The sequence below is a fragment of the Paracoccus sp. J39 genome, assembly GCF_000518925.1.
Lineage (GTDB): Bacteria > Pseudomonadota > Alphaproteobacteria > Rhodobacterales > Rhodobacteraceae > Paracoccus.
In genome coordinates this window covers 165,113-220,537 of sequence record NZ_JAEN01000002.1, presented here as the reverse complement: position 1 = coordinate 220,537, position 55,425 = coordinate 165,113, and the positions used below count along the sequence as shown (strand labels likewise).

Genomic DNA, 55,425 nt, shown 5'->3' with positions numbered 1-55,425 from the left:
TGGCGCGGGCGACCACCTCCTCCTCGGTCGCGAAGCCCAGCACCGACATGACCGGGCCGAAGATCTCCTCGCGCACGATCCACATCTCGTCCGAAGCATCGGCAAAGACGGTGGGCGGGACAAAGGCGCCCTCGCCCGGGCCGCCGCAGACCAGCCGCGCGCCCTCCTCGCGGCCGCGGGCGATGGCGGCGCGGATCTTCGCCGCCTGGGCCGGGCTGACGATGGGGCCGTGCTGGGTTTCCCCGTCCAGCGGATCGCCGATCCGGACCTTCGCCACCCGCTCGGCCAGCCGGTCCAGGAAGGCGGGCAGGATGCCTTCCTGCACGAAGACCCGGGTGCCGTTCGAGCAGATCTGCCCCGAGGAATAGAAATTCGCCAGCATCGCCGCGCCGACCGCATCCTCGAGGCTGGCGTCGTCGAAGACGATCAGCGGCGACTTGCCGCCCAGTTCCATGGTGACATGGCGCATGCCCTCGGCCGCCGCGGCATAGACCTTCTGCCCGGTCGCGACCGAGCCGGTCAGCGAAACCTTGGCGACGCGCGGGTCCGTGACCAGCGCCGCCCCGACCGCGCCGCGTCCCTGCACGACGTTGAAGATGCCGGCCGGCAGCCCGGCCTCGGTCAGGATCTCGGCCAGTTTCAGGGCGCCCAGCGGCGTTTCCTCGCTGGGCTTGAAGACCATGGCATTGCCCATGGCCAGGGCCGGCGCCGCCTTCCAGCAGGCGATCTGGCTGGGATAGTTCCAGGCGCCGATGCCGGCGCAGACCCCCAGCGCCTCGCGGATCGTATAGACGAAATCCCCGCCCAGCGGGATCGCCTGCCCGGTCACCGTCGGCGCCAGCCCGCCGAAATATTCCAGCGCATCGGCGCCCGATGGCCAGTCGGCCACCCGCGTCTCCTGGATCGGTTTGCCGGTGTCCAGGGTTTCGAGCCGCGCCAGTTCCTCGGCCCGCTCGCGGATGATCTGCGCCGCCCGGATCAGCACCCGGCCGCGCTCGACCGGGCGCAGCGCCGCCCAGGCCGGCTGGGCGGCGGCGGCCGCGGCGGTGGCGCGGGTCACCTGGTCGCGGGCCGCCTCGCGCAGATGCGCGATGACCTCGCCGGTATAGGGGTAATGCACCGGCAAGGCCTCGCCCTCGCCCTCGACGAAGGCGCCGTCGATATAAAGGCTTGCGGCCGGTTGCGCGTCATGGCTCATGGCAACACCTTCTCCAGATAATCCAGCGTCATGCGTTCGGCGGCGGCGGCATCGGCCTCGTTGGACAGTGCCGCGCGCAGGTAAAGCCCGTCGATCAGCGCCCCCAGCGTGCGGGCGATGCGTTCGGCCCCCGCGCCGGCCAGCGGCCGCAGCGCCACCAGCAGGTTCGAGCTGAGCCGCCGGTGATAGACGCGCAGAAGCCGCGCCGCCTCGGGCTCGACCAGCGCCAGCGCATAGAAGTTCAGCCAGGCGGCGATGGTGTCGCGCTCGAAATTGGCGCCGTCGAAACTCGCGGCGACGATGGCGTCCAGCCGCTGGCGCGGGGTCACCGCCCCCTTCAGCGCCGCCCGGGTCGAGGCACCGTATTGCGCGAGGATATGCCGCATCGCCGCCAGGAAGATCCGCTCCTTCGAGCCGAAATAGTGATGCGCCAGCGCCGAGGACATGCCCGCCTCGCGCGCGATCTGCGCCACGGTCACGTCCAGAGAGCCCGCGCGCCCCACGGTGGCGATTGCGGCGTTGATCAGCGCCGCCTTTCGGATAGGTTCAGCACCAAGCTTGGGCATGACAGGACACCGTTTTGCCGTTTCGTTCGAAAATTCGCGCAAGAGACCCGCATCTGGCAGATCTTTGATTGACTCGTCAATCAATAAAAGCCTTAATTGACTCACCAGTCAACAAACCAGGGAGATAAAGATGACATTTCGCCGCACCGCCGCAGCTCTTGCCGCCGGGTTGGTCGCATCGCTCGCCACGACCGGCATTGCTGCGGCAGAAGAGCCGATGGCGTGCCGCAAGGTCGTCTTCTCGGATGTCGGCTGGACCGATATCACCGCCACCACGGCGCTGGCCACGACCGTGCTGCAGGGGCTGGGCTACCAGACCGAAATCAAGATCCTGTCGGTGCCGGTGACCTATACCGCGATGGCCAAGGACGATGTGGACGTGTTCCTGGGCAACTGGATGCCGACGATGGAGGCCGATATCGCCCCCTATCGCGAGGCCGGCACGGTCGAGATCGGGCGCACCAACCTGACCGGCGCGAAATACACTCTGGCGACCAACAAGGCCGGGGCCGAGCTCGGCATCGACGACTTCGGCAAGATCGCCGCGCAGAAGGACGCGCTGGAGGGCAAGATCTACGCCATCGAGCCCGGCAATGACGGCAACCGCCTGCTGCTGGAAATGGTGGCCGAGAACAAGTTCGACCTCGGCACCTTCGAGGTCGTCGAAAGCAGCGAACAGGGCATGCTGGCACAGGTTTCCCGCGCCGACGCCTCGGGCAAGCCGGTGGTCTTCCTCGGCTGGGAACCGCATCCGATGAACGCGCAGTTCGAGATGACCTATCTGGCCGGCGGGGACGATGTCTTCGGCCCGGATTTCGGCGGCGCGCGGGTCGATACCAACACCCGCACCGGCTATGTCGAGGAATGCCCGAATGTCGGCAAGTTCCTGCAGAACCTGGAATTCAGCCTGCCCATGGAGAACGAGGTCATGGGTCTTATCCTGAACGACGGCGAGGCCCCGGCCGACGCGGCGCTGAAATGGCTGAAGGCCAACCCGGACGCGGCGAAGCCCTGGCTGGCCGGCGTGACCGCGGCGGATGGCGGCGATGCCGCCGCGGCCCTGGACAAGCTCCTGTCCCGGTAAGGGGCCGGCCCTTGCCCGCGCCGTCCTGTTCATGGGACGGTTCCATCCACCCTGACCGGGACCAGCCGCCCGGGGTCCCGGCACCGCGTCACCCCGGCGCATGCCGCCCCCCGAGCCCCGATCATCCCGCACGGCAGAAAGAAAGGGACGCATGGACCAACTGACTGCACTTCTGACCGATACGAAGATCCCGGTGGGCAGGACCGCCAAGGCGATCTTCGACTGGCTGAACGCCAATGCCGCATTCATCTTCAACGCCATCTCGAAGCTGCTCGACGGGCTGATCAACGGCATCCTGAGAATGCTGGAATTCCCGCATCCGCTGATCTTCACCCTGCTGGCCGTGGCGCTGACCTGGGCCCTGCAGCGCAACTGGAAGACCTGCCTGCTGGTGGGGCTGGGCTTCCTGTTCATCCTCAACCAGGGCTATTGGGACGAGACCATGCAATCGCTGACGCTGGTGCTGTCGGCCTGCGTGGTCTGCATGGCGATCGGCGTGCCCATCGGCATCGCCGCCGCGCACCGGCCCCGGCTCTATGCCTGGATGCGCCCGGTGCTGGACCTGATGCAGACGCTGCCGACCTTCGTCTACCTGATCCCGGCCATCGTCTTTTTCGGCATCGGCATGGTGCCGGGGCTGATCGCGACGGTGATCTTCGTGCTGCCGGCCCCGATCCGGCTGACGCATCTGGGCATCAGCTCGACCCCCAAGGCGCTGGTCGAGGCCGCCATCGCCTTCGGCGCCACCCCGCGCCAGCTGCTGTGGAAGGTCGAGCTGCCCTCGGCCACCTCGCAGATCATGGCGGGGCTGAACCAGACCATCATGCTGTCGCTGTCGATGGTGGTGATCGCGGCGCTGGTCGGCGCCTCGGGCCTGGGGGTGCCGGTGGTGCGGGCACTGAACAGCGTGAACACGTCGCTGGGATTCGAAAGCGGCTTCATCATCGTGGTGGTCGCGATCATGCTGGACCGGATGCTGCGGGTAAGGGGGCACGATGACTGAGCGCATGGACGCCGCGCGCAACGCGGTCGAATTCGACAACGTGAACATCGTCTTCGGCGACGCGCCCCAGGCCGCGCTGCCGCTGATGGACCAAGGGCTGGAACGCGGCCCGATCAAGGCCGAGACCGGCCAGGTGCTGGGCGTGCACAATTGCTCGCTGGCCGTGCGCGAGGGCGAGATCCTGGTGCTGATGGGGCTCTCCGGCTCGGGCAAGTCCACGCTGCTGCGGGCGGTGAACGGGCTTAACGCGGTCTGCCGCGGCGAGGTGCGGATCTGGGACGGCGACCGCATGGCCTCGGTCACCAAGGCCTCGGGCGCCGAGCTGCGCCGGCTGCGGCGCGAGCGCATCGCCATGGTCTTCCAGCAATTCGGCCTGCTGCCCTGGCGTTCAGTGCGCGAAAACGTGGGCCTCGGGCTGGAACTCGCCGGCATCCCCGCCGCCGAACGGCGCAAGCGCGTCGATGCGCAGCTGGCCACCGTCGGCCTGACCGAATGGGCCGAGCGCAAGGTGGGCGATCTCTCGGGCGGCATGCAGCAGCGCGTGGGCCTGGCCCGCGCCTTCGCCACCGAGGCGCCGATCCTGCTGATGGACGAGCCCTTCTCGGCGCTCGACCCGCTGATCCGCAACCGGCTGCAGGACGAGCTACTGGAGCTGCAGGAGCGGTTCCGCCGCACCATCGTCTTCGTCAGCCACGACCTCGACGAGGCGTTCCGCATCGGCAACCGCATCGCGCTGATGGAGGGCGGCCGCATCGTGCAGGTCGGCACCGCGCGCGAGATCATCGCCAATCCGGTCAATGCCTATGTCGAGGATTTCGTCGCCCACATGAACCCGCTGGCGGTGCTGACCGCCGAGGACATGGCCGAACCCGGCGATCTGGCGGGCGAGCCCATCGACCGCGAGACCCCGGTGCGCGAGGTCATCCAGATGATGACCGAAACCGGCGCCGATGCGCTGGCCCTGCAGGGCGGCGGAAAGGTGACGCGGCAGGGCATCATGTCCCGGCTGGTCTCGCGGCGCGGCCAGGGCGGCGGCGCGGTCGAACACTGAACCATCCCCTGTTGCAGCAAGACCATGGCCCGCCCCGCAATCTCCGCGGGGCGGGTTGCCTCGAATCGCGCGATGTGCCTATCAAGGGCCCTGTTCCGCAACCTCGACAGAAAGGGCACCGGCATGACCACCATTCCCGCCGCTTCGGCCGCCGCCTTTCGCGGGGTGAACCGACGCCAGGACCGGCGTTGACGGAACCCGTTCAGGGCATCCCTCTCCGGGACTGAGCTTCCCCATCTTCGCCGCCGGCCGACGCCCCGCGATGTCGCAGGGGCGCTGTCCGTCGCCTTTTCGACCATCGCAACATGAGGGCCGCACCGTGCAGAACGGGCGGCTGGACAGGATGACCCTTGCAACCATCCGTGCCGCGCGGGAGCTCCGCGCGCCCCTGGACGAACTGATCGAGACCCACGGGCTGCTGCGCGTCAGCCTGGCGCTGCTGCGCGCCGCCCTGCGGCGGGGCGGCAGGCGGCCGCCGCCGGTCCACACGCTTCCCGACCACCTGCTGCGCGACATCGGGATCGAGCCCGAGCGGCGCGGCCGGAACTACTGGGACCTGCGCTAGTCGCGGGTCGCGCCGGGCGGCGGGGTGACCAGGCCCCGCCGCAGCCGCGCCTCGCGCCAGGTGATATAGCTGATCGCGCCGATCATGAGAGCGCCACCGACCAGCACCCACAGGTCGACCGGCTCGGCAAAGACCAGCGCGCCCAGCAGGCTGGCCCAGATCAGCTGCAGCAGCGTCACCGGCTGCGTCACCGTCAGCGGCGCCGAGACGAAGGCGCGGGTCATGGCGTAATGCCCGGCCGTGGCGAACAGCGCGGTGCAGGCCAGCACCGCGCATTGCAGCAGGCTGGGCGGCACCCAATGCAGCGCCGCGATGGGCGCCAGACCGATGCAGACCGTCAGCGACATCATCGCCACCACGACCGAGGCCGGCACATGCTCGGACAGCCGCTTGGCGACCAGGTAGGACAGGCCGAAGGTGACCGAGGCGCCGAGCTGCGCCAGGTGGCCGGGCTCCAGCGCCCGGATGCCGGGCCGCAGCACGATCATCGCCCCCGCCAGCGCCACGGCGATGGCCAGCGCCCGCCGCCAGGACACGCGCTCGCCCATCAGCAGCGCCGCGCCGACCGTCACCACGATGGGGTTGAGAAAGCCGATGGCGGTGACCTCGGCCACGGTGATGCGCGCCATGGCATAGAACCACAGGATCACCGCCAGCACATGCAGCCCGCCGCGCAGCGCGAACAGCGCCCAGATGCGCGGGGTGAAGCCGCGCCGCAGCGCCGGCCCCAGGGCCGGGACCAGCAGCAGCAGGCCGAAGGCGAAACGGATGAAGGCCCCCTCGGCCGCGGGCAACGCCTCGCCCAGCCAGCGCACGGTGCCATTGACGCCCACGAAGCACAGTCCGGCCGCCAGCATCCAGAAGATGCCGCTCAGGTCGCTGCGTGTCTTGGCTGGGCCCTGCGTCATCCTGCCGCCATGCCCTGTCGCCCGGCCGGGCGCAAGGGTCAGCCGTTCAGCACCAGTCCCAGCGCGATCGACCACATCACCAGCCCGACCAGCCCGTCCAGCACCCGCCAGGCCAGCGGCCGCGCGAACAGGGGCGACAGCCAGCGCGCGCCATAGCCCAGCGAAAAGAAGAAGATCACCGAGGCGGACACCGCCCCGGCGACGAAGCCCGATTTGTCCTCCCATCCCGCCGAGATCGAGCCGATCAGCACCACCGTATCCAGCCAGACATGCGGGTTGAGCCAGGTCAGCGCCGCCAGCACCCCCAGCGTGGCGGCCAGGCCGGCGGCCCCCTGCCCGGCCCGCAGGCTCTCGCCGCCCCGCCATGCGGCGCGAAAGGCCCGCGCGCCATAGGCCAGCAGGAACGCCGCCCCGCCCCAGCGCATCGCCTCCAGGAACCACGGCGCGCGGGCGGCCAACGCCCCGGCGCCCAGCACCCCCGCGGTGATCAGCACCGCATCCGACAGCGCGCAAAAAGCGCAGGTCGCCAGCACATGACGGCGCATCAGCCCCTGCTTCAGCACGAAGGCGTTCTGCGCCCCGATGGCGACGATCAGCGACAGGGCGGTGCCCAGACCGGCAAGATAGGCATGCATGCAGCTCTCCTTTCGTCCCGTCTTGCCGACACGACCGCCTTCAGGCAAATTCAAAATCATTACCTAGATTAAGGCTGGCTTCATGCTCGACTATGCCGCGCTCAGCGCCCTGTCCGAGATCATCCGTCGCGGCAGCTTCGAAGCGGCGGCCGCGGCGCTCGGCGTCACGCCCTCGGCGGTCTCGCAGCGCATCAAGGGGCTCGAGGAGCGGCTGGGCCAGGTGCTGATCCATCGCGGCCCGCCCGCCACCGGCACCCAGACAGGGCTGCGGCTGATGCAGCATCTCGACCAGGTGCGGCTTCTGGAAAGCACGCTCGCGGCCGGGCTGCAGCCATCCGCCGGCCCGGCGGTGCTGCGGCTGGCGGTGAATGCCGACAGCCTCGCCACCTGGTTTCCGCCGGTGATGGCGGCGCTGCCGGTGCTCTACGACCTGGTGCTGGACGACCAGGACCATGCCCGCGACTGGCTGCGGCAGGGCCAGGTCTCGGCGGCGATCAGTTCGGACCCCGACCCGGTGCCGGGCTGCGACGCGCTGCCCTTGGGCGCGATGCGCTACCAGGCGCTGGCGACACCGGATTTCCTCGCCCGGCATTTCCCGCACGGCGTGACCGAACCCGCCCTGCGCGCAGCCCCGGCGATCATCTTCAACGCCAAGGACGCGCTGCAATCCCGCTGGGCCGAACAGGCCACCGGCCGGCGCCTGCACCTGCCCGGCCACCGGATCCCGGCCTCGGAACCCTTCGCCCGCGCGGTGGAGCTCGGCCTCGGCTGGGGCATGATCCCGGAAAGCATGGCCGCCCCGGCGCTGCGCCAGGGCCGGCTGCGCCCGCTGGTCCCCGGCCTGCCGCTGGACGTGGCGCTGCATTGGCACGTGCAGCGCGCCATGGCCCCCGCCCTCGCCCCCCTGACCGCCGCCATAAGAAAAAGGGCCGCAGCAGAACTGCGACCCTGACTTCTCTGTTTGCCAAATACCCCCGCCGGAGGCGGAAGCTCAAAGCTGCGCCGCCACATCCTCGGGAATGTCGAAATTCCCGGTGACGTTCTGCACGTCGTCGTCCTCCTCCAGCGCGTCCAGCAGCTTCATCAGCTTCTGCGCCGTCTCCAGGTCGATCTCGGTCGGCGCCTGCGGCTTCCAGATCAGCTTGGCATGCTCGGATTCGCCCAGGCTGGCCTCCAGCGCATTCGAGACTTCGGCCAGGTCGGTGTCCGAGGTATAGATCCAGTGCCCGTCCTCGTCGCTCTCGACATCCTCGGCCCCGGCCTCGATGGCGGCCAGCATCACCGTGTCGGCATCGCCGGCATCAGGCTTGTAGAGGATCTCGCCCTTGCGGTCGAACATGAAGCTGACCGAGCCGGTCTGCCCCAGGTCGCCGCCGTATTTGGTGAAATAGCTGCGCACGTTGGACGCGGTGCGGTTGCGGTTGTCGGTCATCGCCTCGACGATGATGGCGATGCCGTTCGGGCCGTAGCCCTCATAGCGGATCTCGTCGTAATTCTCGGCATCGCCGCCCTGCGACTTCTTGATGGCGCGGTCGATCACGTCCTTCGGCATCGAGTTCGACTTGGCTTCCTTCACCGCTAGGCGAAGGCGCGGGTTCTTGTCGGGGTCGGGGTCGCCCATCTTGGCGGCGACGGTGATTTCTTTGGCCAGTTTCGAAAACAGCTTCGAGCGCAGCTTGTCCTGCTTGCCCTTGCGATGCTGGATATTGGCCCATTTGGAATGGCCTGCCATGGTATTTCCCAGAATTTGGATATGTGCAGCGGCTTTTAGTCAGCCGGGGGCCGGGCCGCAAGCATTACGCCCGATTCCGGACGATCTCGGCCAGCACATAGAGCCGCAGCGCCGTGGCCAGCCCCACCTCGGGCGGGCGGGCTGCGTCGATCTCGGCGATCAGCGTCGCGGTGGTGCGGCCAGCGGCGCGGGCCAGTTCGCGCAGCTCGCGCCAGAAGGCATCCTCGAGGCTGACCGAGGTGCGGTGCCCGCCGATGGTGACCGAGCGTTTGACCGGCGCGGACATCGGCGGCAGCGCCAGGGGCATCAGCTCAATCATCGCCATGCCCGGGATCCTCGCGGCGGTGCTGGTCCAGATGCCGGGCGGCCCGCGCGACCGCGTCCTCCTCGGCCAGCCTCTGGGCCTTGCTGCGGCCGAACCTGGCCGCATTCTCCTCGCCCTGCCGGCGGGCGGCGTCGCGGGCGGCGTTCTTGCGCGCCGCCCTCAGGTTGATGACCTTGCCGGGGCCGGTCACATCAGTCCTCGGGACCGATCATCTGCTCGGGGCGGACGATGCGGTCGAAGGTCTCGCCATCGACGAAGCCCAGCGCGATCGCCTCCTCGCGCAGCGTGGTGCCGTTCTTATGCGCGGTCTTGGCCACCTTGGTCGCGTTGTCATAGCCGATGGTCGGCGCCAGCGCCGTCACCAGCATCAGCGATTCCTGCATCAGCTTCTCGATGCGCGGGATGTTCGCCTCGGTGCCGACCACCATGTTGTCGGTGAAGGACCCCGCCGCATCGCCCAGCAGCTGCATGGATTGCAGCACGTTGTAAGACATCATCGGGTTGTAGACGTTCAGCTCGAAATGGCCCTGCGAGCCGGCAAAGCCGATGGCGGCGTCATTGCCCATGACATGGGCGCAGACCATGGTCAGCGCCTCGGCCTGTGTCGGGTTCACCTTGCCCGGCATGATCGACGAACCCGGCTCGTTTTCCGGCAGGATCAGCTCGCCCAGGCCCGAGCGCGGGCCCGAGCCCAGCAGCCGCATGTCGTTGGCGATCTTGAACAGGCTTGCCGCCACCGTCTTCAGCGCGCCCGAAAAGAACACCATCGCGTCATGCGCCGCCAGCGCCTCGAACTTGTTCGGCGCGGTGACGAAGGGCAGATCGGTGATCTCGGCGATCTTGGCGGCGATGGCCGTGTCCCAGCCCTTCTTGGTGTTCAGCCCGGTGCCGACGGCGGTGCCGCCCTGCGCCAGCTCGTAGATGTCGCCAAGCGCCAGCTTCACCCGCTCGATGCCCTTGGCGACCTGATGCGCATAGCCGCCGAATTCCTGGCCCAGCGTCAGCGGCGTGGCGTCCTGGGTATGGGTGCGGCCGATCTTGATGATATCCTTGAATTCCTCGGACTTCGCCACCAGCGCCTTGTGCAGCTTTTCCAGCCCCGGCAGCAGCACGTCGCGCGCCTGCATGGCGATGGCGACATGCATCGCAGTCGGGAAGGTGTCGTTCGAGGACTGGCCCATGTTCACATGGTCGTTCGGATGCACGGGCTTCTTCGAGCCCATCTCGCCGCCCAGGATCTCGATGGCGCGGTTCGAGATCACCTCGTTCGCGTTCATGTTCGACTGCGTGCCCGATCCGGTCTGCCAGACCACAAGCGGGAAGTTGTCGTCGAACTTGCCGGCGACCACTTCCGAGGCCGCCTGCACCATGGCCTTGCCGATCTCGGGGTCCAGCTTGCCGCTGGCCATGTTCACCTCGGCCGCGGCCTGCTTGATCACCCCCAGGGCGCGGATGATCGCCACCGGCTGCTTCTCCCAGCCGATGGGGAAGTTCTGGATCGAGCGTTGGGTCTGCGCGCCCCAATACTTGTCGGCAGGCACCTCCAGCGGGCCGAAGCTGTCGGTCTCGGTGCGGGTGGTCTTGGTCATGGCATGCTCCCTCACGGTGTTGTGGGGGTTCTAGGCCCGATGGCAGGGATTCGCAATCGGCATGCCGTGGTATGCCATGCGCTAACAGCGTCTTACTTGCGCCATTTGTCCAGGCTGACCACCTCGGCGCCGCCCTTCGGCCCGTCCTCGTCCGGACCGTCGGGCTCGGCCTCCTGCTCTTCCTCGACTTCGTCCTCGTCCTCATCCTCTTCGTGGTTCTCGAATCGCAGGCCGAATTCGACCGAAGGGTCCACGAAGGTGCGCAGCGCGTCGAAGGGAATATAAAGCGGCTCGGGCGAGTTGCCGAAGTTCAGCGTAATGTGGAAGCCATCCGGCGTGACCGAAAGATTCTCGAACCAGTGCTGGATGACGATGGTCATCTCCTCGGGATAACGCTCGCGCAGCCAGTCGGCCATCTCGACATCCGAATCGCGGGTGTCGAAGGTGATGAAGAAATGATGCTCGCCGGGCAGCCCCTCCTTCGCGACCGCCTGCAGCACATCCGCGATCAGCCGCTGCATGGCCCGGTGCATCATTCCGCCGTAATCTATTCCGCGTGCCATGGCGTCCTCCGTCGTGATTGGGGGCCAGCATAGGGAAATGAGGCCGCTTGAAAAGCCCCTTGCGCCGCTCCCAGGCAGGACCGCCAGCCGGTTTCTTCGTTCCCCAAATACCCAAAAAGCCGCGCCGGAAGCGCGGCTGCAAAGCCATGGGATCATGGGGAAAGATGGCGCGGTTGACGGGGCTCGAACCCGCGACCCCCGGCGTGACAGGCCGGTACTCTAACCAACTGAGCTACAACCGCGCAGACCACTTCCCCGGATCGCCGTCCGGGGTGCGAGGGGGTTTACGCACGGGGCCGGGCGGCGTCAAGGCCGTTCTTGCGCAAAAATGCAGGGGCGCCCCGAAAGGCGCCCCCATTCCGTCCGGCAAACCGCCGCAAGGCTTATTTCCGCACGGTCTTCTCGTCGAAATCCGGCAGGGCTTCCAGCTCGGCCTTGGTGTAGTTGGTGGCGAAGAAGGTGTCGTTGCCGATGGTCACCAGATGGATGGCATCCACGCCCAGCAGGACCTTCTTGGCGCCGATGCCCAGGAAGCCGCCGATATCGGCGACATAGCCGACGACCTGGCCCGAATCATCCAGCACGACGTCGTTCACCTTGGCGATGTCCTGCCATTCGGCCGGGCGCTCCTCGACCGCGGGATCGACCCATTCGGTGGTCGAGGGCTCGTTGGTGGTCCAGATCCGGCGGCTGGTCAGCCAGCTCGACAGCACGCCCGGCTCGGCTTCCGAGATGGCCGGCGGGTTGACGTCCGGCGGCGTGACCGGCGCCTCGGCGGCCGCGTCCGCGGCGGCATCGGCAGCGTCGCTCGCGGCATCGGCGGCATCCTCGGCGGCGCCGGCGGCATCCTCGGCCGCGCCCTCGGCCGCCTCGGGCACCGCATCGCCGGCGGGTGCATCCGGGGCCATTCCGGTTTCCGCGGCAGCCCCGGTCGCATCATTGGCGGCGTCGCTCGCCGCATCGGCGGCCTCGGCCGCATCATCGGCGGCCTGGGCAGCGGCGTCGCCGGTTTCCTCGGCAGCCTGATCGGCAGCCTGCTCGGCCTGATCGGCGGCCTGCTCGGCCTGATCGGCGGCGCTTTCCGCCGCGGTCGCGGCGTCCTCGACCTGCTCGGCCGGCATCTCGGCAGGGGGGGTGGTCTCGGTCTGGGCAAAGACGGGACTGGCAAGCGCCAAGGTGGCGGCGGCGATGACAAGAGGTTTCATGGACGATGTCCTTTCCGGTTGTCGTTGTTACGGATGGCGCTAGACCGCCATATGTCCGCCCAACGCCCGCATTCGCGGCATCGTTCCCATGAAATGGTGCCGAAACAATCACAAGGCGGAAATCCGCCCGTGATCCCGCCGCGAATCCGGCCCGGCTTCAGCGCCGCGCCGGATGGCTGATCCGGCCGCCGCAGACCGGCCCCGGCGCGCCGGTGGTGCCGGGCCCCGAGGTCGGCAACCCGCGCAGCACCCGCACCGCCAGCCAGCCGAAGGCCTGCGCTTCGAGCATGTCGCCGTCCAGCCCCGCCGCCTCGACCGGCGCGACGCGGGCCGGCAGGCGCGCCGCCAGCGCCGCCATCATCGCCGCGTTGTGCCGGCCGCCGCCGCAGACCAGGACCAGCTCCGGCGCCCGGTCCAGGGCCGCCAGCCCCGCCGCCACCGCCGCCGCCGCCGCATGGGTCAGCGTCGCCGCCGCGTCGGCATCGGAAAGGCCCGCCACCTCGGCCGCCAGCGCCGGGAAGGCGTCGCGGTCCAGCGATTTCGGCACCGGCCGGGCGAAATGCGGATGGCACAGGAAGCGGGCGATGACCGCCTCGTCCGGGCGGCCCTGCAGGGCCAGCCGCCCGCCCTCGTCCCGCGCCAGCCCGCGCCGGGCGCGCATCAGGTCGTTCACGGGCGCATTGGCCGGGCCGGTGTCGAAAGCGATGCAGGCCCCCCGCGCCTCGGGCGCGCCGGCGGCGGGATCGACGAGGGTCAGGTTGCCCACGCCGCCCAGGTTCAGGAAGGCGACCGGGGCGCGGGGCAGAAGCCCCTGCCCCATCGCCCATTCCGCGCAGGCCCAATGGAAGAAGGGCGCAAGCGGCGCGCCCTCGCCGCCCTGCCGCACATCCTCGGAGCGGAAATCCCAGACCACCGGCCGGCCCAGCCGCCGCGCCAGCGCGGCCCCGTCGCCGGCCTGATGCGTGCCCCGTCCCCCGGGATCATGCGCCAGCGTCTGGCCGTGATAGCCGACCAGCTCCGCCTCGGGGAAGCCTTCGGCCAGCGCGGCATGGGCGGCGACGGACAGCGCCGCCGCCTCGGCCACGTCGGGCCCGCCCGGCCATTGCCCCAGCGCCGCGTGCAGCAGACCCGATTCATTGCCGGAATAGGCGCGATAGGCGCTGCGGCCGAAGCCCGCGATACGCCGCCCGTCCGTCTCGATCATCGCCGCGTCCACCCCGTCCAGCGAGGTCCCCGACATCATCCCCAGCGCCCGGATCATCCTGCTTTCCCTTCGGCCTTTCCCCCGGTATATCCGCGCCATTCGAAAGGAACAGCCCATGACCTACCGTGCCAAATCCGATTTCCTGAACGTGATGATCGAACGCGGCTATCTGGCGGACTGCACCGACATGCAGGCGCTGGACGACGCCCTGATCGACGGCCCGGTGACGGCATATATCGGTTATGACGCGACGGCGGCCAGCCTGCATGTCGGGCACCTGCTGAACATCATGATGCTGCGCTGGTTCCAGAAGACCGGCAACCGCCCGATCACGCTGATGGGCGGCGGCACCACCAAGGTCGGCGACCCGTCCTTCCGGTCCGAGGAACGCCCGCTGCTGACCCCGCAGGCGATCCAGGCGAATATCGACGGCATGCAGCAGGTCTTCGCCCGCTACCTCGACTATGGCGAAGGGCGGGCGACGATGCTGAACAATGCCGAATGGCTGGACGGGCTGAACTACCTGGATTTCCTGCGCGACATCGGCCGGCATTTCAGCGTGAACCGGATGCTCAGCTTCGAATCGGTCAAGTCGCGGCTGGACCGCGAGCAGTCGCTGAGCTTCCTCGAATTCAACTACATGATCCTGCAGGCCTATGATTTCCTGGAACTGTATCGCCGCTATGGCTGCCGGCTGCAGATGGGCGGCTCGGACCAGTGGGGCAACATCGTCAACGGCATCGACCTGACCCGCCGCGTGCTGGATGCCGAGATCTGGGGCCTGACCTCGCCCTTGCTGACCACCTCGGACGGCCGCAAGATGGGCAAATCGGCCGGCGGCGCGGTCTGGCTGAACGGCGCCATGCTGTCGCCCTACGAGTTCTGGCAGTTCTGGCGCAACACCACCGACGCCGATGTCGGCCGCTTCCTGAAGCTCTATACCGAGCTTCCGGTCGAGGAATGCGACCGCCTCGGCCGGCTTTCCGGCTCCGAGATCAACGCCGCCAAGATCATCCTCGCCAACGAGGTCACGACGCTGCTGCACGGCGCCGAAGCCGCCGCCTCGGCCGAGGCGACCGCCCGCGAGGTCTTCGAGCAGGGCGGCGCCGGCGGCGATCTGGAGGTGGTGACCATCGGCGCCGATGCCTTGGCCTCGGGCCTGACGGTGGTGCAACTGCTGGCGCAGACCGGCATCACCGCCTCGGGCAAGGAGGCCAAGCGCCTGATCGCCGAGGGCGGGCTGCGGCTGAACAACGAGGCGGTCTCGGACCCGCAGTTGCCGGTCGACGCGGCGCTGATCGGCAAGGGGCTGAAGGTCTCGGTCGGCAAGAAGAAGCACCGCATGGTGCAGGTGGGATAAGCGAAGAGCGGCGCGCGACTTCTTCGCTCCCCCAATACCCCCAGCGACAGGGCCGGGGAAGCCCTGTCGCCCGCCCTCTACCGTTCGAATGCCAAGCGGGGGGTGTCCACTGCCGCTTTCTCACCCGCCCTGCCAGGCCCTCACCGCCTCCAGCGGCCAGAGCAGCATCAGCACGTTCAGCACCAGCCCGTCGCGGATCAGCCAGGTGGTCAGCGCCTCGAAGCCGATCACCATGGCGACCGAGGCCCAGACCGGCAGCCGCGCCGCCAGCACGAAGCCCAGCACCATCGCCAGGATATCCGCCACCGAATTGACCACGCTGTCGCCGTAATAGTCCAGCGAGATGGTCACCGCGCGGTAGCGCCCAATGATCGCGTCGGAATTCTCGACGATCTCCCAGGCGGATTCGACCAGCGTCGCGATCGCCAGCCGCCAGCCGAAAGACAGGCGCCGCGCCACCAGCCACAGCCCTGCATAGAACAGCAGCCCGTGGATGATGTGCGAGGGCGTATACCAGTCGGTCAGATGCTGCGAATTCTCGGAACTCATCGTCTCGCCGTGCCAGAGCTTGACATGGCCGCATGTGCAGATCGGCTCGCGCCCGATCCAGAGCAGCCAGGCCGCAGCCAGGAGGATGATGAGGAAGCTGGCCCAGTAAGGGGCGGATCGGCGCGTGAACATGGGGCGAGGTGAAATCATCTTCGCGGCGCGCTGTCCATGGCCCGCACGCTAGCCGGCCCGCAGCGCCGCCGCCATCACCCGGTCCAGCGCTTGCAGGAACCGCGCCCGCTCGGGTTTGCCGAAACCGCCGCCGCGGCCCTGGTGGAATGGGTCGGCGGCGCGGATGTCCTGCATCAGGTCGCGCGTCGCCAGCCGCGGGCCGATATTGCCCGGCGTCAGCACCTCGCCGTCGGGCTGCACGACCTGCGCGCCGGCCTTGAGGCAGCGGTCGGCCAGCGGCAGGTCGGTGGTGACCACCACGTCGCCCGGGCCGCAATGCGCCGCGATCCACTGGTCGGCCGCATCCGGCCCCTCGGGCACGATCACCAGCGACAGCAGCGGATTGGCCGGCGGCCGCAGCCCGCCGTTGCAGACCAGCACCATCGGCACGCGCAGCCGGGTCGCGACCCGTTCGGCCTCGGGTTTGACCGGGCAGGCGTCGGCGTCGATGTAAAGCGTGGTCATGCGGGGACTCCTTGAAGAAAAGCCCCGCGCGGGGCGGGGCTTTCGGGTCGGGCGGCGGGCTTATTCCTCGACCGTCACCTTGACCATGTAGTCGGGCTCGACCACCGAGCCGTTGGCGGCGGGATCGCCCTTCTTGACCGCGTTCAGCACATCCCAGCCATCGACCAGCTGGCCGACCACGGTATATTGCCCGTCAAGGAAGGTGGCCGGCGCCAAGTCGATGAAGAACTGGCTGTTGGCCGAATTCGGGTCCTGCGCCCGCGCCATGCCCACGGTGCCTGCCTGGAAGCTGACATCGTTGAACTCGGCCTGCAGGTCCGGCATGTTCGAGCCGCCCATGCCGGCCCGCGCGGTGTCGCCACCATGCTTGCCGAACTCGACATCGCCGGTCTGGGCCATGAAGCCGTCGATCACGCGGTGGAACACCACCCCGTCATAGGCGCCGGACTTCGCCAGCGTCACCAGCCGCTCGACATGCTTCGGTGCCTTGTCGTTATAGAGGTCCAGGACGATCCGGCCCTTGGCGTTCCCCTTGGCATCGGCGACCTCGATCACCAGGTTCGGGCCGGGGCCGTCGGTGACGCCCGGCAGACCCTCGGCCAGGACCGGATGGGCGGCCGCGCCGGCGGCCAGCAGCAGGGCGGAAGCCAGCAGCTTACTGCGCATCGGCCGCCACCTTCACCGAGATCATCCGGTCGGGATTCGCCGGCGGCTCGCCGCGGGCGATCTTGTCGACATGCTCCATGCCCTCGATGACCCGGCCATAGACGGTATATTGCCCGTTCAGGAAATGGTTGTCCTTGAAGTTGATGAAGAACTGGCTGTTGGCGCTGTTCGGGTTCATCGAACGCGCCGCGCCCAGCGTGCCGCGGTCATGCGGCAGGCGCGAGAACTCGGCCGGCAGGTCCGGCAGGTCCGAGCCCCCGGTGCCGGCGCGGCCCGGATTGTAGTTGTTTTCCATATTGGCATGTTCCACGTCGCCGGTCTGGGCCATGAAGCCCTCGATCACGCGGTGGAAGGCCACATTGTCGTATTTCCCGGCCCGGGCCAGTTCCTTCATGCGCTCGACATGTTTCGGGGCGACATCGGGCAGCAGCTCGATCACCACCGGGCCGTCCTTCAGCTCGATGATGACCGTGTTCTCGGGATCCTTGATCTCGGCCATGGGGGTCTCCTTCTGATGGCTTGGGCAAAGGCATAAGCATTTCGCTTCGCCCATACAACGCCGCCATTGCCCCCGGCGGTTCGCCGCCGTCCATGATTGCGGGGCCGGTTGACGAAAATGTCATGATGCGGGAAAACCGCGCACGGGCGCCAAAGCCCATCAGGAAAGGGACGAGACCATGGCGGATTTCAACACGATCGACGACCTGGAGCTTGACGGCAAGGTGGTGCTTGTCCGCGTGGACGTGAACGTCCCGGTCGAGAACGGCCAGGTCACCGACGCCACCCGGATCGAAAAGATCGTGCCGACCGTCAAGGACATCCAGGCCCGGGGCGGCATCCCGGTGCTGCTGGCGCATTTCGACCGCCCCAAGGGCCAGCGCGTGGACAGCATGAGCCTGAAGGTGGTGATCCCGGCGCTGGAAAAGGCGCTCGGCCAGCCGGTGAAGTTCGCCGAGGAAGCCATCGGCGGCCCCGCCAAGCGCGCCGTGGCCGATCTTGCCAAGGGCGACGTGCTGCTGCTGGAGAATACCCGCTTCTATCCGGGCGAGGAAACCAATGACGCGACCTTCGCCGCCTCGCTGGCGGCGCTGGGTCAGGCCTATGTGAACGACGCCTTCTCGGCCGCGCATCGGGCGCATGCCTCGACCGAGGGCATCGCGCGGCTGCTGCCCGCCGCCGCCGGCCGGCTGATGGAGGCGGAGCTGAAGGCGCTGGACGCCGCGCTCGGCAATCCGCAGCGCCCGGTGGTGGCGGTGGTCGGCGGCGCCAAGGTCTCGACCAAGCTCGACCTGCTCGGCAACCTGATCGAGAAGGTCGATCACCTGGTCATCGGCGGCGGCATGGCGAACACCTTCCTGGTCGCCCAGGGCATCGAGGTCGGCAAGTCGCTGGCCGAGCGCGACATGGCCGACACCGCGCGCGACATCCTCGAAAAGGCCGGCAAGACCGGCTGCACCATCCACCTGCCGGTGGACGTGGTGGTGGCGCGCGAGTTCAAGGCCGGCGCGGCAAGCGAGACGGTGGCGGCCGACGCCTGCCCCGCCGATGCGATGATCCTCGACGCCGGCCCGGCGACCGTGGCGAAGATCCGCGAGGTCTTCGAGACCTGCCGCACGCTGATCTGGAACGGCCCGCTCGGCGCCTTCGAGATCCCGCCCTTCGACGCCGCGACCAATGCCGCCGCGCAGGAAGCGGCGCGGCTGACGCGCGAGGACAAGCTGATCTCGGTCGCCGGCGGCGGCGACACGGTGGCGGCGCTGAACAAGGCCGGCGTCTCGGGCGATTTCACCTTCATCTCGACCGCCGGCGGCGCCTTCCTGGAATGGATGGAGGGCAAGGAACTGCCGGGCGTGGCGGCGCTGCAGAAACGCTGACGGCAGGCAGGGGGCCGCGCGGCCGCCTGCCCGACGCCGCCTCAGTCCTGCGCAGCAGGCTGGGCGGGCGGGTCGGCGCGCGGCGCGTCGTCCTGCTTCCCGGACCCGGCGGTGATGAACAGGATGAGCGCGATCACCGCCACGATCACCGCCACACCCATGCCGATGATCGGCACGAGATGACGGCGGGCGGCCCGTTCACGGTCGGGGTCAGGATCGTCGGGCATGGGCGCCTCCTCTTCGATCAACCCTGCCTCGACGGCCCGGTTCCCGTCAAGGTTGTGCGGCAGGACGCAGGATCCGTTCCCCCTGACGGGGCGGGCTCGACCGCCAGGGCCGCGGAGATCGCGGCGGGCGGCAGGTTGCGCCGGCATCACGCGAGTCGGTATCGAGGGACAGATAGCGAGAAAAAGGGCCCCGATCGAGACCAAGGAGGCCGGCCCCGCACCAGGGGAAACGGAGGTTCTGGCGGATTGGTTCGGGAATGCCGCCGCGGTCTTCGGCTGCCCCGGGGATCCCGGCAATTCCGACCTCGCAACAGCGCCGGACCGCCGCCGCCGGTTCCGTTAGCGCAATCGCGATTGCCCTCGGCGACGGGTCTGTTAATCAGCCCGCATTCAGACATGGAGTTCCCGATGCAGATGACCGATACCGTCCGCAAGATCCTCGCCAATTACGAGGGCGAAGCGCCGGGTGTGAAGGCACAGCTGGCCCGCATGCTGATGACCGGCAAGCTGGCCGGCACCGGCAAGATGATCATCCTGCCCGTGGACCAGGGGTTCGAGCACGGCCCGGCGCGCAGCTTTGCACCGAACCCGGCCGGCTACGACCCGCATTACCACTATCAGCTGGCCATCGACGCCGGGCTGAACGCCTATGCCGCGCCGCTGGGCATGATCGAGGCGGGCGCCGACACCTTCGCCGGCCAGATCCCGACCATTCTCAAGGTGAACTCGGCCAATTCGCTGATGTCGGACACGGCCGGCAAGAACCAGGCGATCACCGCCTCGGTGGACGACGCGCTGCGGCTGGGCTGCTCGGCCATCGGCTTCACCATCTATCCGGGCTCGGACATGGCGCTCGACATGATCGAGGAGATCGTCGAGATGCGCAAGGAAGCCGCAGCCAAGGGCGTGGCGACGGTGATCTGGTCCTATCCGCGCGGCGAGGCGATCAGCAAGGACGGCGAGACCGCCATCGACATCGCCGCCTATGCCGCGCAGATCGCGGCGCTGATCGGCGCGCATGTCATCAAGATCAAGCTCTCGACCGACCACCTGGAACTGGGCGAGGCGAAGAAGGTCTACGAGGCCAAGGGCATCGACATCTCGACCCAGGCCAAGCGCGTCGCGCATTGCATGCAGTCGGCCTTCAACGGCCGGCGCATCGTGGTGTTCTCGGGCGGCGCGGCCAAGGGCGCGGATGCGGTCTATGACGACGCCCGCGCCATCCGCGACGGCGGCGGCAACGGCTCGATCATCGGCCGCAACAGCTTTCAGCGCTCGCGCGAGGATGCGCTGGACATGCTGCAGAAGCTGGTCGACATCTATCTGGGCAAGGCCTGAGCGCCGTGGGGGCGCTGCCCCCACACCCCCGGGATATTTCGACAAGAAAGAAGGGCGCTTCGCAGGCGCCCTTTTCCTTTGGCCGCGGAACGCCTAGTCTCTTGCGCCACAGGCAGAAGGATGGGTGCATGGCGTTTTTCTCGAAACTGCGCGAGCGGCTGACGCGGTCCTCGTCGAAGATCGGCGCGGGGCTGGATGACATCGTGTCCGAAGGCGCCGAACCGGAAAGCGCCGCGCCGGTGCCGCCCGCGGCCCCGGCCCCGCAAGCCCCGATCTCCGACACGCCCGCCAAGCCCGGGCTTCTCGGCCGCATCTTCGGCCAGGCCGCCACGGCCGAGCCGCGCCGCGAGCTGGACGACGAGATGCTGGAGCAGCTCGAGGAGATGCTGATCCAGGCCGACATGGGTGTCGAAACGGCGCTGCGCGTCACCGCCAATATCGCCGAAGGCCGCATGGGCCGCCGCATTTCGGCCACCGAGCTGAAAGAGCTGCTGGCCGAGGAGATCGCCCGCATCATGACCCCGGTCGCCAAGCCCCTGCCCCTCTATCCCAAGCGGCCGCAGGTGGTTCTGGTGGTGGGGGTGAACGGCTCGGGCAAGACCACCACCATCGGCAAGCTCGCCAGCCAGTTCAAGGCGGCGGGCAAGAAGGTGGTGATCGCGGCCGGCGACACGTTCCGCGCCGCCGCCGTCGAGCAATTGCAGGTGTGGGGCCGGCGCGCCGGCGTGCCGGTGATGACCGCGCCCGAGGGCTCGGACCCCGCCAGCCTCGCCTTCGACGCCATGACCCGGGCCGAGGCCGAGGGCGCCGACCTGCTGATGATCGACACTGCCGGCCGCCTGCAGAATCGCCAGGACCTGATGGAGGAGCTGGCCAAGATCGTCCGCGTCATCCGCAAGAAGGACCCTTCGGCGCCGCACAACACCCTGCTGGTGCTGGACGCCACCACCGGCCAGAACGCGCTGAGCCAGGTCGAGACCTTCCAGAAGCTCGCCGATGTCTCGGGCCTGGTCATGACCAAGCTGGACGGCACCGCCCGCGGCGGCGTTCTTGTGGCCCTGGCCGACCGCTTCGGCCTGCCGATCCATGCCATCGGCGTGGGCGAGCAGATCGACGATCTCGACGCCTTCGACGCCCGAGACTTCGCGCGGGCCCTGGTCGGGCTCGACTGAAGCTTTCTCTGTTTTTCAAATACCCATGCGGCCGCGCGACAGGCGCGGGCGTCACGGCTTGACCAGATGCGCGTCCGTCCGGGTGTCCTCGACCGGCGCGACATTGCCCGCCGCATCGGCCTGCGGCTCGACCACTTCCTGCGGCGGCGTGAAGGGCGCGGTCAGCTCGGCGGTTCCGGCCTGCTTGTCATAGATGCAGACGTAACGATCCACCCCGCCATCGGCCAGCGTGGTGATCAGCAGCGCCGCGCCATAGCTTTCCGAACCGAAGGGGTTGACCTCGATGGCCGTCTCGCCCGCTTCGGGGGCCAGCGCGGTGCAGGCCGTCTCGACATCCTGGCGGAACTGCTCCCAGGCCTCCGCGGAGGCGGCGAGCGCGGGGCTTGCGGACAGGATCAGCATCAGGGCGGCCAAGCGCATCATCTTTCTCCGTGACAGGTGGCAAGGCACAACGCCCCTGCCCCGCCCGAGGTTTCTAGAGCCCGAGCCGTGCCGCGAAATCCCGCACCTCGGCCTCGTCCCCCGCCGCCAGCGAGCGCAAGAGCGTCGCCTGCGAGCGCAGGATCGGTTCTTCGCCGATGATCTTCAGGTGGTTGGCGCGCAGCGTCTCGCCCGAGGAGGTGATGTCGGCGATGGCCTCGGCGGTCAGGTTGGCCACCGTGCCCTCGGTCGCGCCCTGGCTGTCGACCAGCTGGTAATCCGCGACCTCCTGCGCCGAAAGCCAGGCGCGCACCAGCCGGTGATACTTGGTAGCGATGCGCAGGCGGAAGCCGTGCTCGGCGCGGAAATCGCGGGCGATGGTGGCGAAATCGTCCAGGGTCTCGCAATCCGACCAGCAGGCGGGCACGGCGAGGATCAGGTCGGCATGGCCGAAGCCCATCGGCGCCAGTTCCTCGACATGGCTGCGCCAGCCGGCCAGCTTCTCGCGGATCAGGTCGGTGCCGGTCACGCCCAGATGGATGCGGCCGGCCATGAGCTCGCGCGGGATCTCGCCCGCCGAAAGCAGCACCAGCGCCACGTCCCCGGCCCCGTCGACCCGGCCGGCATATTCGCGCTCGGACCCGGCGCGCGACAGGGTCACGCCGCGGGCGGCGAACCAGTCGAAGCACTGCTCCATCAGCCGTCCCTTGGACGGCACGCCCAGCCGGATCATGCTGCTTTCCCCAAGACCTGGCCCCCCAATTCGTAAACCAGACCCGGCCGGATGATGCCGCCCACCGCCGGGATCGAGCGGCCCTGCGCCTGGCCCAGAACCGCCGCCAGCGCGTCGTAGCGCCCGCCCGAGGCGACGGGCGGCCAGTCCTCGCGCCCCGCCGCCGCGAAGCTGAAGGTCATGCCGTCGTAATATTCCATCGTGTGCCGGCCATGGCTGGCGTCGAAATGCACCTGGGCCACGTCGATGCCGCGCGCGGACAGCGCCGCCAGGTTGCGTTCCAGCCGGTCCACCGCCTCGGCGATATCGGGGATCTCGGCCGCCAGCCCGCGCAGCTGCCGCAGCGCCTCGGGGGCCGGGGCCTGGATGGCGAACAGCCGCTCCAGCCGCTCGACCCATTGCGGCGGCAGCGGCGCCTCGGCGGCATCGCTGCGCAGCCGGTCGATGCGGGCCTGCATCTCGGCCGGCGAACGCAGCCCGGTCCAGGGCGCGGCGCTTTTCGGGAAGCTGCGGGCCTCGGCCGGCGCGGCGAAGCGCGCCAGCGCCTTGGCAAAGCGCCGCGGCCGCCAGATGTGGTGCAAAAGCGCGGCGCGGCGCGCGCCCGACAGCGGCAAGGCGCGCACCGCGTCCATCAGCAGGTCCATGTCGCCCATGCTGGCCTGCAGCTTCAGGGGCGCGAGGATGTCGTGAAACAGCGCGAAGACCTCGGCATCGGCGTCCGGGTCGCGGGCGAAAAGCTCGAAGCCCGCCTGCAGGTATTCGTTGTCGCGCGGATGCTCGGGGCGCGTCTCGCCATGGTCCTGCTTGCGGAACACCTCGCCCAGATAGCAATAGCGGGCGGGCTCGGCGCCGCTGGCCATGTGCATCTGCACCACCGGCACGGTGAAGTCGGGGCGCAGCATCATCTCGCCGCGGATCGGGTCCTGGGTCACATAGGCGCGGGCGCGGATGTCCTCGCCATAGAGGTCCAGCAAGGTCTCGGCCGGCAGCAGCAGGTCGGGCGCGACCTCCTCGGCCCCGGCGGCGCGGAAGGCGGCAAGGATCTGCTGGCCGATGGCCTGTTTCTCGCGCTTGCTCATCCCAGGATGCGCCGGACTTCGGCGACCAGATCGGCGCGGGCCACTTCGGTCTGGGCGGGCTGGGCCTTCCATTCCTCGTGGCTGGCCTGGGCCGCGATCTTCGCCCCCAGGATCAGGTCCTTGACCTGCACCACGCCGCGCGCCGCCTCGTCGCCGCCCTGGATGACGGCGACCGGGGCATTGCGCTTGTCGGCATATTTCAGCTGGTTGCCGAAGTTCTTGGGGTTGCCCAGATAGACCTCGGCGCGGATGCCGGCCGCGCGCAGTTCCGCCGCCATGGCCTGGTAATCGGCCATGCGCTCGCGGTCCATGACGGTGACGACGACCGGGCCCGGCTCGGCCCCGCCCATCAGCCCCTTGGCGCGCAGGGCGGCCAGCAGCCGGTCCACGCCGATGGAGACGCCGGTCGCGGGCACCTTCTGGCCGGTGAAGCGTTCCACCAGCCCGTCATAGCGCCCGCCGCCGGCGACCGAGCCGAACTGGCGCTTGCGGCCCTTGTCGTCGAGGATCTCGAAGGTCAGCTCGGCCTCGAAGACCGGGCCGGTGTAATAGCCCAGGCCGCGCACGATCGAGGGGTCGATGACGGCGCGATCCTCGCCCACGCCCATGGCGGTAAGCATCCCGGCGATCTGGGCCAGTTCGTCCACGCCCTCGGCGCCCACGGTCGAGGCGCCGACGGCGGCGCGCAGGTTTTGCAGCGTCGCGGCGTTGTCCGCGCCCTTCGAGGTCAGGAAGGCCAGCACCGGACCGGCCTGTTCCGGGCTCAGGCCCACGCCCTCGATGAAGGCGCCGGACTCGTCCTTGCGGCCGGTGGTGAGCAACTGGCGCACGCCTTCCTCGCCGACCTTGTCGAACTTGTCGATGGTGCGCAGCACGTCGTCGGCAGGCTTGCCCTCGGCCACACCCGTGGATTCCAGGATGCCGTTCAGCACCTTGCGGTTGTTGATGCGGATCAGGTAGTCGCCGCGGGCGATGCCGGCATGTTCCAAGGCCGCCGCCAGCATGGCGCAGATCTCGGCATCTGCGGCGACCGAGGCCGAGCCCACGGTATCGGCGTCGCATTGGTAGAACTGGCGGAAGCGGCCCGGCCCCGGCTTTTCATTGCGCCAGACCGGGCCCATGGCATAGCGGCGATAGGGGCTGGGCAGGTCGTTGCGGAACTGCGCGGCGACGCGGGCCAGCGGCGCGGTCAGGTCATAGCGCAGCGCCAGCCAGTCGCCGGCGCCGCCACCCGGAACCTCGGCCTCCTGCCAGGCAAAGACGCCGGCATTGGGGCGGTCCACATCGGGCAGGAACTTTCCCAGCGCCTCGACGGTTTCCACGGCACTGGTTTCGAGCGGCTCGAAGCCGTGGCGATGATAGATCTCGGCGATGCGGTCGAGCATCTGCTTGCGCTCGGTCACATCCGCGCCGAAATAGTCGCGGAACCCCTTGGGCGTCTCGGCCTTGGGACGGGGCTGTTTCTTCTGATCTTTCGCCATGGTTTGCCTCGGGCTTTTCCATGCGGCGGTCTAACGGATGGAGGATGAATGGACAAGCAGACGCAGGAACGCATCGAGCGGCTGGAGGAAGCCGTGGCCTATCTGGCGCGCACCGTCGAGGATCTGTCGGGCATCGTGGCCCGGCAGGAAAGCGAGATCGCCCGGCTGGCGCGCCATGTCGGCATGCTGATGGAGCGCGAGGCCGAACGCGAATCCGAGGCGGGCACCGTGCCGCTGGCGGACCAGCGGCCGCCGCATTGGTGAGGGCCCGAGGGGCGCTGCCCCTCGCCCCCGTGCCGGGGGCTCACCCCGGAGTATTTGGAAAACGGAGAAATCAGCGGCTGGCGGGGCCGAGGCGCGGGCCGGCCGGGGCCGGGGCTTGCGGCGCGGTCAGCGGCGGCTCGGCGGCGCGGGCACGGGTATGGTTGCCGGGGGCGGCCAGCGGCGCCGGCTTGGGGGTGGCGCGCATCGGCTGGCTGAAGGGGCCGCGCGCCGGCTGCTGGGCGGTGCCGGCCGGGGTTTCCTCGGCGGCGGGTTCCATGGCGGCAGGTTCGGCGGGCTGCGGCTCGGCCGTGGCGGCCGGCAGGGGGACCTGCTGCCGGCCGGGCGCGGCGAGGGCGCGGCGGAAGATCAGCAGGTTGTGATAGACCGTGGTTCGGCTGGTGAGGCCCGAGCGTTCCTCGGCCGGCAGTGTCTCGACCCGGACATAGTCCCAGCCGTCGCGGGCCATGTCGTTCAGCACATCGGTCAGCGTGGCGGCGAAACGCTCGATCCCGGATTTCGCGCCCCGGACCTTTTCGCCGCGGGCGGGTGCGGGGATGACGGTGTATTCGTAGCTGCTCATGCGGATGCCTTTCCTTTGGGCCGAAGGTTAGGCGAGATGGCCGGCCAAGGGAAGCGGGCTGCGCAATGCCGGCGCGCGTCGCCCGCTGCACATGTTCGGGAGCGGAAGGAGGGAAAGCCGGGCACGATGGGCCTGCCTAGAGCCGGACGGCGAGGGCCGGCGGGGACGCCGCCCGGCCCATGCGGATGGGCGGGGCGCACCGTCTCGGGACGCCCCTGACAAGTCAGCCGCCCAGCTTCTTCGCCACCAGCTCGTTCACCGCCGCCGGGTTGGCCTTGCCGCCGGTCGCCTTCAGCACCTGGCCGACGAACCAGCCGGCCAGCTTGGGGTTGGCCTTGGCCTTTTCCACCTGCGCCGGGTTCGCGGCGATGATCTCGTCCACCGCCGCCTCGATGGCGCCGAGGTCGGTGACCTGCTTCATGCCGCGCGATTCCACGATCTCGGCCGGGTCGCCGCCCTCGGTCCAGAGGATCTCGAACAGCTCCTTGGCGATCTTGCCCGAGATCGCGCCCGAGCCGATCAGGTCGATCACCCCGCCGAGCTGGGCGGCGGAGACCGGCGAGGTCTCGACGCTCAGCCCTTCCTTGTTCAGCCGGCCGAACAGCTCGTTGATGACCCAGTTCGCTGCCATCTTGCCGTCGCGGCCGGCGGCCACCTGCTCGAAGTAATCGGCGCTTTCGACCTCGGCGGTCAGCACGCCGGCGTCATATTCCGACAGGCCGAGCTCCTTGACGAAGCGCGCCTTCTTCTCGTCGGGCAGTTCCGGCATGGCGGCGGCGATGCCGTCCACCCAGTCCTGCTCGATCTCGAGCGGCAAGAGGTCGGGATCGGGGAAATAGCGATAGTCGTGGGCTTCCTCCTTCGAGCGCATCGAGCGGGTCTCGCCGCGGTCGGGATCGTAGAGCCGGGTTTCCTGCACAACCGTGCCGCCGTCCTCGATGATGGCGATCTGGCGGCGGGCCTCGTATTCGATGGCGGCCTGGATGAAGCGCAGCGAGTTCATGTTCTTGATCTCGCAGCGGGTGCCGAGATGGCTGAAATCGCCGGTTTCCTGATATCGCTCATAGGCGCCGGGGGCGCAGACCGAGACGTTCACGTCGGCGCGCAGGTTGCCGTTCTGCATGTTGCCGTCGCAGGTGCCGAGGTAGCGCATGATCTGGCGCAGCTTGGCGACATAGGCCGCCGCCTCCTCGGGGCCGCGGATGTCTGGGCGGCTGACGATCTCCATCAGCGCGACGCCGGTGCGGTTCAGGTCGACGAAGGACATGTTCGGGTCCATGTCGTGGATCGACTTGCCGGCATCCTGTTCCAGGTGGATGCGCTCGATCCTGACACGGCGGGCGATGCCGGGGGCCATGTCGACGATCACCTCGCCCTCGCCCACGATGGGGTGGTAGAGCTGGCTGATCTGGTAGCCCTGCGGCAGGTCCGGATAGAAATAGTTCTTGCGGTCGAAGGCCGAGACCAGGTTGATCCGCGCCTTGAGGCCGAGGCCGGTCTTGACCGCCTGCGCCACGCAGAATTCGTTGATCACCGGCAGCATGCCCGGCATGGCGGCATCGACGAAAGCGACATGGCTGTTCGGCTCGGCGCCGAAGCCGGTCGAGGCGCCGGAAAACAGCTTGGCGTTCGAGGCGACCTGGGCATGGACCTCCAGCCCGATGACCAGTTCCCAGTCCTGTTTCGCGCCCTGAATGATCTTCGGTTCCGGGGCGGTATAGGTCAGATGGTCGAGCATGGCATTTTCCCTGGCAAGGCTGCCCAGCCTTCTAGGCGCTTGGGGCGCGGCTCGCAAGAGCCGGGACCGGCGAGCCGGCGACGCGAACCGCACCGCGGCGCTGTGCGGGGCATGCCGTCGGCGAAGGCGGGGCGACAGCGGCAGGCAGATGGCCGTATCCGCAAGCAGCGGGACGGGACAGGTGCAGGCCCTCGCGCGGGCGGCAGGTGCCGGTCTGCGCTGCCTCGGCTCACAGCGGACGCGCGACCGGCGGGACGAAGGCCGGATCAGCGGCCGTCCAGCATCCGCAATTCATGGGTGCGGCCCGCCTTGACATAGGTCAGCCGTCCGTCGCCGATCGAGTTGATGGTGCCGCCGTCGATGCGGTCGCCGAGCCGCACGGTCACTACCTTGCCGTTGCGCAGCCGGATCAGCGCCCGGCTGGCCTTGCCGGCGCCGATGATGCCGATGACCGTGGTGCGGCCCAGGTCGAGGCCGCGCGCCTGGGTGGCCGCCTTGGCCACGGTGGCGGTGGTCGCGCCCTTGCCCACGGCGCCGGCCGCGATCTCGGGCTCGTTGTCGATCTCGGGCGGCTTGTAATCCTGGCGTCGGGCGCGGGCGGCGCGTTCCTCGGCCTCGGCCTGGGCGCGGGCCCGGGCCTCGGCCTGGGCGCGGGCCTCGGCCTCGGCCTTGGCGTCGGCGGCGGCACGGGCGCGGATGCGGGCCTCGGCCTGGGCCTGCAGCTGCTCGTCGAGGGCGCGGCGCGCGGCCAGTTCGGCCTCGCTGGGTCCGGGGGCGGCCGGCGGCGCGGCCTCGGGCGCTGCGGGCGGAACGGCAGCGGGGGCGGCCGCCGCCGCGGGGGCGGCATCGCCGCGCCGGGGCGGCAGCGGCGACGAGGCCAGGGCGGAAAGCTGCACCCCGCCCGGCGTGGCCGGCGAAGCCTCGACCGCGGCCGAGATCGCCGCCTCGACCGCCTGGCCCGAGACGGCCGCCGCACCGGGCCGGGCCCGCGGGCGCGCCGAGCCATGCAAAAGCCCGCCCGAATCCCGGGCGGGCGCGGCAGCGGGGGCGGCGGCGCGTTCGGGCTTGTCCGGTGGCGGCGTGGTCGCCGACCTCAGCGCGTCGTCGATGGCCGAAGGGCTGACGGCATCGCTGGCCGTGCCCGGCTTGCGCTGCGGCCGGACCTGGGCAAGACGCTCGCCCGGCGGCGGCGCGGCGCGCAGCGACACCAGACCCGAGCGCCCCAGATCGCGGATCAGCATCCGCAGATGCTGCCGTTCGTCCGGGGTCAACCCGTCGGCCCCGCCGCTGCCGGAAGGGCCGGGCGAAAGCTCGGGGGCCGAGCCTTCGGGACGCGAGGGCGGCCGGGCCGAGCCGCGCAGCGCGGCGCTGCTGGTCGTGGCGACGGGCTGGGCACCGGCCGGGGCGGCCGCGACGGGGGCCGCCGGGGCCGCGGGCGCAGGCGCGGCGCGGCGGCTGCGCTCGGGCGGACGGGCGCTGGTGACGGGCCGGGCCTGCCGCTGGCTCGCCTCGAAGGGCAGCGGGTTCGCGGGCAGGTTGGGCGCGGTGTCGGCGCGCGGCACGCTGGCCTGCGGCGTGGTGCGCCGCGGCGCCAGTTGCGGCCGGGCCGAGCTGGTCAGCCGGGTGGCGGCCGGCCGGGTCTGCGCAGCGGCCGGCGCAGGGTTCCGCGATGCCGCCGGTGCCGCTGCGGGGCGGGCCGAGACGACGGTCCGGGCCGGAACGGTGGCGGAAATGCCGGCCTGAGACGGGGCCGGATCCGCCGGCACAGGGGCCGAGGCCGGCGCGGAGGAGGAGATCACCGCGGCGGCGACGGCGGTCCCGGCAACCAGAACGCGACGCTGCTCTTCCTCGGTCAGGGCCGAAACCGGCGCGGCATGCGTTGCGGCGGGCAGGACGGTGCCCGCCGGGGCGGTATCGGGCTGCGGCGCGGCGGACGGCAGCGGCGCGGCCGCCGGCTGCAAGGCAGCGGTCGGGACCGGGGCGGGGGCTGGGTCGGCAGCCGCAGCCGGGGCCGGCGCGGCGGCTGCGTCGGGGGCCGGGTCGGGCTCGGCCGGGGTCGGCGCGGACGGAACGGGCTGCGCCGGCGCGGCCTGCTCGGCGGGGGCGATGGCGGCAAGCTGACCGCCCTGCCTTTCCGGAACCAGGAAGGCCCAGATCAGGATCAGGCCCAGGACCAGCACGCCCAGCATGGCGACCAGTCCCAGAAGCCCGCCGCGCTCGCCCGGGCGGCGGGGCGGAACCGGGGCGGCGCCGACGGGCCGGGCCTGACGGGCGCCGGCGGCGCGGTCATGCACGGCACGCGCGCGCGCGTTCAGAGCCGCCGAGCCGGCAGGGCCGGCCGGCGGAACGGCGCGCGAGGCCGATGTCCCGGCCACAGCGGTTTCCGCGACCGGGGCGGCCTCGACCTGTGGCGCGGCCGGGGCGGAATCTTCCTTCGGCTCGCCGGGCTTGGGCGCAGGGCCGATTGCCGCAGTTGCAAGGGGTTCGGGCTGCTGCCGCGGCTCGGCAGGATCGGCATCCACCGCCTGGGTCGGGGGCGCAACCGGATCGGGGCCGGCGACCGGAGCCTCGGCGGCAGGGGCGGGTTCGGCGGCAGGGGCTTCGGCCTCTGGCGCCGCTTCGGCAGGGATGGGCCCGGCAGGGGATGGCGACGCGGCCGAAGCCGGGCCGTCAAGCGGCGCGGCCGGACCCGCAACAACCTCCGCGTCCGGGCTGGGCGCGGCCGCGTCCACCGGCGACGGCGCTGCGGCGGATTGCGCTTCCTCGTCCGACGGCTGCGCCGCGGTTTCTTGGGCTTGCCGGGCCGGCGCGGCCGAAGTCTCGCCATCTTCCGGCGGGGACAACGGCCCGTCCGAGGGCGGCCCGGGCGGGTCCCCGGCCGCGATTTCCTCGTCCGGGTCCTCGGCCTGATCGCCGCCGAGATCCAGCGCGTCCCCCGCCTCGGGCGGTTCCTCCTCGATCAGCAGCGCCGAAGCGGTCACCGCCGCCTGCGCCGGATCGACCTGCGGACGGGCACGTGCCGCAGGCTCCAGCACGAAGACCGGCTCGCCCGGATAGAGATCCGGGGCAGGAGTCGCGCAATAGCCCTGCCCCTCGAACCCGTATTGCATGGCGAAATCGTGGGCCTCGCGCAGGGTCTGCCGGGCCACGGCGGCGACGCGCACGCTGTCGCCGTCGCCCTCCCAGTCGAAGGCCAGGTCGTCGATGGCATAGGGGGTCAGCCCGTCCAGCGCCCGGCCCACGGCGCGCGCGCGGTCGGCGCCGGGCGCGACGGTCAGCGTGGTATAAAGGATCTGGTCGTCGGGAATGACCAGCGTGACCGGCAGCGCCGCCTCGACTCCGGCGCCGGTCGCCATGGCGCGCAGGCGGGTGAATTCCTCGCGGAAGCTGGCGGAAGCGAAATCGACCGAACCCAGATGCCGCCAGTTCGCGCCGCCCTGACCGCCGGTCCGGTCGCGCCGCTGCAGATGCACGGCATCCTCGCTGAAAGAGAGAGCGTATTCGGTAACGGAATCAAGCGACATCGACAGGCTTTGCTTTCGGTTCCGGGCGCCGGGGCGCATCTTGGTCATTGGTCCCTTCGGACTAACCCAGAACGCGATCCGTGAAAAGCAGAACACCGGATTGTGAGGCATCCGGAACGAAATTCCGGGGTTATACGGGCTCATGAGGACAATCGCGCGACCGCACCGCTCCGGCGCGCCAAGGAGAAACCACCCGATGCCCCAATTCCGACCCCTGATCGCCGCCGCGACGCTGATCGTTCTGGGCGCTGGCCCGCTGCTCGCGCAGCCTGCCCCGCCCGACGCCCCGCCGCTGCCCGCACCTATGGGACATCATGGCATGAAACATTCCCCCGTCGCCCGGCTGACCGTGACCGGCCAGGGCCAGGCCACGGCCCAGCCCGACCTGGCCACGATCACCCTGGGCGTCAGCACCCGCGCCGCCACCGCCGCCGAGGCCATGGCGCAGAACGCCGAACAGCAGGCCAAGGTCATCGAGGCGCTGAAGGCCGAGGGCATCGAGGCGCGCGACATCCAGACCTCGGGGCTGAACCTGTCGCCGGTGATCGACTATCAGGACGGCCAGCCGCCGAAGCTGACCGGCTACGGCGCGCAGAACAGCGTCACCGTGCGGGTGCGCGACATCGGCGGGCTGGGCGCGGTGCTGGACAAGCTGGTCGCCTCGGGCGCCAATGAGATCAGCGGCATCGGCTTCTCGCGCGAGGACATGGCCGAGGCCGAGGACCAGGCCCGCATCGAGGCGGTGGCGGATGCGCGCCGCCGCGCCGAGGTGATGGCCGAGGCGGCGGGGATGCGGCTCGGCCGGCTGATCTCGCTGTCGGATGTGCAGATGGGCGGCGGGCCGCGGCCTATGATGGCCATGCGCGCCGAGGCGGCCGGCGCCGCCGACACGCCGATCGAGGCGGGCGAGCTGGCCGTCAGCGCCAATGTCACCGCCGTCTTCGCCATGCAGCCGGCCGATGCGCCGGAAGGCGGCGAGCCGCCGGCGCCCGAGGGCGAAGGCGAGGCCGAGGAAGCCCCGGCGAACTGACCAAGGCGAGCGGCGAGGCGACTCGCCGCCCGTTCCGCCTCAGGCAGTGGCGGCGGCCAGCGCCTGATCCAGGTCGGCGATGATGTCCGCGGCGTCCTCGATGCCGATCGACAGCCGCACCACGTCCGGGCCGGCCCCGGCGGCAATCTTCTGCTCGTCCGTCAGCTGGCTGTGCGTGGTCGAGGCGGAATGGATCACCAGCGAGCGCGAGTCGCCCAGATTCGCCACGTGGCTGAACAGCTTGAGGTTGTCGACCAGCTTCACCGCCGCGTCATAGCCGCCCCTGATCGCAAAGGTGAACAGTGCCCCCGCCCCCTTGGGATAGACCCGCCGCGCCGTCGCGTTCCAGGGCGACGACGCCAGGCCCGCATAGGTGACCGAGGTGACGCGCGGATCCTTCTCCAGCCATTCCGCGACCTTCTGCGCATTCTCGACATGGCGCGCCATGCGCAGGCCCAGCGTCTCGATGCCCATCAGCGTGTAATGCGCGGCCTGCGGGTTCATGGTCATGCCCAGGTCGCGCAGCCCGATGGCGATGCCGTGGAAGGTATAGGCCAGCGCACCGAAGGTCTCGTGGAACCTCAGCCCGTGATAGGCGGGCTCGGGTTCCGACAGGCTGGGGAACTTGCCCGAGGCCGACCAGTCGAACTTGCCCGAATCCACGATCACGCCGCCCGTCACCGTGCCGTTGCCGGTCATGTATTTGGTCAGGCTGTGGACGACCAGCGTCGCGCCCATCTCGATGGGCTTGCACAGGAAGGGCGTGGCCAAGGTGTTGTCGACGATCAGCGGCAGGCCGGCCTCGTCCGCAACCTTCGCGACCGCCGGGATATCGGTGACATAGCCGCCGGGATTGCTGATCGATTCACAGAAGATGGCGCGGGTGTCGTCGTCGATGGCGGCGCGCAGCGCGTCGAGATCGTCCAGGTCGACGAATTTGCACGACCAGCCGAAGCGCCTGATGGTCTGGCTGAACTGGGTGATGGTGCCGCCGTAAAGCCGGGTCGAGGCGATGATGGTCCGCCCCGGTCCCATCAGCGGGAACAGCGCCATGATCTGCGCCGCATGGCCCGAGGAGCAGCAGACCGCGCCGGCCCCGCCCTCCAGCCCGGCCACGCGCGCCTGCAGCGCCGCGACGGTCGGGTTGGTCAGGCGGGAATAGATATAGCCGACCTCCTGCAGGCCGAAGAGCCGCGCGGCATGGGCGGCGTCCTTGAAGACAAAGGCGGTGGTCTGATAGATCGGTACCTGCCGCGCCCCGGTCGCCGGGTCGGGCGCGCTGCCTGCATGGATGGCGGTGGTGTCGAAACCCCAATTCTCGGACATGGAAACTCTCCCCTGGTTCGGGGCAGAGACTAGGCGCAAGCCATGGCGGAAATCCACGGAAATCGGCGCCAGGCCGCGCGGAAAGAAACACCATGATGTCGCAGGAAATCCCTGGAGAAAAACTGTTTTCCAGAATGCTTTCCCAAGGAAAGCCTTCCATCTCGCCAGCGTCTTTCCTGGCCCGGCATGCGCGGCTTCAGGACCTCCGGCACCGCTGCGGGGACCGTCTCCAGCCCTTCTTTCTTGCCCAAATATCCTGGGGGAGTCCCGCAGGGACGGGGGCAACGCCCCCTCTCGCCCGGCACGGACCGCCAGCGGATGCCATGCCCCTCAGGGCTGACGCCGCGACCATGCGCAACCGCTTGATATGCAAGGGAAATATGGTGCGGTCGAGAAGACTCGAACTTCCACTCCGGTTAAGGAACAGCGACCTCAACGCTGCGCGTCTACCAATTCCGCCACGACCGCACGTCCGTAGGCCCGCGTCTCATAGACGCTTGCGCGGCGGATGAAAAGGGCATTTTTTCGCCCGCCGCGGGTTTCTTTTCACTCGGCCGCGACCGCCGCCTGCGGGGTGTAGTTCAGGATCGGCGCCAGCCAGCGTTCCGCCTCGCGCACCGACATGCCCTTGCGCTCGGCATAGTCCAGCACCTGGTCGTGCTCGACCTTGGCGACGCCGAAATAATAGGCCTCGGGATGGCCGATATAGAGGCCCGAGACCGAGGCGCCGGGCCACATCGCCATCGACTCGGTCAACTCGACCCCGGTCGCCGCGGTGGCGTCGAGCAGCCGGAACAGCGTCACCTTCTCGGTATGGTCGGGCTGGGCCGGATAGCCGGGCGCCGGGCGGATGCCCTTGTAGGGCTCGGCGATCAGTTCCTCGGGGGTGAAGCTTTCCTCGGCATAGCCCCAGTATTGCCGCCGCACCCGTTCATGCATCATCTCGGCCAGCGCCTCGGCGAAGCGGTCGGCCAGCGCCTGCACCAGGATGGCCGAGAAATCGTCATGCGCGGCCTTGAACCGGTCGGCGATCTGCTGCTCCTCGCCGCCGGCCGTCACGACGAAACCGCCGACATAGTCGCGGATGCCCTCGGGGGCGACGAAATCGGCCAGCGCCACGTTCGGGCGGCCGTCGCGCTTGCTCACCTGCTGGCGCAGGGTGTGCAGGGTCGCCAGCGGGGCGGCGCGATCCTCGCCGGTGAACAGCCGGATGTCGTCGCCGACCCGGTTCGCCGGCCAGAAGCCGACGACTGCGCGCGGGCGGAACCATTGCTCGTCGATGATGCGCTGCAGCATGGCCTGCGCATCGGCAAAGAGCTGCCGCGCCACCGCGCCCTGCTTCTCGTCCTCAAGGATGCGTGGATAGACCCCCTTCAGCTCCCAGGTCTGGAAGAACGGCGTCCAGTCGATATAGCGGGCGATCTCGGCCAGGTCGAAATCCTCGATCACCCGCGGGCCCAGGAATTCCGGCGTCCTGGCCTCGAACCCCGACCAGTCGATCCGCAGCGCATTGCCGCGGGCGGCTGCCAGCGGCAGGCGCTTCTTGTCCGCCTCGGCCCGGGCGTGCTTGTTGGCCACGTCCATGTATTCGCTGCGGATCGTCTCGACATAGGCATTTTTCTGGCCGGACAGCAGGCTGCCCACCACCCCCACCGCGCGGCTGGCGTCGGTGACATAGACCGCCTGGCCCCTGGCATAGCGCGGATGGATCTTGACCGCGGTATGCACGCGCGACGTGGTGGCCCCACCGATCAGCAGCGGGATGTCGAAGCCCTCGCGCTCCATTTCGCTGGCGACATGCACCATCTCGTCCAGCGAGGGGGTGATGAGGCCGGACAGGCCGATGATGTCCACCTTCTCGGCCTTGGCGGTTTCCAGGATCCTGGTCGCCGGCACCATCACGCCCAGGTCGATGATCTCGTAATTGTTGCAGGCCAGCACGACGCCGACGATGTTCTTGCCGATGTCGTGCACGTCGCCCTTGACCGTCGCCATCAGCACCTTGCCGGCGCTGGAGGAACCGCCCGCGCCGCCCGCCGCCGCCCTCTCGGCCTCCATATGGGGCAGCAGATGCGCCACGGCCTGCTTCATCACCCGGGCCGATTTCACCACCTGCGGCAGGAACATCTTGCCCGAGCCGAAAAGATCGCCCACGACGTTCATGCCCGCCATCAGCGGCCCCTCGATCACGTGCAGCGGGCGCTCGGCCTTCAGCCGCGCCTCCTCGGTATCCTCGTCGATATATTCGGTGATGCCGTTGACCAGGGCGTGTTCCAGCCGCTTCTCGACCGGCCAGCTGCGCCAGGTCAGGTCCTTTTCGCGCGCCTTGGCGCCGCCTTCGCCGCGGAAGCGCTCGGCGATCTCCAGCATGTTCTCGGTCGCGGTGCCGCCGGCCCTGGGCTTGCGGTTCAGCACCACGTCCTCGCAGGCCTCGCGCAGGCCCGGGTCGATCTGGTCATAGACCGCCAGCTGGCCGGCATTGACGATGCCCATGTCCATCCCCGCCTGGATGGCGTGATAGAGGAACACGGCATGCATCGCCTCGCGCACCGGCTCGTTGCCGCGGAAGCTGAAGCTGAGGTTCGAGACCCCGCCCGAGACATGCACATGCGGCAGGGACTGGGTGATGCGCCGGGTCGCGCCGATGAAATCGAGCCCGTAATTGTCATGCTCCTCGATGCCCGTCGCCACCGCGAAGATGTTCGGGTCGAAGATGATGTCCTCGGGCGGGAAACCGACCTCGTTCACCAGCAGGTCATAGGCGCGCGCGCAGATCTCGACCTTGCGGTTCTCGGTATCGGCCTGCCCGGTCTCGTCGAAGGCCATCACCACCACGGCGGCGCCGTAGCGCCGGCAAAGCCGGGCCTGGGCCAGGAAGCTCTCCTCGCCCTCCTTGAGGCTGATCGAGTTCACGATGGCCTTGCCCTGGACGCATTTCAGCCCGGCCTCGATCACCTCCCATTTCGAGCTGTCGACCATCACCGGCACGCGGGCGATGTCCGGCTCGGCCGCGATCAGGTTCAGGTAGTCGATCATCGCCTGCTTCGAATCGATCAGCCCCTCGTCCATGTTGACGTCGATGATCTGGGCGCCGTTCTCGACCTGGTCGCGGGCCACGTCCAGCGCCGCGGCATAGTCGCCGTTGGTGATCAGCTTGCGGAATTTCGCGGACCCCGTGACGTTCGTGCGCTCGCCCACGTTGACGAAGGGAATGTCGTCGGTCTTGACGAAGGGCTCCAGCCCCGACAGGCGCAGGCGCGGCTCGATCTCGGGGATCGCGCGCGGCGGCAGGTCGGCCACGGCGCGGGCGATGGCGGCGATATGCTCGGGGGTCGAGCCGCAGCAGCCGCCGACCACGTTCACCAGCCCCTCGCGGGCGAATTCGGCGACCTGCGCCGCCATCTCCTCGGGCGATTCGTCGTATTGGCCCATCTCGTTCGGCAGGCCGGCATTGGGATAGGCGCAGATCAGCGTGTCGGCGACGCCGGAAAGCTCGGCCAGATGCGGGCGCATGGCTGCGGCGCCGAGCGCGCAGTTCAGCCCGATGGTGACCGGTGCGGCATGGCGCATGGAATACCAGAAGGCGGTCGGGGTCTGACCCGACAGCGTGCGCCCCGACAGGTCGGTGATGGTGCCCGAGATCATCACCGGCAGGCGCTGGCCCTTCTCCTCGAACACCTCCTCGCAGGCAAAGATCGCGGCCTTGGCGTTCAGCGTGTCGAAGATGGTCTCGATCAGGATCAGGTCGGCGCCGCCGTCGACCAGCCCGCGCAGCTGCTCGGCATAGGCGATGCGCAGATCGTCGAAGGTGACGGCGCGATAGCCGGGATTGTTCACGTCCGGGCTGATGGAGGCGGTGCGGTTGGTCGGCCCCAGCGCGCCGGCAACCCAGCGCGGCCGGCCGTCCTCGGCCGTGGCGCGGTCCAGCGCCCGGCGGGCGATGCGGGCACCGTGGAGGTTCAGATCGTAAACCGCGGATTCCATGCCGTAATCGGCCTGCGCGATAGTCGTGGACGAGAAGGTGTTGGTCTCGACGATATCGGCGCCCGCCTTGGCATAGCGGTAATGGATCTCCTCGATCGCCTTGGGCTGGGTCAGGTTCAACAGGTCATTGTTGCCCTGCTGCGGATGCTCGCCCGGCGCGGGCGGATGGCAGCCGCAGGCGCAGCCGCCGCCATGGCCGCGGAAATCGTCTTCCTTCAGGCCAAGCTGCTGGATCTGCGTCCCCATCGCGCCGTCGAGGATCAGGATACGGTCACGCGCAGCCGCGCGCAGGGCGTCGAAGACGGGGGAAAGGGGCAAGGTCATGTGTCGGTCCGCGCGTTTCATTGAATGTGCTGTATAGCCACAGTTCTTCCGTTAGTGAAATTCAACATCTGCAGAATGATCATGCACGGGATTCATCATCGGATGCTCGTGCTTCTTTCTTGCGGAAATATCCTCGGGGGTGTGGGGGCAGACAGCCCCCACCGCGACGGCCCGGCCGGGACCGACCGCGCCCCCCTTGCGATGGCCCCTCGCCCGGACTATCTCGCCGCTCATGACCGAATGGATCACCGCCCCCGGCCTGACCGATTACCGCGAAGCCACAGCCTTCATGGAGGCGCGCGCTGCCGCCATCGCCGAGGGCCGGGCGGGCGAGCTGGTCTGGCTGGTCGAGCATCCGCCGCTCTACACCGCCGGCACCTCGGCTCGTGCCACCGACCTGCTGGAGGCGCGCTTCCCGGTGCACGAGACCGGGCGGGGCGGGCAATATACCTATCACGGGCCCGGCCAGCGCGTCGTCTATGTCATGCTGGACCTGAACCGCCGCGGCCGCGACGTGCGCGCCTTCGTCAAGGCGCTGGAGGCCTGGGTCATCGACGCGCTGGCCGAGTTCAACCTGAAGGGCGAGATCCGCGACGGCCGGGTCGGCGTCTGGATCGCCCGGCCCGACAAGGCGCCCCTGCCCGACGGCTCCATGCGCGAGGACAAGATCGCCGCCATCGGCGTCAAGCTGCGCAAATGGGTCAGCTTCCACGGCATCGCCATCAACGTGGAGCCGGAGCTGAGCCATTATGCCGGCATCGTGCCCTGCGGCATCCAGGGGCACGGCGTGACCAGCCTGGTCGACATGGGCCTGCCGGTCGGCATGGGCGATCTGGACGACGCCCTGCGCCGCACCTTCCCGCGGAACTTCCCGCCGCTCGCCGGCTGATTTTCGCCCTGCGACATATTCACCCTTGCCGGTTCTGCGACCTTTTTCCGGTATTCCGCCGGCTTGACGCATGATAGCCCTGTCTGGCGGGAAGCGGAGAGGTCCGACCCCGGAGGAGAACGATACCCAGAGGAAACGCGATGAAGATCAGCATCTACGCCACTCTCGCCGCAATCAGCCTCGCCCTGCCTGCCGCCGCCCAGGATGCGGGCGACCCGGCCAAGGGCGAGAACGAGTTCAAGAAATGCAAGGCCTGCCACATGGTCCAGGCCCCGGACGGCACCGACATCGTCAAGGGCGGCAAGACCGGGCCGAACCTCTACGGCGTGGTCGGGCGCCAGGCCGGCACCGAAGAAGGCTTCAAATATTCCGAGGCGCTGATCAAGCTGGGCGAGGCCGGCGAGGTCTGGACCACCGAGGACCTGGCCGGCTACATCACCGACCCGAACAAATATGTCGAGGAAAAGGTGGGCGACAAGTCGCTCAAGACCAAGATGACCTTCAAGCTCGCGAAGAACCAGGCCGATATCGTGGCCTTCCTCGCGCAGCATTCGCCCGATGCGGGGGGCGAGGCAGGCGCCGAGGCGGAACCGGCCGAAGCCGAAGCGAACTGACGCCTTCGCCGCCGCGAAGGCCCGGCAATCACGCCCCCGGCGCGCCGCAAAAGCGCACGGGGGCGTGTTTTTTACTGCTTTCCGCGCATTGCGAGGGGTAGGATTGTGGTCTAGAACCAACGTGAGTCCGCCGGCCCCCGCGCCGGCCAGCCGCATGTCTAGGGAGTCCACGCATGGCAGACGCAGCCGTTCACGGCCACGGTGACCATCATGACACCCGCGGGTTCTTCACCCGCTGGTTCATGTCAACAAACCACAAGGATATCGGTATCCTGTACCTGTTCACGGCCGGCGTCGTCGGCCTGATCTCGGTATGCTTCACCGTCTACATGCGGATGGAGCTGCAGCATCCCGGCGTGCAATACATGTGCCTCGAAGGCGCCCGCTTCATCGCCGACGCCTCGGCGGAATGCACCCCGAACGGCCATCTGTGGAACGTCATGATCACCTATCACGGCGTGCTCATGATGTTCTTCGTCGTCATCCCGGCCCTGTTCGGCGGTTTCGGCAACTATTTCATGCCGCTGCATATCGGCGCCCCGGACATGGCCTTCCCGCGGCTGAACAACCTCTCCTACTGGATGTATGTCTGCGGCGTCGCGCTGGGGATCGCCTCGCTTCTGGCGCCGGGCGGCTCGGACCAGCCGGGCTCGGGCGTGGGCTGGGTGCTCTACCCGCCGCTCTCGACCACCGAGTCGGGCTATTCCATGGACCTAGCGATCTTTGCCGTCCACGTCTCGGGCGCCAGCTCGATCCTGGGCGCGATCAACATCATCACCACCTTCCTGAACATGCGCGCCCCCGGCATGACGCTGTTCAAGGTGCCGCTGTTCGCCTGGTCGGTCTTCATCACTGCCTGGCTGATCCTGCTGTCGCTGCCGGTGCTGGCCGGCGCGATCACCATGCTGCTGATGGACCGCAACTTCGGCACGCATTTCTTTGACCCCGCGGGCGGCGGCGACCCGGTGCTCTATCAGCACATCCTGTGGTTCTTCGGCCATCCCGAGGTCTATATCATCATCCTGCCCGGCTTCGGCATCATCAGCCACGTGATCTCGACCTTCGCGCGCAAGCCGATCTTCGGCTACCTGCCGATGGTCCTGGCCATGGCCGCGATCGGTATCCTGGGCTTCGTGGTCTGGGCGCACCACATGTATACGGCCGGCATGTCGCTGACCCAGCAGGCCTATTTCATGCTGGCGACCATGACCATCGCCGTGCCGACCGGCATCAAGGTCTTTTCGTGGATCGCCACCATGTGGGGCGGCTCGATCGAGTTCAAGACGCCGATGCTCTGGGCCTTCGGCTTCCTGTTCCTGTTCACCGTCGGCGGCGTGACCGGCGTGGTGCTGAGCCAGGCGCCGCTGGACCGGGTCTATCACGACACCTATTACGTCGTGGCCCACTTCCACTATGTGATGTCGCTGGGCGCGGTCTTCGGCATCTTCGCCGGGGTCTATTACTGGATCGGCAAGATGTCGGGCCGGCAATATCCGGAATGGGCGGGCCAGCTGCATTTCTGGATGATGTTCATCGGCTCGAACCTGATCTTCTTCCCGCAGCACTTCCTGGGCCGCCAGGGCATGCCGCGGCGCTATATCGACTATCCGGTCGAGTTCGCCTACTGGAACAACATCTCGTCGATCGGCGCCTATATCTCCTTCGCCTCCTTCCTGTTCTTCATCGGCATCGTGTTCTACACGCTCTTCGCCGGCAAGCGCGTCAACGTGCCGAACTACTGGAACGAGCATGCCGACACGCTGGAATGGACCCTGCCCTCGCCGCCGCCCGAGCACACCTTCGAGCAGCTGCCGAAGCGCGAGGACTGGGATCGCGCGCACGCGCACTGATCCGATGCCCTATGCATGGCATGATACGGCCCCGGAGGATTCCGGGGCCGTTTCCTATCGGCTGGAAGTCTGGCCGCATCGCTCGTTGCCGCGGCGCGGCTTCGTCTGGGTGATCGGCCTGACCGCCGCCGGGCTGGCGCTGCCCCTGCTGGCGGTGGTCGGTACCACGGTGCTGTGGGGGCTGCTGCCCTTTGCCGCGCTGGCGGTCTGGGGGCTGTGGCACGCCATCCGGCGCAGCTATGGCACCGCGCATGAGGTGATGCTGCTCGACCGCGACCGGCTCATCCTGACCCGCAGCGATCCGGGACGCGAGGACCGGATCTGGCGGACCAACCCCTATTGGGTGCGCGCGAGCCTGCGGCCGGGCGGGCCGGTCGAGGATTACCTGGTGCTGACCGACGGCAAGCGCGAGGTCGAGCTGGGCGCCTTCCTCTCGCCCGAAGAACGGCTGGCCTTACGGGACGAACTGGAGCGGCGGCTGGCCGGGTTGCGGGGCTAGCATCGCGCTTGGGCCAAGGCGCTCGGGCGGATCGATGGCAGGACCATCCATATGCGCCAGCATATCGGCCGCCTGCGAATGACTCGTCTTTCGGCTATCGGCGGGCCATGCGGTGGCGCAACAAGTCCGGAATATATGCGCTTGGGCGCGCGCCCTGTCATTGACGCGCCTTGCAAATAGAAACCGCCCGGGGATCTTCCCGGGCGGACATCCGTTCAGGTGCAGATCGGATGCACCGGGCGGTCAGAACCGGAAACCTGCCAGGATCTGCGTGCTTTCGCCGGTCGCGCGCAGGCCGATGGTGAAGCTTTGCATGGACAGGGTCACGACCGCGCCGAAGTTGCCCTTGTAGTCGGTATCCGGTTCCGCATCTGCATAGCACTGATAGCCGAGATAGGAATCGGGACAATCCGCGAAGGATTCCCGCGCCCCAAGCAAAAGCGCCGCATCCGCGCGGAAACGCCCGTTATCCATCACATTGCCGCCGATCAGGAAGTTATACGATGTCGCCTGTTTCGGCCGGTCGTTCATTCCCCAGGTCGAATCGAGCATGGTTCCCTCGCGACCGATATCAAAGCCGAGAATCAGTTTGCTGTCGGCCCGCTGATGCATGAAGCCAATCGAAAACGGCGTGTCGTCGTTTTCCAGCGGAGCATCGCCGTCGGCGCGTCCCGCCCCGATATAGAAGGTGTTGCGCAGGGCCGATCCCCGCTGGCCGTAATCGTCTTGCGCATGGGCAAAACCCGCGGAAATGGCAAGCGGCAGGCAAAGGCACAGAATTCCAGAAATCTTCATATTGCTACTCATTGTCTTCACGAAGGCGGCTTTCCCCTAGCAGAGAAAATTCCACGGAAGAACCGGACATTTCGCGCAATTCTTCGCAATTTTTAACGGCATAGGACGGATTTCCCGCGCGGGGATGCAACCAGATGAAAAAAGGCCCGCGCGCGGCGGGCCTTTCTTCCTGGGGCGGCTGGGGAGGAGGTCAGCCGTCCACCCGGATCACCTTGTTTTCGGGGTCGTAGGGGCTGTCCTCGGTCACCACCGCGTCCCACAGCTGGCGCTGCATGCGCAGCTTGAGCCGGGTGCCCGGCTCGGCCAGATCGGGGCGGACATAGCCCATGCCGATGGACTTGCCGAAGGCCGCCGACCAGCCGCCCGAGGTCAGCCGCCCGATCTTCTCGGTCCCCTCCGGGGTGTAAAGCGCCTCGCGGCCCCAGGGGTCGGCATCGTCCGGCCCGTCGATCAGCAGCGTCACGCATTTCGAGCGGATGCCCTTCGCCAGCATCGCCTGCTTGCCGTTGAATTCCTTGTCCAGATCGACGAAGCGGTCCAGGCCCGCCTCGAGCGGCGTCGCGTCGCGGCCCAGTTCGGTGCCGAAGGCGCGATAGGATTTCTCCTGGCGCAGCCAGTTCTGGGCGCGGGCGCCGACCAGCTTCAGCCCGTGCTTCTCGCCCGCCGCGACCAGCTGGTCCCAGAGATAGCGGCCGAACTCGATCGGGTGATGCAACTCCCAGCCCAGCTCGCCGGTATAGGCGACGCGGATGGCGCGGACGGGGCACATGCCCAGCTCGATATTGCGCATCGACAGCCAGGGGAAACGCTTGTTGCCCAGCACCGTCGCGGGGTCGGCGTCGCGCACCAGCTCCTTGAGGATGGCGCGGCTGTTCGGCCCGGCGAGGGCGAAGACGCCCCATTGCGTGGTGACGTCCTGCACGATCACCTGGCCGAATTCGCCCTCCATCTCCTCGGCCATCTTGCGCAGGTGGTCGCCGTCGTAATCCGCCCAGGCACCGGCCGAAATCAGGTAGTAGTCGTCCTCGGCCAGCCGCACGATGGTGTATTCGGTCCGCGTCGTGCCGGCCTCGGTCAGCGCATAGGTCAGGTTGATGCGGCCGACCTTTGGCAGCTTGTTGGTGGTGAACCAGTCGAGGAAGGCCGTCGCACCCTTGCCATGGACGCGATGCTTGGCGAAGGCCGAGGCGTCGATCAGCCCGGCGGCACCCCGGATCGCCTCGGCCTCGGCCTTCGCATATTGCCACCAGCCGCCGCGGCGGAAGCTGCGGCTGGCATGGTCGTCGAAACCGTCGGGCGCGTAATAGTTCGGCCGCTCCCAGCCGTTCACCTGGCCGAATTGCGCGCCGGCTTCCTTCTGCCGGTCATAGGCGGGCGCGGTGCGCAGCGGGCGGCAGGCTTCGCGCTCCTCGTCGGGGTGGTGCAGGACGAAGACGTGCTCATAGGATTCCTCGTTCTTGCGCGCGGCGTATTCGGTGGTCATCCAGCCGCCGAAGCGACGGGGATCGAGGCTCGCCATGTCGATCTCGGCCTCGCCCGCGGTCATCATCTGCGCCAGGTAATGGCCGGTGCCGCCGGCGGCGGTGATGCCGAAGCTGAAGCCCTCGGCCAGCCACATGTTGCGCAGGCCGGGCGCCGGGCCGACCAGCGGGTTGCCGTCGGGCGTGTAGCAGATCGGACCGTTGAAATCGTCCTTGAGGCCCACGGTTTCCGAGGTGGGAAGCCGGTGGATCATCGACATGTATTCCTCTTCGATCCGCTCCAGATCCAGCGGGAACAGGTCGGCGCGGAAGCTTTCCGGCACGTCGTAGAGGAAGCGCGCCGGGGCATTGCGCTCATAGGGGCCCAGGATCCAGCCGCCGCGTTCCTCGCGGACATACCATTTGGCGTCCGCATCGCGCAGCACCGGGTGCTCGGGGTTGCCCTCGGCGCGCCATTTGACCAGCGCCGGGTCGGGCTCGGTCACGATATACTGGTGCTCGACCGGGATGGCGGGGATCTTGATGCCCAGCAGCCGCGCGGTGCGCTGCGCATGGTTGCCGGTCGCGGTCACGACATGTTCGGCGCGGATCTCGAACTGCTCGCCCGAGGGGACCAGGTTGCCGCCCTTCTCGACCATCTTCTCGCAGGTGACGATCCATTCCTCGCCGGTCCATCGGTAGCCGTTGACCTGGATCTTGCGCTCGATGCTGGCGCCCGCCATGCGCGCGGCTCGCGCCATGGCCTGGGTGACGTCGGCGGGGTTGATATAGCCGTCGGTCGGGTGGAACAGCGCGCCCTTCAGGTCCTCGGTGCGGACGAGCGGCCAGCGGTCCTTGATCTGCTGGGGGGTCAGGAATTCATGCTCGATGCCCACCGTCTCGGCGGTGGCGGAATAGAGCATGTATTCGTCCATCCGCGCATCGGTCTGCGCCATGCGCAGGTTGCCGCAGCGGGTAAAGCCGGCGTTCAGCCCGGTCTCGGCCTCGAGCCCGGCATAGAGCTTGACCGAATAGTCGTGAATATGGCTGGTCGCATAGCCCATGTTGAACAGCGGCAGCAGGCCCGCGGCATGCCAGGTCGAGCCCGCCGTCAGCTCGTCCCGCTCGACCAGCATCGTCTCCCAGCCCGCACGCGCCAGATGCAGCGCGATGCCGCAGCCGACGGCGCCGCCTCCGACCACAAGGGCCTTCACATGGGTTTTCATCGCAAGCGACTCCTTATTCCGCGCATGGGCTACCTGTGCCGATTAGAGCCCGAACCGCGCGCCGGGCCCGCATTCCCGGCGACATGTTCTTGGCAAAAAACGACATGGCGCATCCGGGCGGTCCGGGAAAGCAAACGCCCCGGAAAACCGGGGCGCATCGTCACAGCATCGAGGGCACCACCAAGTCTGGCGGCCGGTGGCCGTCGGCAAAGGTCTTGATGTTGATGATGACCTTCTCGCCCATCTCGATGCGGCCCTCGATGGTGGCCGAGCCCATATGCGGCAGCAGCACGACATTGGGCAGCTCGCGCAGCCGCGGGTTGATCTCGTGCCCATGCTCGAAAACGTCGAGGCCGGCGCCGGCGATCTCGCCCGTGCGCAGCATCCGGGTCAGGGCGTTCTCGTCGATCACCTCGCCGCGCGAGGTGTTGATGACCACGGCCGAGGGCTTGAGCAGCTTCAGCCGCCGCGCATTCAGCAGGTGGAAGGTCGAGGGCGTATGCGGCGCGTTCACCGAGATGATGTCCATGCGCGCCAGCATCTGGTCCAGGCTTTCCCAATAGGTGGCCTGCAGCTCGGCCTCGATCTCGGGGCGCAGGCGGCGGCGGTTGTGGTAATGCACCTGCATGCCGAAGACATTGGCGCGCCGCGCCACCGCCTGGCCGATACGTCCCATGCCGAGGATGCCCAGGCGCCGGCCGCCCAGCCGCCCGCCCAGATGCGCGGTCGGCGACCAGCCCTTCCAGCGGCCGGCCTGCATCTCGGCCATGCCCTCGGGCAGGCGGCGGGTCACGCCCAGGATCAGCGCCATGACCACATCCGCCGTGTCCTCGGTCACCACGCCGGGCGTGTTGGTGACCAGGATGCCGCGCTGGCGGGCGGAATGGACGTCGATATGGTCCACGCCGGCGCCGTAATTGGCGATCAGCTTCAGCTTCTCGCCCGCCTGGGCCAGCATGGCGGCGTCGATATGGTCCGTCACCGTCGGCACCAGCACGTCCGAGACGCGCATGGCAGCGACCAGCTCGTCGCGACTCATCTTGCGGTCGTCGGCGTTCAGCGACACGTCGAAAAGCTCGGACATCCGGGTCTCGACCGCCTCGGGCAGGCGGCGGGTCACGGTAACTTTAAGGCGCGAGCGGGTCGGATCGGTCGCTTGGACGGCTGGCATGGTCGCTCCTCTCTTCCAAAGCCGGGCGGCTTTTGGCAAAGTGCCCGCGATGCGGGGCAGGCACAAGACCCCGAACAAGCAGGACGGGCAGATGAAGCAAGGACAGGCCTGGCTCGGCGCCGCGATATTGGCGGCGGCGACGTGTCTCGGGGCGGCAACGCTGGCGCAAACCACCGATCCGGGCGAGAACCTGGACGCCAGGCAGGTGCCCGGGGTTTCCGCCGATGCGGCGATCAGTCGCCATCAGGACGGCAAGCGCGACCCCAACCGCGGGTCGGTGACCAACCTGCCGCTGCCGCGCTATGTCAGCCTGAAGGGCGGCGAGGGCAATGCCCGGCGCGGCCCCAGCCTGTCGCATCGCATCGACTGGGTGTTCCGCCATGCCGGCATGCCGCTGCGCGTGGTGGCCGAGTTCGGCCATTGGCGCCGGGTCGAGGATCAGGACGGCGCCGGCGGCTGGGTGCATTATTCGCTGCTGTCGGGCGTGCGCACCGCCATCGTGACCAAGGACATGCTGGATCTGCTGGCGCGGCCCGATCCGCGCGGCAACGTGGTGGCGCGGGCCGAGGCGGGGGCGATCGTGCGGCTGCATGAATGCACCGTCGACTGGTGCCGGGTCTCGGGCGGCGGCGAAAAGGGCTGGGTGCCCAAGACCGCGATCTGGGGCGTGGACGCGGACGAGATCCGCGACTGACCGGGCCGCGGACCGCCGCCGCTCAGCCGGCCTTGCGGATCACCACATGCCCCAGCGAGATGCGCATCCAGTCGAAACGCGAGGCGCGCGGCGTGCCGGTGCCGAAACTCGGATGGGTCATGTCCTCGGCCCCGCATTCGTCGACCAGTTCCTTGACGAAACCGACCATGCCGCGGTCGTGGCCGTGGAAGCGCCGCCGCACCAGATTCCAGCGCATCCAGCCGGTCGCCTTGCGCAGCGGATAGACCGCCTGCACCAGCCCCGATTTGTGCAGCCGGTCAAGCAGCCTTTCATGGGCGGAAAGCTCCGGCGGGTGGGGGCGATAATGCTTCCCGTCCGGATATTGCGGCCAATATCCGGTGCCCCAATCCTCGATGAAATAATATCCGCCCGGCTTGAGGTGGTTTTCAAAGAGATGCCAGAAACAGATGCGGGACAATTGCCCGACATGCGAGGCGTCGTCGATGATGATGTCGAAACCCTCGGGCGCACGCTCGGCCGCGATGCGGTCCAGCAGCGCCTTGTCCTGCTGCTCGCCGACATAGCAGCGCACCCGGCCGCTGTCGAAACGGGCGTCGCAGGGATTGATGTCCAACCCGGTGATTTCGGCATGGGGCAGCCAGGTTTCCCAGTATTTCAGCGAATCGCCGCGGGCAATGCCCAATTCCATGAATCTCAGCGGCTGATGCCTGAGAGGGCCGATATATCTTTCGTAATTCACGAAATAATGCTCGAGCCCCATCTTGTCGATCGGCACCTCGTCGACACTTTTCATCGAGACCACGTTGGAAACCGCCATGTCTTTCCCCTGTTGACCGATTGCCGGGAATTCTCCTCACGTCTGCTCGGGGAAAGGATAGGGTGCGCGCGGCCGGCCCAGCAAGGAATTCGCGTCCTCCTGCCGGAATATACGGGCCGACACCGCCTTATCCGCGTCGGGGGCCGTGGCGGCGCCCCTTGCGGTTGCAAGATCGGCGCAAGGAAGGCCGCCCCGCGGGGGGGGCGGCCGGTCGAGAGGCCGCGAACGACCTTACATCGTCTGGCCGACCAGCGAATCGCTGCTGGCGGTGGCCCGCATGCATTGGTGATAGGTCAGGGTGATCGAATCCTCGGTCAGCCGCAGCACGCCGGGCCGGAGCTGCAGGTCGACGACCCGGTTGCCGCCGCTCGGCGAGCCGTCGCAGGACAGCGTCACGCGGGTGCGGTTCACCTGCTGTTCGGAATTCGCCACGGTGCAGGTCGAACCCGGGAAGATGAACTTGTTGCCGTCGATCACCAGGCTCTTGTCGCTGGCGACGTCGCCGCAATTCGATTCCAGCAGGTTGTAGGTGCCGTTCAGCGCATTGCTCTGCGCGATTGGGCCTGGCGTGGGTTCGGGATTGGCGGGGGCGGTCTGGTCGCAGGCCGCGACGATGCCCAGCGTGGCCACCGCGGCCACGGCGAAAAGCGGTTTGCGGAAAATCATGGTGGTCTCCCTTGTTGTCAGCCGGTCTCGGCCAGAAGGCCGCGTCCTTTCAACAAAGCGTGAACCCCCGGTTTTCGTTCCCTGAATTTCAACCAAAGTTCGTCGGCCGGCAAAGAATCGCCTTTGGAAAGAATCCATTGCTCCAGCCGCCGCGCGGTTTCCGGGTCGAAGGCGTCGCCCTTTTCCAGGAAAGCCTCGAAAGCGTCCGCATCCATCACCTCGGACCACATGTAGCTGTAATAGCCGGCGCTGTAGCCGTCGCCGGAAAACACATGCGCGAAATGCGGCGTGGCGTGGCGCATCGGAACAGCCGCGGGCGCGCCCAGATCGGCCAGCACCTCGGCCTGCCGCGCCATGGGGTCGGCAGGCGGCGCGCCGCGATGGAAGGCCAGATCGACCAGCGCGCTTTCCAGATATTCGGTCGTGGCGAAACCCTGATCGGCATTGCGCGCCGCCAGGATGCGGTCGCGCAGATCGGCAGGCAGCGGCGCGCCGGTCTCGGCATGGCGGGCGTGGCGGTCCAGCACCTCGGGCTGTTCCAGCCAATGCTCGAACAGCTGGCTGGGCAATTCGACGAAATCCCGCGCGACCGAGGTGCCCGACATCGAGGGCCAGGTCACGTCCGACAGGATGTGATGCAGCGCGTGGCCGAATTCGTGGAACAGCGTATGCGCATCGTCCCAGGACAGATAGGCCGGCTGGCCATCCGCCTCGGGCGGGGTGAAGTTGCAGATATTGGTGACGATGGGGCGCTGCCCGCCGCCGATCTTGTGCTGCTGCTGCAGCGAGGAACACCAGGCGCCCGAACGCTTGCTGGGCCGGGCGAAGTAATCGCCGACGAAGACGGCGAGGCGCCGGCCGTCGCGCGTCACCTCCCAGGCCCGAGCCTCGGGCGACCAGAGCGGCGCCTCGAACTCGCGCATCTCGATGCCGAACAGCCGCTGGGCCGTGTCGAAGACCGCGCCGAGCATGGCCTCCAGCGTCAGGTAGGGCTTGACCTCGGCCTCGTCCAGATCGTGCTCGGCCTTGCGCCGCCGCTCGGCGTAGAAGCGCCAGTCCCAGGGCTCCAGCGCGCCGTTCACCCCGTCCTCGCGCAGCATCTCGGTCAGCCGGGCGGCATCGGCCTCGACCCGGGCCCTGGCGGCGGCCCAGACCTCGGTCAGCAGCGCCTCGACGTTTTCGGCCGTCTTCGCCATCTCGGGCTCCAGCTTGTAGCTGGCGAAATCCGCATAGCCCAGAAGCCGGGCGCGCTCGTGGCGCAATTGCAGGATCTCGGCGGCGATGGGGCGGTTGTCCGTCGCGGCCCCGCCCGCGCCCTGGCCGGAACCGCGCGCGGTCCAGGCCCGCCAGGCAGCCTCGCGCAGGGCGCGTTCCTCGGAATATTCCAGGAAGGGCACGATCAGCGAGCGGTTCAGCGTCACCACCTGCCCCGGCATCCCGCGTTCGCGCGCCGCCGCCCGCATGGCGCGGACCAGCCAGTCCGGCAGGCCGGCCAGCTGGTCGTCGGCCATGGCCATGACGAAGTCGCGCTCGTCCGTCAGCACGTTCTGGGCGAATTCGGTGGACAGCACCGCCAGCCGTTCGCGGATCGCCATCATGCGCTCGCGCGCCGCGCCGGTCAGGCCCGCGCCGGCCCGGCGCAGCCCGCGCAGGGTCAGCTCGGTCAGGCGGCGGTCCTCGGGCGACAGCTCGTCGGCATCCTGCATCACCGCCTCGACCCGGTCGAACAGCCGCGGGTCCATGCTGACCTTGCTGCCATGCGCGGCCAGACGCGGGGCGATCCGGCGCTGCAGATCCTCGCGCGCCGGGTTGGAATCCACCCCGGTCAGGGTGAAGAAGACGGCGCAAAGCCGGTTCAGCGGCTCCTCGGCGGTTTCAAGCGCGGCGACGGTATTGCCGAAGCTGGGCGGCTCGGGATTGGCGGCGATGGCCTCGACCGCCTCTTCGGCCAGTTTCAGGCAGGCATCGAAGGCCGGGTCGAAATCCTCGTCGCGGATCAGGTCGAAACGCGGCAGGCCCAGGGGGCCGGTCCAATGCGTCAGTTCGGGGTTCATGCGAGCCTCCTTTTCCGGTTGGCCGCGAGTGTTTCAGCCTGCGCGGAAATGTCCAGAGCCGCAGGTCGGGCAATCGGCGCGTCGCGCGATCTTCATCAGCCGATTCTCGCCATAGAGCCCGTCAAAGATCAGCATGCGGCCGCGCAGGGGCTCGCCGCTGCCTGCGATCAGCTTGACCGCCTCCAGCGCCATCAGGCTGCCAACGACGCCCGGCAACGGCCCGACGACGCCCGCCTCGGCGCAGGCCGGCGCGAGGCCCGGCGCCGGCGCCTGGGGGAAGATGCAGGTCATGCAGGGGGCGCCGTTGCTGGGATCCCAGACCGTCACCTGCCCCTCCCATTGCGCGATGGCGCCGGCCACCAGCGGCACGCCCGCCGCGACGCAGGCCGCGTTCACCGCGACCCGCGAGGCGAATGTGTCGGTGCCGTCCAGCACCAAGTCGTGCTCGGCGACCAGTGCGGCATCCGCTTCGGTGATGCGGCGGTTCAGCGCCGCGACCGCGACATGCGGATTCAGCGCCAGCATCGCATCGCGCGCCGCCTCGGCCTTGGGACGGCCGTCGTCGGCGCTGCGGAAGATCACCTGCCGCTGTAGGTTCGACAGGCCGACGCGATCGTCGTCGGCGACGGTGATCCGCCCGACGCCGGCCGCCGCCAGATACAGGCAGACCGGCGCCCCCAGCCCACCCGCGCCGACGACCAGCACGCGGGCGCGCTTCAGCGCCGCCTGTCCCGGCCCGCCCAGCTCGCGCAGCACGATATGGCGGGCATAGCGGTCCAGTTCAGGATCGGACAGCGGGCCGGATTGCGGGGGCGGTTGCGGGGATTCGGGCAGGGGGACGGCGCGGCGATGCAGTTGCCGCAGCAGCAGGCGATAGCCCAGCACCAGCGCCACCACGCCGCCGCTCAGCGCCCAGAGACGGGCATCGCCGCCGACCAGGCGCGCGGCCGCGCTGCCGGGCGCCAGCACCAGGGCCGCGATGGCCGCCAGCCACAGCGCCGCCACGCCGGCCCAGCCGCGCCAGTCCGGCCAGCCGAGCAGGCGCGCCGCGACCAGCACGGCGAGCATGAGGGCAAGGATCAGCACAGGCTCAGGCCCGCCCGGTCGAGCCGAAGCCGCCTTCGCCGCGCGCGGTCTCCTCCAGCGCCTCGGCCGCGACCCAGGCGGCTCGGGTCACCGGGGCGACGACGGCCTGGGCGATGCGCTCGCCATGGTGGACGGTATAGGGCAGCGGGCCGAGGTTGATCATGATCACTCCCAGCGGCCCGCGATAGTCGCTGTCGATGGTGCCGGGGGTGTTGGGCAGGGTCACCCCGTGCTTCAGCGCCAGGCTGGAGCGCGGGCGGACCTGCATCTCGTAGCCTTCGGGGATCTGCACGCGCAGGCCGGTCGGCACCAGTCGGATCTGGCCGGGATCGAGCACCAGCTCGCCCCCGCCCAGATCGGCGCGCAGGTCGGCACCGGCCGCGCCCGGGGTCTGGTATTCGGGAAGGGGCAGCGCCGGGTCGGCGCCCGGTTCGCGCAGAACCAGAATCGTCACCTCGGCAGCCATCCCAGAGCCCCCTTATTTCGGCGAGATCATCATGATCATCTGGCGCCCTTCCAGCTTGGGCATCGATTCGACCTTGCCCGCCTCGCCGATATCGGCGGCGACGCGGTTCAGAAGCTCGAGCCCCAATTGCTGGTGCGCCATTTCGCGGCCCCGGAAGCGCAGGGTGATCTTGACCTTGTCGCCCTCGGCCAGGAACTTCATCACCGAGCGCATCTTGACGTCGTAATCATGGGTATCGGTCCCGGGACGGAACTTGATCTCCTTGATCTCGATGATCTTCTGCTTCTTGCGGGCCTCGGCCTCGCGCTTTTGCTGTTCATACTTGAACTTGCCCAGGTCCATGATCTTGCAGACCGGGGGCGTGGCATTCGGCGAGATCTCGACAAGATCCAGCCCGGCTTCCTGTGCAAGCTCCAGACCGCGGGCGGGTGTCACGACACCGATATTCTCGCCTTCGGGACCGATCAGGCGGATTTCGGCGACTCGGATGCGCTCGTTGACGCGGGGGCCGGTGTCACGGGGGGGCGGAGCGTTATGCGGTCTGCGGGCTATGGCTGTCTTCCTTGTATTGCCGGGGTTTCGCGCGGTTAAATAGTCCTGCGCAGGCGCATTTTCAACCGGATTCGATGGGGCGGAGCAAGGTTTGCCGACCCCCGCCCCAGTTTCGCGCGTCGGTTGACCCGCGCCCCCGCGTCCGGCCCGCGCCGGCGCCGCCGGGACGCTTTTCCCCCCTGCAACGGCATGGCATAGAGGGCGTGAGGCGCCGCAGCCCTGACGGAGAAACCGATGCAGAAAATCCTGGCCGTGATCGTGATTCTTGCCCTGGCGCTTGGCGGGCTTTGGCTCTGGAACGGCGGCCACCTGGCCCGGCCGACCGCAACCGCGCCCGAAGCGCCGCCGCCCGCGCCCGAGCAGAGCGCTGCGCAGGACAAGGCCAATGCCGCTGCCGATGCCGCTGCCGACGCGGCAGCCATCGCCACCGATGCGGCGGCCGAGGCCTCGGCTGCGGCCGAGCAGGCGGCAGTCGGCCCAGCCGGCTCTGCCGCCGAGCAGGCCGAGGCCGCAGCCGAAGCGGCCATCGCCGCCGCCGACCGCGCCGCGGATGCCGCGGCCACCGCCAGCGCCACGCCGGAACAGGCCGAGGCCGCAGCCATCGCCGCCGGGACCGCCGCCCGCGAGGCCGCCATGGCCACGCGCGAGGCCGGCAGCGCCGCCGGCGAGGCGGCCGGGATCGACGCCGCCCTGACCCCGCAGGGCTTCGACGCCGCCCGTGTGCGCGCCATCATCGACGCATCGGCGCTCTCGGACGAACGCAAGGCGGCGCTGGCCGCCCTGCTGGACCGCGCCGCCCAGGAGGACCCGGCGGCGCTGGCGCAGGCGCTTGAGCAGATCAGGGCCGCCCTGCCATGAGCTTTCCCGGCCTGGACGATTTCCTCAGAAGCGCGCGCGACAGGCTGGCCAAGGGGCCGATCGCGCTTTTGCTGGTCGAGGACGAGGCGGTCCTGCAGCAGACGCTGGCGCATCACCTCAAGGCCGGGTTCAAGCTGATCCTGGCGCTGTCGCCCGAACCGCTGCCCGCCCATGCCATCCCCGACGGCGGCGGCGAAAGGATCGTCAACCTGCGCCACGATTCCCGGCGCGGACGTGCCCATGTCGCGGCGGTCAATGCGCTGATCGAGGCGGCGCCGATCGATACCTGGCTTTACTATGGCTATAATGCGGAATTCCTGTTCTATCCGTTTTCGGAAAGCCGCACCGTGGGCGAGATGCTGGCCTTTCACGCCGAAGAGCGCCGGCGGGCCATGCTGACCTATGTCGTCGACCTCTACGCCCCGGACCTGGAGCGTTTCCCCGACGCGGTCAGCCTGAACGAGGCGATGTTCGACCGCACCGGCTATTACGCGCTCGGCCGCACGGACCGCGAGGGCCGGCACAAGGAGCGGCAGCTGGACTTCCACGGCGGGCTGCGCTGGCGGTTCGAGGAGCACATGCCGCCCGACCGCCGCCGCATCGACCGGATCGCGCTGTTCCGCAGCCAGCCCGGGCTGCGGCTGCTGCCCGACCATCGCTTCAACGTCGAGGAATACAACACCTATGCCTGCCCCTGGCACAACAACCTGACGGCGGCCATCGCGTCCTTCCGGGTGGCCAAGGCGCTGGCGAAGAACCCCGGCTCGCGCGGGCATATCCAGACCTTCCGCTGGCGGAACTCGCATCCCTTCCGCTGGAATTCGCAACAGCTGATGGACCTGGGCCTGATGGAGCCGGGCCAGTGGTTCTAGACCCCGCCTGGCTGACCCGGCGCGAGGCCCGCCGCCGCCCCGCCGACGATTTCCGCGACGAGGGCGACGTGGATTATGCCCGCGTCATCCATTCCGCCGGGTTTCGCCGGCTGCAGGGCAAGACGCAGATCCTGAACCTGGGCGACAGCGATTTCTACCGCACCCGCCTGACCCATTCGCTGGAGGTGGCGCAGATCGCCGGCGGGCTGGTCCAGCAATTGCAGGGGACATTCCCCCACCATCCCGCCACGGCCGCCCTGCCCGGCCGCAGCATGATCCAGGCCATCGCCTGCGCGCATGACCTGGGCCATCCGCCCTTCGGCCATGGCGGCGAGGTGGCGCTGAACTGGTGCATGCGCGATGCCGGCGGCTTCGAGGGCAACGGCCAGACCCTGCGCCTGCTGGCGCAACCGGCCGATGCGGCGCCCGAGCCCGGCGTGAACCTGACGCGCCGCAGCCTGCTGGGGGTGCTGAAATATCCCGCAAGCTGGTCGCGGCTGCAGAACCCGGCGCTGCGCCCGCGCCTGCACGACACGCTCTCGGTGCTGCGCAGCATCGACGCGGCGGCCTCGACGCCGCCGAAATGCCATCTCGACGGCGAGACGGGCGTGGTGGACTGGATCCTTGCCCCGCTCGTCCCCGAGGACCGGCTGCGCTTTGTCGCGGTCCGGCCGCGGGCCGGCGGCCATGCCGCGACGCTGCACAAGTCGCTGGATTGCAGCATCATGGATGTGGCCGACGACATCGCCTATGGCGTCCACGACCTCGAGGACGCCGTCGCGCTGGGGCTGGTCTCGGCCGAGGAATTCCGCGCCGCGGTGACGCCGGAACTCGCCGACGCCTTCGACCATGGCGGATTGATGGCGCAGCTGTTCGGCCCGCCTGCGGCCCGCAAGAGCTGCATCGGCGCGCTGGTGCATCATTTCATCGGCGCCGTCCGC

At 68.8% G+C, this 55,425-nt stretch carries 53 protein-coding genes and 2 tRNA genes (2 of these 55 only partly in view); 19 read left to right on the top strand and 36 right to left on the bottom strand.

Features of this window, described 5'->3' with window-relative positions; genetic code table 11:
• Positions 1–1,198, bottom strand: partial view of a betaine-aldehyde dehydrogenase gene (betB, locus tag L632_RS0103035; RefSeq protein ID WP_028712579.1) — the 5' portion only. It extends 248 nt beyond the left edge of the window; 1,198 of the gene's 1,446 nt are visible here — the first part of the coding sequence; it begins with the start codon at positions 1,196–1,198; its stop codon lies beyond the left edge, outside the window.
• The gene (gene betI, locus L632_RS0103030) at positions 1,195–1,764 is read right to left on the bottom strand and encodes a transcriptional regulator BetI (protein WP_028712578.1); all 570 of its coding nucleotides are present in this window, start codon (positions 1,762–1,764) and stop codon (positions 1,195–1,197) included. The genes betB and betI overlap by 4 nt, the downstream gene beginning before the upstream one ends.
• Before the next feature lie 130 nt (positions 1,765–1,894).
• Here betI and choX point away from each other — a divergent pair, with 130 nt between their 5' ends.
• The 4 genes from choX to L632_RS0103010 all read left to right on the top strand — a co-directional run bounded on the left by choX (position 1,895) and on the right by L632_RS0103010 (position 5,467).
• On the top strand, positions 1,895–2,848 hold the full coding sequence (gene choX, locus L632_RS0103025; protein ID WP_028716345.1) for a choline ABC transporter substrate-binding protein: 954 nt from the start codon (positions 1,895–1,897) through the stop codon (positions 2,846–2,848).
• 151 nt (positions 2,849–2,999) lie between these two features.
• The gene (gene choW / locus L632_RS0103020; protein WP_028712576.1) at positions 3,000–3,851 is read left to right on the top strand and encodes a choline ABC transporter permease subunit; all 852 of its coding nucleotides are present in this window, start codon (positions 3,000–3,002) and stop codon (positions 3,849–3,851) included.
• Positions 3,844–4,902 carry a choline ABC transporter ATP-binding protein gene (gene choV / locus L632_RS0103015; protein WP_028712575.1) on the top strand — a complete coding sequence of 353 codons (1,059 nt, stop codon included), beginning with the start codon at positions 3,844–3,846 and terminating at the stop codon, positions 4,900–4,902. The genes choW and choV overlap by 8 nt, the downstream gene beginning before the upstream one ends.
• Positions 4,903–5,245: 343 nt before the next feature.
• Positions 5,246–5,467: a hypothetical protein gene (locus L632_RS0103010; RefSeq protein ID WP_028712574.1), complete on the top strand. Its 222-nt coding sequence runs from the start codon at positions 5,246–5,248 to the stop codon at positions 5,465–5,467.
• Here L632_RS0103010 and L632_RS0103005 read toward each other — a convergent pair.
• The gene (locus L632_RS0103005) at positions 5,464–6,375 is read right to left on the bottom strand and encodes a DMT family transporter (protein WP_028712573.1); all 912 of its coding nucleotides are present in this window, start codon (positions 6,373–6,375) and stop codon (positions 5,464–5,466) included. The genes L632_RS0103010 and L632_RS0103005 overlap by 4 nt on opposite strands.
• Positions 6,376–6,413: 38 nt before the next feature.
• Positions 6,414–7,010 carry a LysE/ArgO family amino acid transporter gene (locus L632_RS0103000; protein ID WP_028712572.1) on the bottom strand — a complete coding sequence of 199 codons (597 nt, stop codon included), beginning with the start codon at positions 7,008–7,010 and terminating at the stop codon, positions 6,414–6,416.
• A gap of 82 nt (positions 7,011–7,092) precedes the next feature.
• Here L632_RS0103000 and L632_RS0102995 point away from each other — a divergent pair, with 82 nt between their 5' ends.
• On the top strand, positions 7,093–7,962 hold the full coding sequence (locus L632_RS0102995; protein WP_028712571.1) for a LysR family transcriptional regulator ArgP: 870 nt from the start codon (positions 7,093–7,095) through the stop codon (positions 7,960–7,962).
• 39 nt (positions 7,963–8,001) lie between these two features.
• Here L632_RS0102995 and L632_RS0102990 read toward each other — a convergent pair whose 3' ends face one another.
• The 8 genes from L632_RS0102990 to L632_RS0102955 form a co-directional block, all read right to left on the bottom strand.
• Positions 8,002–8,742 carry a YebC/PmpR family DNA-binding transcriptional regulator gene (locus tag L632_RS0102990; protein WP_028712570.1) on the bottom strand — a complete coding sequence of 247 codons (741 nt, stop codon included), beginning with the start codon at positions 8,740–8,742 and terminating at the stop codon, positions 8,002–8,004.
• A gap of 64 nt (positions 8,743–8,806) precedes the next feature.
• Positions 8,807–9,067, bottom strand: coding sequence for a ribbon-helix-helix domain-containing protein (locus L632_RS0102985; protein ID WP_371255954.1), 261 nt, complete (start codon positions 9,065–9,067; stop codon positions 8,807–8,809).
• Positions 9,054–9,257, bottom strand: a complete 204-nt coding sequence (locus L632_RS0102980; RefSeq protein WP_028712568.1) for a DUF4169 family protein — start codon at positions 9,255–9,257, stop codon at positions 9,054–9,056. The genes L632_RS0102985 and L632_RS0102980 overlap by 14 nt, the downstream gene beginning before the upstream one ends.
• A 1-nt stretch (position 9,258) precedes the next feature.
• Positions 9,259–10,656: a class II fumarate hydratase gene (gene fumC / locus L632_RS0102975; protein ID WP_028712567.1), complete on the bottom strand. Its 1,398-nt coding sequence runs from the start codon at positions 10,654–10,656 to the stop codon at positions 9,259–9,261.
• 92 nt (positions 10,657–10,748) lie between these two features.
• Entirely contained in the window at positions 10,749–11,219 is a 471-nt protein-coding gene (locus L632_RS0102970) for an SspB family protein (RefSeq protein WP_028712566.1), read from the bottom strand.
• Positions 11,220–11,384: 165 nt separating this feature from the next.
• Positions 11,385–11,461: transfer RNA gene (locus L632_RS0102965), tRNA-Asp, on the bottom strand.
• Between the two features lie 141 nt (positions 11,462–11,602).
• Positions 11,603–12,424, bottom strand: a complete 822-nt coding sequence (locus L632_RS22010) for a PRC-barrel domain-containing protein (RefSeq protein WP_036697126.1) — start codon at positions 12,422–12,424, stop codon at positions 11,603–11,605.
• 157 nt (positions 12,425–12,581) lie between these two features.
• Positions 12,582–13,685, bottom strand: a complete 1,104-nt coding sequence (locus tag L632_RS0102955) for an anhydro-N-acetylmuramic acid kinase (protein WP_028716343.1) — start codon at positions 13,683–13,685, stop codon at positions 12,582–12,584.
• A gap of 58 nt (positions 13,686–13,743) precedes the next feature.
• On the opposite strand from L632_RS0102955, the gene tyrS reads away from it, so the two are divergent.
• The gene (gene tyrS / locus L632_RS0102950; protein WP_028712564.1) at positions 13,744–14,988 is read left to right on the top strand and encodes a tyrosine--tRNA ligase; all 1,245 of its coding nucleotides are present in this window, start codon (positions 13,744–13,746) and stop codon (positions 14,986–14,988) included.
• Positions 14,989–15,108: 120 nt separating this feature from the next.
• Here the strand turns inward: tyrS and L632_RS0102945 are convergent, their stop codons facing one another.
• The 4 genes from L632_RS0102945 to L632_RS0102930 are packed head-to-tail and all read right to left on the bottom strand — an operon-like array spanning position 15,109 to position 17,338.
• Positions 15,109–15,669 (bottom strand): DUF2585 domain-containing protein, encoded by a 561-nt coding sequence (locus L632_RS0102945; RefSeq protein ID WP_028712563.1) that lies wholly within the window; start codon positions 15,667–15,669, stop codon positions 15,109–15,111.
• Between the two features lie 48 nt (positions 15,670–15,717).
• The gene (locus tag L632_RS0102940) at positions 15,718–16,173 is read right to left on the bottom strand and encodes a YaiI/YqxD family protein (protein WP_028712562.1); all 456 of its coding nucleotides are present in this window, start codon (positions 16,171–16,173) and stop codon (positions 15,718–15,720) included.
• Positions 16,174–16,233: 60 nt separating this feature from the next.
• Complete coding sequence (locus tag L632_RS0102935; protein ID WP_028712561.1) at positions 16,234–16,839, bottom strand: peptidylprolyl isomerase; 606 nt, start codon at positions 16,837–16,839, stop codon at positions 16,234–16,236.
• Positions 16,829–17,338: a peptidylprolyl isomerase gene (locus L632_RS0102930; RefSeq protein WP_028712560.1), complete on the bottom strand. Its 510-nt coding sequence runs from the start codon at positions 17,336–17,338 to the stop codon at positions 16,829–16,831. The genes L632_RS0102935 and L632_RS0102930 overlap by 11 nt, the downstream gene beginning before the upstream one ends.
• A 178-nt stretch (positions 17,339–17,516) precedes the next feature.
• On the opposite strand from L632_RS0102930, the gene pgk reads away from it, so the two are divergent.
• Positions 17,517–18,713 (top strand): phosphoglycerate kinase, encoded by a 1,197-nt coding sequence (gene pgk / locus L632_RS0102925; RefSeq protein WP_028712559.1) that lies wholly within the window; start codon positions 17,517–17,519, stop codon positions 18,711–18,713.
• Positions 18,714–18,754: 41 nt separating this feature from the next.
• On the opposite strand, the gene L632_RS0102920 is transcribed toward pgk, so the two are convergent.
• The gene (locus L632_RS0102920; protein ID WP_156929451.1) at positions 18,755–18,940 is read right to left on the bottom strand and encodes a hypothetical protein; all 186 of its coding nucleotides are present in this window, start codon (positions 18,938–18,940) and stop codon (positions 18,755–18,757) included.
• Between the two features lie 408 nt (positions 18,941–19,348).
• On the opposite strand from L632_RS0102920, the gene L632_RS0102915 reads away from it, so the two are divergent.
• Complete coding sequence (locus tag L632_RS0102915; protein WP_028712557.1) at positions 19,349–20,278, top strand: class I fructose-bisphosphate aldolase; 930 nt, start codon at positions 19,349–19,351, stop codon at positions 20,276–20,278.
• A gap of 128 nt (positions 20,279–20,406) precedes the next feature.
• On the top strand, positions 20,407–21,450 hold the full coding sequence (gene ftsY, locus L632_RS0102910) for a signal recognition particle-docking protein FtsY (protein WP_028712556.1): 1,044 nt from the start codon (positions 20,407–20,409) through the stop codon (positions 21,448–21,450).
• Positions 21,451–21,501: 51 nt separating this feature from the next.
• Here ftsY and L632_RS22005 read toward each other — a convergent pair whose 3' ends face one another.
• The 4 genes from L632_RS22005 to hisS are packed head-to-tail and all read right to left on the bottom strand — an operon-like array spanning position 21,502 to position 25,163.
• A complete protein-coding gene (locus L632_RS22005) occupies positions 21,502–21,873 on the bottom strand; it encodes a hypothetical protein (RefSeq protein ID WP_232215679.1) in 372 nt (123 codons plus the stop codon).
• 52 nt (positions 21,874–21,925) lie between these two features.
• Positions 21,926–22,603, bottom strand: a complete 678-nt coding sequence (gene hisG, locus L632_RS0102900) for an ATP phosphoribosyltransferase (protein WP_028712554.1) — start codon at positions 22,601–22,603, stop codon at positions 21,926–21,928.
• Positions 22,600–23,682, bottom strand: coding sequence for an ATP phosphoribosyltransferase regulatory subunit (locus L632_RS0102895; RefSeq protein ID WP_028712553.1), 1,083 nt, complete (start codon positions 23,680–23,682; stop codon positions 22,600–22,602). The genes hisG and L632_RS0102895 overlap by 4 nt, the downstream gene beginning before the upstream one ends.
• On the bottom strand, positions 23,679–25,163 hold the full coding sequence (hisS, locus tag L632_RS0102890) for a histidine--tRNA ligase (protein ID WP_028712552.1): 1,485 nt from the start codon (positions 25,161–25,163) through the stop codon (positions 23,679–23,681). The genes L632_RS0102895 and hisS overlap by 4 nt, the downstream gene beginning before the upstream one ends.
• Positions 25,164–25,211: 48 nt before the next feature.
• Between hisS and L632_RS0102885 the strand changes: the two genes are divergently transcribed.
• Positions 25,212–25,427, top strand: a complete 216-nt coding sequence (locus L632_RS0102885; RefSeq protein WP_028712551.1) for a SlyX family protein — start codon at positions 25,212–25,214, stop codon at positions 25,425–25,427.
• Positions 25,428–25,497: 70 nt separating this feature from the next.
• Here the strand turns inward: L632_RS0102885 and L632_RS0102880 are convergent, their stop codons facing one another.
• From L632_RS0102880 to L632_RS0102870, 3 genes are all read right to left on the bottom strand, one after another.
• Complete coding sequence (locus L632_RS0102880) at positions 25,498–26,007, bottom strand: DUF4177 domain-containing protein (protein WP_028712550.1); 510 nt, start codon at positions 26,005–26,007, stop codon at positions 25,498–25,500.
• 223 nt (positions 26,008–26,230) lie between these two features.
• Positions 26,231–27,745 (bottom strand): Asp-tRNA(Asn)/Glu-tRNA(Gln) amidotransferase subunit GatB, encoded by a 1,515-nt coding sequence (gene gatB / locus L632_RS0102875; protein WP_028716342.1) that lies wholly within the window; start codon positions 27,743–27,745, stop codon positions 26,231–26,233.
• Positions 27,746–28,011: 266 nt separating this feature from the next.
• A complete protein-coding gene (locus L632_RS0102870) occupies positions 28,012–31,269 on the bottom strand; it encodes a hypothetical protein (RefSeq protein ID WP_028716341.1) in 3,258 nt (1,085 codons plus the stop codon).
• A 196-nt stretch (positions 31,270–31,465) separates the two neighbouring features.
• On the opposite strand from L632_RS0102870, the gene L632_RS0102865 reads away from it, so the two are divergent.
• Positions 31,466–32,299: an SIMPL domain-containing protein gene (locus tag L632_RS0102865; protein WP_028712547.1), complete on the top strand. Its 834-nt coding sequence runs from the start codon at positions 31,466–31,468 to the stop codon at positions 32,297–32,299.
• Positions 32,300–32,338: 39 nt separating this feature from the next.
• Here L632_RS0102865 and L632_RS0102860 read toward each other — a convergent pair whose 3' ends face one another.
• From L632_RS0102860 to metH, 3 genes are all read right to left on the bottom strand, one after another.
• Entirely contained in the window at positions 32,339–33,625 is a 1,287-nt protein-coding gene (locus tag L632_RS0102860; protein WP_028712546.1) for an O-acetylhomoserine aminocarboxypropyltransferase/cysteine synthase family protein, read from the bottom strand.
• A 381-nt stretch (positions 33,626–34,006) separates the two neighbouring features.
• A tRNA-Leu gene (locus L632_RS0102855) sits at positions 34,007–34,093 on the bottom strand.
• Between the two features lie 78 nt (positions 34,094–34,171).
• Complete coding sequence (metH, locus tag L632_RS0102850) at positions 34,172–37,933, bottom strand: methionine synthase (protein WP_028712545.1); 3,762 nt, start codon at positions 37,931–37,933, stop codon at positions 34,172–34,174.
• A gap of 232 nt (positions 37,934–38,165) precedes the next feature.
• Between metH and lipB the strand changes: the two genes are divergently transcribed.
• From lipB to L632_RS0102830, 4 genes are all read left to right on the top strand, one after another.
• Entirely contained in the window at positions 38,166–38,822 is a 657-nt protein-coding gene (gene lipB, locus L632_RS0102845) for a lipoyl(octanoyl) transferase LipB (RefSeq protein WP_028712544.1), read from the top strand.
• Between the two features lie 140 nt (positions 38,823–38,962).
• Positions 38,963–39,436 (top strand): cytochrome c family protein, encoded by a 474-nt coding sequence (locus tag L632_RS0102840; RefSeq protein ID WP_028712543.1) that lies wholly within the window; start codon positions 38,963–38,965, stop codon positions 39,434–39,436.
• Positions 39,437–39,609: 173 nt separating this feature from the next.
• Entirely contained in the window at positions 39,610–41,286 is a 1,677-nt protein-coding gene (gene ctaD / locus L632_RS0102835; protein ID WP_028712542.1) for a cytochrome c oxidase subunit I, read from the top strand.
• A gap of 4 nt (positions 41,287–41,290) precedes the next feature.
• Positions 41,291–41,785, top strand: coding sequence for a DUF2244 domain-containing protein (locus L632_RS0102830; protein ID WP_028712541.1), 495 nt, complete (start codon positions 41,291–41,293; stop codon positions 41,783–41,785).
• 243 nt (positions 41,786–42,028) lie between these two features.
• On the opposite strand, the gene L632_RS22000 is transcribed toward L632_RS0102830, so the two are convergent.
• From L632_RS22000 to L632_RS0102815, 3 genes are all read right to left on the bottom strand, one after another.
• Positions 42,029–42,580, bottom strand: a complete 552-nt coding sequence (locus L632_RS22000; protein ID WP_051416188.1) for a hypothetical protein — start codon at positions 42,578–42,580, stop codon at positions 42,029–42,031.
• Between the two features lie 190 nt (positions 42,581–42,770).
• Positions 42,771–45,266, bottom strand: coding sequence for an FAD-dependent oxidoreductase (locus L632_RS0102820; protein ID WP_028716340.1), 2,496 nt, complete (start codon positions 45,264–45,266; stop codon positions 42,771–42,773).
• A 160-nt stretch (positions 45,267–45,426) separates the two neighbouring features.
• Positions 45,427–46,437 (bottom strand): D-glycerate dehydrogenase, encoded by a 1,011-nt coding sequence (locus L632_RS0102815; protein WP_036697122.1) that lies wholly within the window; start codon positions 46,435–46,437, stop codon positions 45,427–45,429.
• A gap of 91 nt (positions 46,438–46,528) precedes the next feature.
• Here L632_RS0102815 and L632_RS0102810 point away from each other — a divergent pair, with 91 nt between their 5' ends.
• Positions 46,529–47,131, top strand: a complete 603-nt coding sequence (locus tag L632_RS0102810; RefSeq protein WP_028712538.1) for an SH3 domain-containing protein — start codon at positions 46,529–46,531, stop codon at positions 47,129–47,131.
• Positions 47,132–47,153: 22 nt separating this feature from the next.
• Here the strand turns inward: L632_RS0102810 and L632_RS21995 are convergent, their stop codons facing one another.
• The 6 genes from L632_RS21995 to infC form a co-directional block, all read right to left on the bottom strand.
• Positions 47,154–47,930, bottom strand: a complete 777-nt coding sequence (locus L632_RS21995; RefSeq protein WP_036697119.1) for a hypothetical protein — start codon at positions 47,928–47,930, stop codon at positions 47,154–47,156.
• 231 nt (positions 47,931–48,161) lie between these two features.
• Positions 48,162–48,596 (bottom strand): hypothetical protein, encoded by a 435-nt coding sequence (locus L632_RS0102800; protein ID WP_028712537.1) that lies wholly within the window; start codon positions 48,594–48,596, stop codon positions 48,162–48,164.
• 17 nt (positions 48,597–48,613) lie between these two features.
• Positions 48,614–50,650 carry a M3 family metallopeptidase gene (locus L632_RS0102795; RefSeq protein WP_028716339.1) on the bottom strand — a complete coding sequence of 679 codons (2,037 nt, stop codon included), beginning with the start codon at positions 50,648–50,650 and terminating at the stop codon, positions 48,614–48,616.
• Between the two features lie 33 nt (positions 50,651–50,683).
• Positions 50,684–51,736, bottom strand: coding sequence for a molybdopterin-synthase adenylyltransferase MoeB (locus tag L632_RS0102790; RefSeq protein WP_028716338.1), 1,053 nt, complete (start codon positions 51,734–51,736; stop codon positions 50,684–50,686).
• 4 nt (positions 51,737–51,740) lie between these two features.
• Positions 51,741–52,202: a dUTP diphosphatase gene (gene dut, locus L632_RS0102785; protein WP_028712534.1), complete on the bottom strand. Its 462-nt coding sequence runs from the start codon at positions 52,200–52,202 to the stop codon at positions 51,741–51,743.
• Positions 52,203–52,214: 12 nt separating this feature from the next.
• Positions 52,215–52,754 carry a translation initiation factor IF-3 gene (infC, locus tag L632_RS0102780; protein WP_028712654.1) on the bottom strand — a complete coding sequence of 180 codons (540 nt, stop codon included), beginning with the start codon at positions 52,752–52,754 and terminating at the stop codon, positions 52,215–52,217.
• A gap of 234 nt (positions 52,755–52,988) precedes the next feature.
• Here infC and L632_RS0102775 point away from each other — a divergent pair, with 234 nt between their 5' ends.
• The 3 genes in view from L632_RS0102775 to L632_RS0102765 are tightly spaced (each overlapping or abutting the next) and all read left to right on the top strand, a layout consistent with a single transcriptional unit that may run on beyond the window.
• Positions 52,989–53,612 (top strand): hypothetical protein, encoded by a 624-nt coding sequence (locus tag L632_RS0102775; protein WP_028716337.1) that lies wholly within the window; start codon positions 52,989–52,991, stop codon positions 53,610–53,612.
• Entirely contained in the window at positions 53,609–54,484 is an 876-nt protein-coding gene (locus L632_RS0102770) for a glycosyltransferase family 2 protein (protein WP_028716336.1), read from the top strand. Before L632_RS0102775 ends, L632_RS0102770 begins: the two co-directional genes overlap by 4 nt.
• A protein-coding gene (locus tag L632_RS0102765) for an anti-phage deoxyguanosine triphosphatase (protein ID WP_084648051.1) crosses the window boundary here: on the top strand, positions 54,475–55,425 show its 5' portion. 369 nt of this gene lie beyond the right edge of the window; only the first 951 of its 1,320 coding nucleotides appear in the window; it begins with the start codon at positions 54,475–54,477; its stop codon lies beyond the right edge, outside the window. The genes L632_RS0102770 and L632_RS0102765 overlap by 10 nt, the downstream gene beginning before the upstream one ends.

What these genes read in the sequence shown, in the direction of transcription:
- betI (WP_028712578.1), bottom strand. Translation starts at nt 1,764, where the DNA reads ATGCCCAAGCTTGGTGCTGAACCTATCCGAAAGGCGGCGCTGATCAAC.
- choX (WP_028716345.1), top strand. Translation starts at nt 1,895, where the DNA reads ATGACATTTCGCCGCACCGCCGCAGCTCTTGCCGCCGGGTTGGTCGCA.
- choW (WP_028712576.1), top strand. Translation starts at nt 3,000, where the DNA reads ATGGACCAACTGACTGCACTTCTGACCGATACGAAGATCCCGGTGGGC.
- choV (WP_028712575.1), top strand. Translation starts at nt 3,844, where the DNA reads ATGACTGAGCGCATGGACGCCGCGCGCAACGCGGTCGAATTCGACAAC.
- L632_RS0103010 (WP_028712574.1), top strand. Translation starts at nt 5,246, where the DNA reads ATGACCCTTGCAACCATCCGTGCCGCGCGGGAGCTCCGCGCGCCCCTG.
- L632_RS0103005 (WP_028712573.1), bottom strand. Translation starts at nt 6,375, where the DNA reads ATGACGCAGGGCCCAGCCAAGACACGCAGCGACCTGAGCGGCATCTTC.
- L632_RS0103000 (WP_028712572.1), bottom strand. Translation starts at nt 7,010, where the DNA reads ATGCATGCCTATCTTGCCGGTCTGGGCACCGCCCTGTCGCTGATCGTC.
- L632_RS0102995 (WP_028712571.1), top strand. Translation starts at nt 7,093, where the DNA reads ATGCTCGACTATGCCGCGCTCAGCGCCCTGTCCGAGATCATCCGTCGC.
- L632_RS0102990 (WP_028712570.1), bottom strand. Translation starts at nt 8,742, where the DNA reads ATGGCAGGCCATTCCAAATGGGCCAATATCCAGCATCGCAAGGGCAAG.
- L632_RS0102985 (WP_371255954.1), bottom strand. Translation starts at nt 9,067, where the DNA reads ATGGCGATGATTGAGCTGATGCCCCTGGCGCTGCCGCCGATGTCCGCG.
- fumC (WP_028712567.1), bottom strand. Translation starts at nt 10,656, where the DNA reads ATGACCAAGACCACCCGCACCGAGACCGACAGCTTCGGCCCGCTGGAG.
- L632_RS0102970 (WP_028712566.1), bottom strand. Translation starts at nt 11,219, where the DNA reads ATGGCACGCGGAATAGATTACGGCGGAATGATGCACCGGGCCATGCAG.
- L632_RS22010 (WP_036697126.1), bottom strand. Translation starts at nt 12,424, where the DNA reads ATGAAACCTCTTGTCATCGCCGCCGCCACCTTGGCGCTTGCCAGTCCC.
- L632_RS0102955 (WP_028716343.1), bottom strand. Translation starts at nt 13,685, where the DNA reads ATGATCCGGGCGCTGGGGATGATGTCGGGGACCTCGCTGGACGGGGTG.
- tyrS (WP_028712564.1), top strand. Translation starts at nt 13,744, where the DNA reads ATGACCTACCGTGCCAAATCCGATTTCCTGAACGTGATGATCGAACGC.
- L632_RS0102945 (WP_028712563.1), bottom strand. Translation starts at nt 15,669, where the DNA reads ATGTTCACGCGCCGATCCGCCCCTTACTGGGCCAGCTTCCTCATCATC.
- L632_RS0102940 (WP_028712562.1), bottom strand. Translation starts at nt 16,173, where the DNA reads ATGACCACGCTTTACATCGACGCCGACGCCTGCCCGGTCAAACCCGAG.
- L632_RS0102935 (WP_028712561.1), bottom strand. Translation starts at nt 16,839, where the DNA reads ATGCGCAGTAAGCTGCTGGCTTCCGCCCTGCTGCTGGCCGCCGGCGCG.
- L632_RS0102930 (WP_028712560.1), bottom strand. Translation starts at nt 17,338, where the DNA reads ATGGCCGAGATCAAGGATCCCGAGAACACGGTCATCATCGAGCTGAAG.
- pgk (WP_028712559.1), top strand. Translation starts at nt 17,517, where the DNA reads ATGGCGGATTTCAACACGATCGACGACCTGGAGCTTGACGGCAAGGTG.
- L632_RS0102920 (WP_156929451.1), bottom strand. Translation starts at nt 18,940, where the DNA reads ATGCCCGACGATCCTGACCCCGACCGTGAACGGGCCGCCCGCCGTCAT.
- L632_RS0102915 (WP_028712557.1), top strand. Translation starts at nt 19,349, where the DNA reads ATGCAGATGACCGATACCGTCCGCAAGATCCTCGCCAATTACGAGGGC.
- ftsY (WP_028712556.1), top strand. Translation starts at nt 20,407, where the DNA reads ATGGCGTTTTTCTCGAAACTGCGCGAGCGGCTGACGCGGTCCTCGTCG.
- L632_RS22005 (WP_232215679.1), bottom strand. Translation starts at nt 21,873, where the DNA reads ATGATGCGCTTGGCCGCCCTGATGCTGATCCTGTCCGCAAGCCCCGCG.
- hisG (WP_028712554.1), bottom strand. Translation starts at nt 22,603, where the DNA reads ATGATCCGGCTGGGCGTGCCGTCCAAGGGACGGCTGATGGAGCAGTGC.
- L632_RS0102895 (WP_028712553.1), bottom strand. Translation starts at nt 23,682, where the DNA reads ATGAGCAAGCGCGAGAAACAGGCCATCGGCCAGCAGATCCTTGCCGCC.
- hisS (WP_028712552.1), bottom strand. Translation starts at nt 25,163, where the DNA reads ATGGCGAAAGATCAGAAGAAACAGCCCCGTCCCAAGGCCGAGACGCCC.
- L632_RS0102885 (WP_028712551.1), top strand. Translation starts at nt 25,212, where the DNA reads ATGGACAAGCAGACGCAGGAACGCATCGAGCGGCTGGAGGAAGCCGTG.
- L632_RS0102880 (WP_028712550.1), bottom strand. Translation starts at nt 26,007, where the DNA reads ATGAGCAGCTACGAATACACCGTCATCCCCGCACCCGCCCGCGGCGAA.
- gatB (WP_028716342.1), bottom strand. Translation starts at nt 27,745, where the DNA reads ATGCTCGACCATCTGACCTATACCGCCCCGGAACCGAAGATCATTCAG.
- L632_RS0102870 (WP_028716341.1), bottom strand. Translation starts at nt 31,269, where the DNA reads ATGTCGCTTGATTCCGTTACCGAATACGCTCTCTCTTTCAGCGAGGAT.
- L632_RS0102865 (WP_028712547.1), top strand. Translation starts at nt 31,466, where the DNA reads ATGCCCCAATTCCGACCCCTGATCGCCGCCGCGACGCTGATCGTTCTG.
- L632_RS0102860 (WP_028712546.1), bottom strand. Translation starts at nt 33,625, where the DNA reads ATGTCCGAGAATTGGGGTTTCGACACCACCGCCATCCATGCAGGCAGC.
- metH (WP_028712545.1), bottom strand. Translation starts at nt 37,933, where the DNA reads ATGACCTTGCCCCTTTCCCCCGTCTTCGACGCCCTGCGCGCGGCTGCG.
- lipB (WP_028712544.1), top strand. Translation starts at nt 38,166, where the DNA reads ATGACCGAATGGATCACCGCCCCCGGCCTGACCGATTACCGCGAAGCC.
- L632_RS0102840 (WP_028712543.1), top strand. Translation starts at nt 38,963, where the DNA reads ATGAAGATCAGCATCTACGCCACTCTCGCCGCAATCAGCCTCGCCCTG.
- ctaD (WP_028712542.1), top strand. Translation starts at nt 39,610, where the DNA reads ATGGCAGACGCAGCCGTTCACGGCCACGGTGACCATCATGACACCCGC.
- L632_RS0102830 (WP_028712541.1), top strand. Translation starts at nt 41,291, where the DNA reads ATGCCCTATGCATGGCATGATACGGCCCCGGAGGATTCCGGGGCCGTT.
- L632_RS22000 (WP_051416188.1), bottom strand. Translation starts at nt 42,580, where the DNA reads ATGAAGATTTCTGGAATTCTGTGCCTTTGCCTGCCGCTTGCCATTTCC.
- L632_RS0102820 (WP_028716340.1), bottom strand. Translation starts at nt 45,266, where the DNA reads ATGAAAACCCATGTGAAGGCCCTTGTGGTCGGAGGCGGCGCCGTCGGC.
- L632_RS0102815 (WP_036697122.1), bottom strand. Translation starts at nt 46,437, where the DNA reads ATGCCAGCCGTCCAAGCGACCGATCCGACCCGCTCGCGCCTTAAAGTT.
- L632_RS0102810 (WP_028712538.1), top strand. Translation starts at nt 46,529, where the DNA reads ATGAAGCAAGGACAGGCCTGGCTCGGCGCCGCGATATTGGCGGCGGCG.
- L632_RS21995 (WP_036697119.1), bottom strand. Translation starts at nt 47,930, where the DNA reads ATGGCGGTTTCCAACGTGGTCTCGATGAAAAGTGTCGACGAGGTGCCG.
- L632_RS0102800 (WP_028712537.1), bottom strand. Translation starts at nt 48,596, where the DNA reads ATGATTTTCCGCAAACCGCTTTTCGCCGTGGCCGCGGTGGCCACGCTG.
- L632_RS0102795 (WP_028716339.1), bottom strand. Translation starts at nt 50,650, where the DNA reads ATGAACCCCGAACTGACGCATTGGACCGGCCCCCTGGGCCTGCCGCGT.
- dut (WP_028712534.1), bottom strand. Translation starts at nt 52,202, where the DNA reads ATGGCTGCCGAGGTGACGATTCTGGTTCTGCGCGAACCGGGCGCCGAC.
- L632_RS0102775 (WP_028716337.1), top strand. Translation starts at nt 52,989, where the DNA reads ATGCAGAAAATCCTGGCCGTGATCGTGATTCTTGCCCTGGCGCTTGGC.
- L632_RS0102770 (WP_028716336.1), top strand. Translation starts at nt 53,609, where the DNA reads ATGAGCTTTCCCGGCCTGGACGATTTCCTCAGAAGCGCGCGCGACAGG.